Source organism: Serratia inhibens, from assembly GCF_003591175.1.
Classification (GTDB): Bacteria; Pseudomonadota; Gammaproteobacteria; order Enterobacterales; family Enterobacteriaceae; genus Serratia; species Serratia inhibens.
The window spans coordinates 1-57,223 of sequence record NZ_QYYG01000010.1; the positions used below are offsets into that span (position 1 = coordinate 1).

Here is a 57,223-nt window from a genome sequence, read left to right on the forward strand (position 1 = left end):
CGGCGTTGGCGATGCCCTGGCCCAGCGGGCCGGTGGTGGTTTCGACGCCTGGGGTGTAGCCGTATTCCGGGTGGCCCGGGGTTTTGGAGTGCAGCTGGCGGAAGTTTTCCAGCTCGCTCATCGGCAGGTCGTAGCCGGTGAGGTGCAGCAGGCTGTAAATCAACATGGAGCCGTGGCCATTGGACAGCACGAAGCGGTCGCGGTCAGCCCAGTGCGGGTTGGTCGGGTTGTGGTTCATGTAGTCGCGCCACAGGACTTCGGCGATGTCCGCCATGCCCATAGGTGCGCCCGGATGGCCGGAATTTGCTTTTTGTACGGCGTCCATGCTGAGTGCGCGGATGGCGTTGGCAAGCTCTTTACGAGAGGACATGTTTTACTCCAGGTCGGATTAAAAAATCAGTCAAGTTTTCTATTTTCTCAGACTCAGCATTAAAACGGCAATCCCTAATACCAAATGAGAGCGAGTTCACAACTTATTAGCACGATCGGACGTTTTTTCGGAATAACACTATTCTCCCGATTGCTGACGTACACTAGTCTCGTGCGGCAAGATTTCCCCTAAACTACAATCGCACTATCCCTTGTTACTATCACAGGAAGATGGCCTTATGAAAATTCGTACTTCTTTGATTGCATTAAGCATTGCCACTTTGGTAAGCGGCTGTCAAAACCTGAATACCGATACGCTGATGCAGTCTGGGGCACAGGCGTTTCAGGCGGCAACGCTGAGCAATGACGACGTAAAAACCCTGAGTGTTAAATCCTGTGCAGAGATGGACAGCAAGGCACAAATCGCGCCGGCCGACAGCACCTACGCCAAACGTCTGAACAAAATCGCGGCGGCGCTGGGAGACAATATCAATGGCACGCCGGCCAACTACAAGGTTTACGTTACCAAAGACGTGAACGCCTGGGCGATGGCCAACGGCTGTATCCGCGTTTACAGCGGCCTGATGGACATGATGACCGACAACGAAGTGGAAGGCGTGCTGGGCCATGAAATGGGCCACGTGGCGCTGGGTCATACCCGCAAGGCGATGCAGGTCGCTTACGGCACCGTGGCGCTGCGCACTGCGGCATCCTCAACCGGCGGCATCATAGGTTCGCTGTCGCAATCACAGCTGGCGGATGTGGGCGAAAAACTGGTTAATGCCCAGTTCTCGCAGAAACAGGAAAGCGAAGCGGACGATTATTCGTTCGACCTGCTGAAAAAACGCGGTATCGATCCTAACGGCCTGGTCACCAGCTTTGAAAAACTGGCGAAAATGGAAGCCGGTCGTCAGAGCAGCATGTTCGACGATCACCCGGCCTCCGAAGAGCGCGCGCAGCATATTCGCGATCGCATCGCCGCAGGCAAGTAAGCCTCAACGCCCGGCCCCTGCCGGGCGTTTTTTATCTCTTAATACAAGGATTTCTGCGGTGGCCCGGCGAAGGTCAGCGGCCCGATACTGTTCATGTCCACCTCCACCACCGACGGCCCCGGGTAGTTAATCGCTTCCGCCAGCACGCCCTTGAACTGCGCCGCATTGTCCACCTTCCAGGCCTTCAGCCCCATCGCCTCGGCGACCAGCGTAAACGCCGGGGTATGCAGCTCGTTGTAATACTGACGGCCGGCAAAGTATTTATCCTGAATACCGCGCATCACGCCATAGCCGCCGTCGTTCATGACCAGCAGCGTGATATTGGCCTGCTCCTGCGCCATGGTCGCCAGCTCTCCCAGCCCCAGCGCCAGCCCGCCGTCGCCCACCAGCCCAACCACCTTGCGCTGCGGGTTAGCGATCGCGGTGCCGATCGCCATCGGCAGGCCCATGCCGATCGCCCCGGCCAGCGAGTGAATGTTGCAAAGCGGCGAAATGGCGCGGAACAAGCGGCTGCCCCATACGCTGCCGGACACGGTGATATCGCGTACCAACAGCCCATCCTGCGGTAACGCGGCGGCAATGGCGTCGTTCAGTTTGGCGTATTCTCCCGACTGCTCACGCAGCGCGCCTTCCGCCTGCCGCACCGCAGAGGCGATCTCGGCATCCCAGTCGGCATTCACCTTCTCTGCCGGGCTCAACCGGGCGGCCAGCGCGTTAAGCAATGCGGCGCAGTCGCCGTTGATTTGCTCATCGGCCAGATAGTTGCGGTTGCCCGCCGCCGGATCGATATCAATCTGCACCAATGGGCGCGGCAGCGGCAACGTCCAGGTGCGGGTTTCATTGCTGCGCAGGCGCGAGCCGGCCACCAGCGTCAGATCGCACTGCGTCAGGATCGCCTCAATACTCGGCGAATTATGGAAGGCACGCAGGCTGCGCGGATGGCTATCCGGCAGAATGCCGCGCCCGTGGGTGCTGGAGATCACCGCCACCCCGGCGTCGGCCAGCTTGCGCACCGCATCGCCGCAGGCAAGCGCCCCGCCCCCCAACCACAGCAGCGGCCGTTTGGCGTTTTTCACCCGCTGATAGAGGCGTTCTAGCGCATCGTCATCCGCCGGCGGCAACGGCGCGGGTGCTAACGGCCGGCTCAACACCGAGCTGGACACCAGGCTGCTTTGAATATCGATCGGGATCTCTACCGCCACCGGCCCGCAAGGCAGGGTCTGCGCATCCAGGATCGCCCGCTGGATCACCGCCACCGCCTGCTCCGGGGAGTTAACCCGGTAGGCGCGCTTGGAGCAGGCACGCAGGAAACCGAGCTGATCGCGAGTTTCATGAATAAACCCGGCATCGGCGTCCAACCAGGCTTTTTCCACCTGGCCGGTAATGTGCAGCAGCGGCGTGTTGGCGTTTAACGCCTCGATCATCGCACCGACCGCATTGCCGGCGCCCGCGCCGGTGCTGGTCAACGCCACGCCCAGGCCGGAAAAGCGCCCGTGAGCGTCGGCCATAGTGACGGCCCCCGCTTCGCCGCGTGCCGGTACGAAACGGATTTTTCCGCGCTGCCCCACCGCATCGGCAATCGGCAGATTGTGGATAGAAATGATGCCGTACATCGCCGACACCCCGTATTGCTCCAGCGTTCGGGCTATCGCTTCACCAACCGTTATTTTATCGCTCATCATCAGCCTTCTTATTGTGTTCGTTGCAGGGTTCCCGACAGATTTTTCCTGACCTATTGGTCAGTCGCTCCAGCGGTTCACCTGATGGTTCAGCGCCAGGTACAAGCTTTTCTGCTGCATGTAGGCTTTGATGCCGTTCAGACCCTTTTCGCGGCCCAGACCGCTCTCTTTGAAACCGCCGAAAGGCGTAGAAATAGAAAACGTTTTGTAGGTATTGATCCACACCGTGCCGGTTTCCAATCGCTCCGCCAGCGCCATTGCCCGTGGGAAGTCGCGGCTCCAGATCCCCGCCGCCAAGCCGTACACCGAGTCATTGGCCTGCTCGATCAATTGCCGTTCATCATCGAACGGCAGTGCCACCAGCACCGGGCCAAAAATCTCTTCCTGACAAGCTCGGGCGCTGTTGCTTAACCCTTCGATAATCGTCGGCAGGTAATAGCTGCCGCCTGCCAGCAGCGGATCGGCCGGAGCCTCGCCGCCAATCACTACCCGGCCGCCCTCTTGCTGCGCCAGCGCCACATAGTCCGCCACGCTTTGGCGATGTTGGTCGTTAATCAACGGGCCGAGGTGCACTCCCGGCGTCAGCGGATTGCCCACCCGCAGTCCGGCCGCCAGTTCGCTCAGGCGCGCCAGCAGCGGCCGGTACAGCGAACGCTGCACAAACAGCCGCGAACCGGCGATGCAGGCCTGGCCGGCTGAACTGAAAATGCCGTAGCAGATCCCGCGTGCCGCCTGTTCCAGATCGGCATCTTCCAGCACAATGGTCGGCGACTTGCCGCCCAGTTCCAGCGAGGTGGGGATCAGTTTTTCGGCGGCAACATGCGCCAGATGACGGCCGGTATTGGTGCCGCCGGTAAAGGAAATCTTTTTCACCAACGGGTGACGCGCCAGCGCTTCGCCAATCACCGATCCTTTGCCCGGCAGCACGCTGAGCAACCCGGCAGGCAGCCCGGCCTGCTCGAACAACTCCGCCAGTTTTAGCGCCATCAGCGGTGTGGCTTCGGCCGGTTTGAGGATCACCGCATTGCCTGCCGCCAGCGCCGGAGCCACCTTTTGCATTTCACTGGCAATGGGCGAGTTCCACGGCGTGATGGCGGCAATAACGCCCATCGGCTGATACTGGCTCAGGGTCATCACTTCGGCGCTGCGCTGGGTGGGCAGTTCGCCCTCCAGCACTTCGCAGGCGGCGGCGAAATAGCGGGCAGTGGCTGCCGCGCTGGCCACCAGACCACGGGTTTCCGCCAGCGGCTTGCCGTTGTCACGGGTTTGCAACTGCGCCAACTGTTCCTGTTGCGCCAGAATCAGGTTGCTGACGCGATAGAGAATCGAGGCGCGTTGGTGCGGCACCAGCCCGCGCCACTCGGGGGCGCGCCAGGCGCGTTCCGCCGCTGCCACCGCTTCATTCACGTCCTCGACGCTGGCGGCATTCAGCCGCGCATTGATGCTGCCGTCGGCCGGGAATACCGAAGCCATCTCATCGCCCCGGCCTTCGCACCAGCGCCCGGCCACAAAAATCTTTAACTTTTCCATGCTCCGCTCCTGCCGTTCAGGCAATAAAGCCACCGTCGATCAGACGGCGGCAGGCTTGTACCGCACTCAGCGCCGCCAGGGTAGACGTCTTGGGATTGCTCGCCAGCGGGTTGCCACTCAGCTCAATGTGGAACTCGCCGAAGCTGCCGCACACCTGTAGCCGGTGAGTATTGCGTCGGGTGTGCGGATCGACCTGCAATCGCACCCGCGTAGCGTCCATGCCCAGCCCGTTCAGCGCGATGGTCGCCGCCACGTTGGCATTGGCCGGAAACAGCCGCGCCGCTTCGCGTGCCGAACCTTCAAAGAACACCCGCGCCTCGCTGACCTTATCGAGATCGATCAGTTTTTCCGCCAGGCTGCCGCGCCAGCTGGCCGGGCTTTTGCTGGCCTGATAGGTAACGCTGTCCAGCCCGCCTTCGCGCGCCGACGCCAACCCGTCCATGCCCGCCACCGCGCCTGACAGCACTATCACCCGTCCCTGATATTGCCGCCCGGCCTGTTGCAATCTGAGCTGCAACGCCGCATCCGCCAGCGCACCGGTGGAGATCACCGCCAACGACCAGCCGCGTTTTACCACCGCCTCGCCAAACTCCGCCACCGCCTGCTGGCTGGCGCACTCCAGCACCAGATCCGGCAGCCCGCTACAGTGATCCGGGTGCGTCAAGGCCTGCACTTTGCCGCCGAAGGCGCTATCGATAGCCGCATGATGGGCCGCGCGCGCCACGATCCAGCCAACGTCGACGCCCTCCGGCAGGCGGGAAAGCACTTCCTTCGCCATCGCGCCGTAACCAATCATCATGATGTTTTTCATTTCTCAGCCCCCAACAGTTACAGATGGCGGTTAAAGCCGCCGGAAACGTCCAGCGCCGCGCCGGTGGTAAAGGACGCCAACGGCGAGGCAAGGAACAGCAATGCCCGCGCCGGCTCCTGCGGTTTACCCAGGCGTTTCATCGGAATGCCGCGCCGTTCGGCGATCGCCGCCGTCCACTGTTCCCAGCTTTGATCCTTATCGCTGCGCTCTTCGAAGCGCCGCCGCCACTGGCCGGATTCGACCATACCCAGCAGAATCGAATTAACGCGAATGCCCTTCGCCACCAGCTCTTTCGACAGCGTCAGCGTCAGGTTTAGCAACGCGGCGCGCGCCGCCGAGGTGGCGATCATGTGTTCTTCCGGCTGCAACGCCAGCAGCGAATTCACGCAGGTGATTGAGGCAACGTCCGAGCGCTCCAGAGCCGGTAAAAACGCCTGCACCGGGTTAATCACGCCGAACAACTTGAGCTCCGCCTCATGCAGCCAGGCGGCGCGCGGCGTTTGGTCAAAATGGGCGACAAATCCCTGACCGGCGTTATTGATCAACAGATCCACGCCGCCGAAATGTGTCGTCACCCGCTCGGCGAACTGTGCCACCTGCCGCTCATCGAGCACGTCGCAGCACAGCGCCAGCACTTGCGCCTGCGGGAATTCATTGCGCAGGCTGGCTTCGGCGCCGGCCAGTTTGTCCGCATTGCGGCCGCAAAACGCCACCCTGGCCCCTTCCGCCAACAACAGACGCAGGGTTTCGAAGCCAATGCCCGACGAACCGCCGGTGACGACCGCGACCCGATCCTCAAGCTGAAAATTCATGGTTGAATTGCTCCCGTAAAATCTTGCAGATAGCGGTTAAACAGCACCGCCGCCTCGAGGTAGCTGGCATGCCCGGCGCCGTCAATCAGACGTAGCGGCGCGTCATGCCGTTGCGCCAGTCTCGCAGCCGCCTCGGGGGGCGTGATGCGGTCTTGATCACCGCACCACACTTCCAGCGGGCCGCGATAGCGCGCCAAATAGCGGTCGATATCCTCGTTGGCCAACATCCAGGCAGCGCTGAGAAACCCCTCAGGATCGAGCTGCTGCATGCCATTGCGCACCCAGGCGATATCCTGCTCCGACGCCTTGTCACTCAGCAACGCAGTCGCCCGCTGTTCGCCGTAGCCCAGCGGCCCCAGCGTTTCAATCATCTGTTTGCGCTGGCCGTAAACCTGACGCCGTTTTTCCTCCGGTGCCGTGGCGTAGCCCTGCGCGGGGTCCGCCAGCACCAGCCCGCACAGCCCGTCCGGATAGCCTGCGGCATAGGCGCTGGCGATCAACGCACCAAGCGAGTGGCCGATAATCAGCGGTTGCTCCAGCCCCAGTTCGCTCACCAGCGCCGCCAGCGCGGCGGCATAGGCGGCGGCGTCCGGCTCGGTAGCAGCCAGCGGCAGGCTGCCGCCGTAGCCCGGAGCATCCCAGGCCAGCAGACGGTGACCGTCGGTCAGCCCAGCGTCGTTAAACTGCCTGATCCACGAAGCTGAACCGGAGCTGATGCCATGCAGCAACACCACCGGTCGGCCGTGCCCCGCTTCGCGCCAACTGAGGGAGTAACCCCCGCAGCGCCGCTGCTGACGTTGCGCCAGACCGTTCATCAGTTGCGTTTCACTTTAGATAACGGGTGATCGGCCGGGTAGGTCGGCGTTTCCGGTTTGGCCGTGCCGAGCATCACGCACATCAGCGCCTCTTCCTCGCCGTGATTGAACAACCCACGGTAGACGCCGGCCGGCACCGAGATCAGATCGCGCTCTTTCAGCTTGGTTTCGTAATATTCCGTGCCATCCTGGATCATCAGCGTGATGCTGCCTTTCAGCATAAAGAACACTTCTTCCACGTCGTCGTGCAGGTGCAGCGGGCCTTCGCATTTCGACGGCAACACCATGGTGGAGAAGGTGAAATTTCCCGCCGGAATGGTGTTGGTGTCGTTAACCACCCCGGTAGCGCCGGTGCCGATGTAGCGCATCTGCGCGCGACGGTATTTCGGGTCGTAGTCGGCCTGGAACTTCAACGCATTCCAGTCATATTTACGGCCTTCAAAGCGGGCGATACGTGATTCCACCCAATTCTCCATCGACTGATCCTGCGGCTTGACGCCGGCGGGTTTCTCAACCTGGGACATGTTGTTACTCCTGTGTTGAATCAAACGGTTATCCCCCTTCGTCTTTCACACCGCCGCGTTGTTGACTGCATTCGCTCACTCCAGTCGCTTACCTCAGTAAGCTCCTGGAGACTCACAAACTTGTCGCCTGGCCGCAGCGTGAAATCCATTGGGCTCAGCAATTGTTAATTCAGTACTTTTTCAGCAACGGCAGCAGAATGATGCTGCCGATAAAGGCCATCACCACCAGGAACAGCAGGCCGTTATCCATGTTGCCGGTGGCGGCGATCAGCGCTCCCATCAGCACCGGCGCCAGCGCGCCGGCAAAATTGCCCAATCCGTTAAAAATACCGCCTGCGGTGGCGCTGACCTTGCTGCTGGTCGCTTTCGCCAACAGCGCAAAGATGTTCGGCGCACCGGCCCCCCACATAAAGGTGCTAAAGGCCATCGCGGCAATCACGCTGTAGGTACCCTGCAGATGCAGTACCACACCCAGGCCCAGTCCGGCGCCGCACAGCGAGACAAAGCAGGCCAGCGCGCGACGATCCAGCTTGTCCGACAGCCAGGCACCGACCACTTCGCCGAGCAGCATGGCGATAAACGGCAGCGATGACAGGTAACCGGCGTGTTCCAGGTGGATGCCTTTCCCCTTGATCAGATAGCTGGGCAGCCAACCGTTCATGCCCCACAGGTAGGTCAGGAAGGCGATGTTAAACAGGCAAATCATCCAGAAATGCGGGTTGCGCAACAGTTCCCGGCGCTGTTGTTTACGTTCCGCCGCCACAGGCTGTGCATCGGTTTTGGCTGCCGGACGCGCCACGTTCAGGTGGCGCATGCCAAACAGCACCAACAACATGACCGGCAGCGTCAAAAACGCCATAAAGAAGAAGGTGGTCTGCCAATCGAAGGTATTGAGGATATACAGCGTCACCGGGAAGCCGAGCGCAGCCCCGAGCGGCGTGCCAAGCAGCCATAACATGGTGGCGCGAGCCTGCAACCGCTGCGGGAAGGCCTGGCGAATAATGGCGTACGCCATCGGCAGCAATGGCCCTTCCGCGATGCCGAGCAGGATACGCAGCGTCATCATGGTGTGATAAGAACGGGACAGCCCCATCAACACCATCAGCACGCCCCACACCACCATCATGCCTATCAGCACTTTCACCGGATTCAGCCGGTCGCCAATGCCGCTCAGCAGCATGGAGGAAATGCCGTAAGAGAACAAAAACGCGCTCATCAGCAAGCCGAGCCGCGCCGGATCAAAACTGATGCCCAACGCCTGCTGGAACTCGCTGTCGGAAAACAGCGCCGCAATGCTGATCTTGTCGAAAAACGCCAGCAGGACGCAGGCGAACAGCGCGATCGGTACCGACCAGCGTACCCGTTGCTGCGGATTGTCGGCAACGGCGTCCCCCACCCGTCCAGCGCGGGCGTCAATGTCTTGCGTAGTCATGAAACGCTCCCGTGGTTCGGGCGTTATTTCAACGCCATCAGAGAAAATTCCGCGTCCGCCAACTGCTGCGGATCCAGCACCCGCCCGCCGGCCAGCCAGCGTTTGCCCAGCTTGATGGTGCGCGCGTCGTTAAACGCCACCATCTGCACCAACTGCCGGTCGGCGTTGAGCGTAAAGAACACCTGCGACTGCGGCGTACGGCGCACCACGTGATGTACCCCGCCGATCGGCACGCCGAGGATCTGAATATTGGTGTCGTATTGATCCGACCACAGCCAGGCCACGTCGTTGTAAGGGGCGGCAAAGGCATCCAGCATCGCGCAAGCGGTGCTGATCGCCTGATTCTGCGCATAGGCCCAGGACTGCAGACACAGGCCGAGCGTCGGGTGGCGCGCCACATCGCCGGCGGCGAAGATCGCCGGGTGGCTGGTGCGCCCCTGGCCGTCGATCACGATGCCGGCGTCCACCTTCAACCCGGCGCTGTGCGCCAGCTCGAGGTTAAGCTCGACGCCGATACCGACCACCACCAGATCGAAAGCCTGAGGATCGCTGCTTTCACTGCCGATCCAGGCGGTGCCGTCGCGATCCTCCAGCGAGATTTCGCCGCAGCCGCAGCGTACCGTTACGCCCTGCTGCCGGTGCAGCTCAAGCAACGCCTGTGAAACATCAGCGCCTACGCTGCGCATGCATAACGCAGGTTGGCGCTCAAACACCGTCACCTCGGCACCGAGCCGCCGGGCGGAAGCGGCGATCTCCAGCCCAATCCAGCCGCCGCCGACGATCGCCAGCCGGCGACAACCTTGCAATGCCTGGCGCAGTTTTGCCGCATCGTCCCAGGAGCGCAGCGTCATCACCCGCGGATGGCTGGCCCAGGCGGCATTCGGCACGCGTGGGCGACCGCCGGTGGCGATCAACAGTTGCTCAAACTGCAACTGTCGCCCATCGCCAAGCGTGACGATTTGCTGCTGCCCATCAATGGCTTCGGCACGCAGCGGGCGATACCAGTCGATGTTCAACCCGGTGACCACCTGTTCGCTGAACAGTCTGCTGAGCGGCGCATTGCCGTCCAGCAACACCGCCTTGGAGAGCGGCGGGCGTTCGTAAAAATCATAAGGTTCATCGCTGATCACCGTCAGCCGGCCCGCGTAACCCCGGTCGCGCAGCGTTTTCGCCGCCCAACCGCCAGCCTGCCCGCCGCCGATAATCACGATGCCCGCCTGCACTGGCTGGTTCATACCGCCTCCGGTTTTTTCTGCTGGCGGCGCGTGTCGTGGTCGATACCGCCTTCCACCGCCCACTCGGTGAACGACACCAGAGAATGCTCCAGCTCACGCGGTTGCCAGTTTTCGGTCAGGTAATCGTCGTTGGTGTAGTACTCGAATGCACCGCCGGTCGGGCTGTTGACGTACCAGAAATAGGCCGAGGAGATCGGATGGCGGCCGGGGCCGATAAAAGTGCTCCATTTCTCTTTGTTCATGGCGATGCCGCCGCCGATCACCTCGTGGATGTCGCGTACGGTAAAGGCCACGTGATTGAGGCCACGCGGGCGATTAGGCAGTTTCAGCAGGAACAGGTTGTGATGGCCGCCGCGCGCCTGGGTCCGCAGGAACACCGCGCGATCGATATAGCGATCCGACACCTGAAAACCCAGCACTTCACGGTAAAATTTTTCGGTAGCGGCGAGATCCTCGACGAAGAACACCACGTGGCCGATGTTGATCGGCTGCGCCTGTGCATACACCGGGCTGGGCTGATCGATGCGGCGCACGTCGCCCCATTGGTTGATCGGCGATACCGGCAAATCGACATCGCGCTGTTGGCTGACGCTAAAGCGCAGCGTCATGCCGTTCGGATCGCGGCACTCCAGCTCTTCTCCCACCTGGCGGAAACCCGGTATCTGCGCCAGCAAGGGGGCCAGAGCCGCCAATTCGCTTGGGTTGTCGACGCCCCAGGTCATGCGGCGCAGGGTGGAGCCGCCCTCGAACGCCGCCGGCAATGTTTCGCTCTGCAACGGATGCAGCACCACGCGCGCACCGCTCAGGGTAGTGAATTCGCGCCGGCGTTCTCCCCAATGCTGCTGCGCCGCCTGCAGGCCGAAGTCCTGCATGAATTTTTCGCAAGTTGGCAGATCTTCGACGCCAAATTCCAGCTTTTCGATTCCGGTTATGCTCATTATTGTGCCTCACGTTCTCGCTGAATGCGTTTTTCAGGCATGATCGAACCCCGGCCCCTGATTGGTGTGGACCTTATCCCTGCCTGAGTAAAAGAGTCGGTGCCGTCAGTTAACCGACGTTTGCCTGCGGCGGTGCGCCCAGGAAGCCGGAGATTTTCTCCGCTGCGTCCCGCACTTCCCTGCGTAGCCGCTCGCGATCCGCTTTCGGGATCTCATCGAACGGCACCATAATGCTGACCACGGCCTCAACCCGCTGCTCGCGGTTGAAGATCGGATAGACGATCGAAGAAATGCCGTGGCGAAAAAACGACTCGCCGATCACATAGCCGCGCGCCTTGTCCTGCTGAACCATCTGCCACAAGGTTTCACGATCCGCCGGGGTGCCCGGCCCGCTGCCCGGCAATTGTTCTTGCGGATACAGCAGCTCGAACTCTTCGCGGGTGGCGCTGGTCAGCAGCATGCGACCAAGCGAAGTCTGGTGTACCGGCAGGCGAGTGCCAACGCTGACCTGATTGATTTGCGAACCGGCGGCGCTGACGCGGGCGATGTAGATCACGTCACGCTCATCGCGGATCGCCAGGTGGCTGCTGCACTGGCTGCGATCGCGCAGCTGTTCGATCACTGGCTGGCCGGCCTGCGCCACGTCCAGCGAGGCAATATATTCAAAACCGAGCCGCAGCACCTTGATGCCCAGTGCAAAGGTGTTGGTGCGCGGGTTACGCTCCAGAAAACCCAGATGCTCCAGCGTTTGTACCACCCGGTAGGCGGTCGCCTTCGGCATATCGACCAGGCGATGTAATTCTGCAAAGGTCATTTCCTTGTGCTGCTCGCCAAACGCCAGCAGCAGCTGCAACCCGCGATCCAGCCCCGGGATCAGATACTTACACGCTTGATCGTCTGCCATGTGCTGCTCCTGGCTAATAAAATGTAGATTAGTTAAAGACAAAGCCGCCGTTGACCGGCAACAGTTGCCCGGTGACGAAATTCGCCAGCGGCGACAGCAGATAAAGCACCGTGCCGTTCACGTCGTCAGGATGTTGCGCCCCGGCCAGCGCCCGGCCCTGTTCGTATAGTTGGTGGCGCTCGGCGGGGACATATTCGGTAGCTTCTACCCGCGTCAGACCCGGTGCGATAGCGTTAACGCAAATCCCCTGTGGCCCCAGCTCACGCGCCATCGAGCGGGTCATAGAGATAATCGCCCCTTTGCTGGCCACATAGGCCATCAAGCGCGGAGCGCCCCACAGCGCGGTATCCGAAGCCACGTTGACGATCTTGGCATGCGGGTTTTGCGCCAACAGCGGTACCGCTGCCTGGCTCACCAGCCAGGTACCGCGCACGTTGACCTGCATGACCCGATCCCACAGATCGATATCGTATTCCATCATGGTTTTACCGCCGACGCCGGTAGCCAGCGCCGCGTTGTTCACCAGCCCGTCGATCGTACCGCCTTCGGCAATGGCGCTGAACGTGGCGGTGATCGAGGCTGGCGACGCCAGATCGATAACCTGCGTTTCCACCTCGGCCCCCTGCTCACGCAGGTTGGCAGCGCTGTCCGCCAATTCATCCGCCAGAATATCGCACATCACCACCCGGCCGCCCGCCTGGGCGATGGCCCCGGCAAAGCTGCGGCCCAGACCGCGTGCCGCACCGGTCACCACAATACGTTTTCCCGTCAACAGGCCGTTCACTGCGCAGCCTCCTGTTCGGCGAGTGTCGCCAGTTGTTTTTGCGCCTCTTTCTGCATCATGCGGCGCAGACGGGAAAGGCCGACGTCATGCTGATACAAATATTCACGACCACGCGCGTTTGGCGCCATGTTCTCCAGCACGATGCGATCTTGTTCCAGTACGTCCCAATGCAGTGCTTCCAGGCGGTTGCGGTACATAAAGCGCCAGATGTCGCGCTGCCAGTCTTTGACCTTGCGGATACGCCAGAAGAATACCCGGCAATGATCTTTATCTTCCGGCACCACCATGCCGATGATCCAAAAGTGGCCACCCGGCCCAAAGCGTTTTTTGTACGGGATCGACAGCCGCATCCAGTAGGCGCCGCTGCTGCCGAACTCTACCCAGTCAAAGTTAACGCCGATCTGGCCGTTCTTCTTGAAGATGAACCCGGTATCGGTCGGCTCCAGTGCCATATCCGCCTTGCGATCCCCTTCCGCCATCGAATGCGAAGAGGAGTGCAGATAGGTGCCGTGCATCGGATCCATGACGTTTTCCAATGCATACTGATAGTTGCAGTCCCAGCTGGCGGTACACAGGAAGTTGCTGTAGGAGACTTCATCTGCCAGTTCCTGCGGGAAGGTCAGCTCCGGCGGCGCTTCATCGGCGGTGATGCCGAAATAAAGGAACACGGCACCGTAGGCCTCTTTGGCCGGGTAAGAACGCAGGCATTTTTGCCCCACCAGCGGGCAACGATCGACCGCAGGCACGTCTTTGACCGTACCGTCGCCGCCGACCTCCACGCCGTGATACCAGCAGGCGATGCGATCGCCCAGATTCCAGCCCATAGAAAGCCGCGCGCCGCGATGCGGGCAACGATCTTCCAGTGCGTGGATCCCACCTTCACCGTCGCGCCACACCACAATCTGCTGCTCAAGACGCGTAATGCCGACCGGATTATTGCCCACTTCCCAACTGGCCAGTACCGGGTACCACATGCCGCGCAGCCCCTGATCGAGATAATCCTGCAAAGTCTGTGCGGAGGGTGTTGTGTTTGCTGTCATTGCCTTCTCCCGGACTGCTCAGTAACCGTTAACGTGAAGGAATTCGCGGAAAGTCGCCTCATTCCACGGCTGGCCGCTGCGATCAAACAGGCGGCGCTGGTTCAGCGCGCTGACGATCTGCTCAAGCTCTTCCGCACCCTGCTCGAAGATCTCTTCCAACGCCGCGACCAGCGCGGTTTCGAAACCGTCCGGTACCCGGCCGCGGTTCTGCCAGATGACATTCTGGAACTGGCCCGGTTGGTGGATCTGGCCGTTGCCGCCAACGCGTGCCGGGATCACCTGTTGGGTGTCCGGCAGCCAGGGATTGAAATCGGTGATGTGCTGCATGATTACTCCTCCGCGATAAAGGTGATTTGGATTTGATTGTCTATCACCCGGGTGGGATAGGTTTGCAGATCGCGGCCGCCTGGCTCACGCAGGCACTGACCGGTACGCACATCGAACAGCGCTTCGTGCAACGGGCACTCGATCTTGCCGTCATCGACAAACCCCTGGCTGAGCAAGGCATAGGCATGTGGGCAAACGTCTTCCAGCGCGTAATAGTTGCCGTCGATCAGATATACCCCGACTTCTTTCCCTTCCACGTTGGCGGAGAAAGGAAAATCTTCTTTTACCTGAGACACTTCACACACGTTCTTCCAGCTCATTGCTTCTGTCCTCTATCTGATTGTTTCATATATGAAACTCAGTTTCTTATTTAATACACTCACTATAAGTCTGGCGAAACTTTCGTCAAGGGAGCAAAGCGGCAAATGTTAATGAAAGGTTATTTGAACGTAACAAGTGTGGGAAGGATCACGAAAAAATGCACCGATATGAAAAACCGATATCAGGCATGCGCTTCATAGTGAGTTTATATATTAGAAGTCGTTAATGGGGGTTCTGGCGTTTTGGTTGGCGTGAGCAGGCCCTTAAAGCAAAACGCCCCCGATCATCAAGACCGGGGGCGTTTCATTATCGCTATTTAAAAATCCCCCAGCGCGGCGGCTAACGGGGATTATTGACCACTCAGCGGCCTTTCTTTTTGCGGCCGGGTTGGGCAAAGCGCTTGCGGGCAGCCGCATTGCCGGCGGGTTTCTCGGCGCTTTTCGGCGCACTGCCGGCCGGTTTTTTCACCGCAGGTTTGGCTTTCTTCGCCGGTTTCGCTTCTGAGGAGGAATCCTCAATCGATTTAAACAGTTCGACCAGTTCGTCATCCGTTAAATCGCGCCATTCACCCGGCGGCAGCCCGGCCATGCTCACATTCATGATGCGAGTACGTTCCAGCTTGGTGACCTCATAACCGAAATGCTCGCACATACGGCGGATCTGGCGGTTAAGCCCCTGCACCAGCACGATGCGAAAAACAAACGGCGCTTCTTTCTTTACCTTGCACTTTTTAGTCACCGTACCCAGCATCGGCACGCCGGCCCCCAGGCCACGGATAAAATCGTCGGTCACCGGTTTGTTGACCGTAACCAGATATTCTTTCTCGTGGTCGTTGCCTGCGCGCAGGATCTTGTTTACCAGATCGCCGTGGTTGGTAAGGAAGATCAGCCCCTGCGAATCCTTATCCAAGCGGCCGATCGGGAAGATTCGGGTGCTGTGGTTAACGAAATCGACAATATTGTCTTTCTCGCCCTCTTCCGTGGTGCTGACAATACCCACCGGCTTGTTGAGTGCAATGAAGATCAGGTTGTCTTCGTTGCGGGGTTCAATCAGTTGGCCATTGACCTTGACCACGTCCCCTGGAAATACCCGATCGCCAAGCGCAACGCGCTTGCCGTTGATAAAAACGTTGCCTTGTTCGATGTAACGATCGGCATCGCGGCGGGAGCAGATGCCGCTCTCGCTGATATATTTGTTAAGACGTATAGATGGTTTGCTGAGCATGGTTTCTCCGTAACCCCGGAATACAGCCTATCGTTAAGGCGAACAGAAACCGGCTGTGTATGCCTTACTACGGTGCGATTACGCGCGGCAGGCCAGCGTCAGCCCGCCGCTCAATAACATTGTCATCGTTTTAGGCGTGTTTCTTGGCCGCTTGCAGATACAGCATTTCCAGACCCAGCGTCGCCGCGGCCAGCGCGGTGATTTCGGATTGGTCATAGGCTGGCGCCACTTCCACCACGTCCATGCCGACGATGTTCAGCGACTGCATGCCGCGTACCAGTTTCAGCGCGCGATCGGAGGTCAGGCCGCCGATCACCGGGGTGCCGGTGCCCGGTGCGAACGCCGGATCCAGGCAGTCGATGTCGAAGGTCAGGTAAACCGGCATATCGCCGACGATCTGTTTGATCTGCGTCAGCAGGTCGTCCACGCTGCGATCGTTAACCTGTGCGGCATCCAATACGGTAAAGCCGTTGTCATGATCGAACTCGGTACGAATGCCGATCTGCACCGAGTGGTTCGGATCGATCAGGCCTTCGTTCGGCGCATGGAAGAACATGGTGCCGTGGTCGTATTTGCTGCCGTTGGCGTAGGTGTCGGTGTGGGCGTCAAAATGCACCAGCGCCAGTTTGCCGAAATGCTTGGCGTGAGCGCGCAGCAGCGGCAGCGTGACGAAGTGGTCACCGCCGAATGAGAGCATGCGTTTGCCGGCCTTCAGCAATTTCTCCGCGTGCGCCTGCAGCTTGTCGCTCATGTCTTGAGCGTCGCCGAAGTTGAACACGATATCGCCGCAGTCGATCACGTTCAGGCGATCGCGCAGATCAAAGCTCCACGGCCAGCGGTTGCCTTCCCACGCCAGATTGGTGGAAACCTGACGGATCGCCGCAGGGCCATGACGGCCACCGGCGCGGCCGGAGGTTGCCATATCGAATGGAATGCCGGTGATGACCCACTCTGCATCGCTGTCATAAGGCATGAAATTCAGCGGAAAGCGCAGGAAACCAAAGGCGTTGGACACTAAGGAATTATCGGACTGATGGCCTAACGTGCTCATTGTAAACCCTCATATTTCAACGTTTCGCCTGCGGTAAAATCACACAGGCGTTGGCAAAAAAAAATCCCTCCCGCGTCGTTAGCCCGACGAGAAAGGGATTGATACGATGTCTGTTTCGATACTGCTGATGCGGCAGATTATCGCCGTATTTGGTTCGCGCTTCAAGCCCGCGCATCGTCTTCCTGGTTGCTCGTCGTTAGCAAGTATAGACCCTGCATCCTGCAGCTATGTGATCGTTACCGCCTTCACGAACCTGGAGGCTGACATCCATTAAGCTCCCGATGATTATTTTTGTGATTTCGATCCCTTTATCTGAAGGTGGGAATATATAAATTAACTCCGGCAATACTATTAATAATTCACGACATTAGTGGTTATTATATTAACCACAAGAAGAAACTCACTTTGAAAAAAATTTAAATCAGACAAGTTAATAGTACGCGTAATAATTAGAACTTACATACAAAGATAAAAGAGAGATAAATAAACCCGATGTTTAACATCATGCCGACACGTCGCAAGTGGATAATTAAAAACAAAAAACTTTATGTAACACTAGAAGTTATTACTTTTCTATTAAGTATTCCGCTGGGCTATCTTTGTTCCCAAATTGATTCATTGAATGATATTACCTTAGAAATCATTCTCATCTATGTCCCTGTATCTATGATCACAGTGGATTATCTTTATCAACGTCTTGAAAGGAAATAAGCGTTATGAGAGAGCTAACAACAAAGGAAATACCCACCATTTCTGGTGGAAATGCAGATTCTGGCTATGAAGGCCGAGGATGTGCCTCGCAGGTTACCAGCGATGCCAGCAGAGGAGCCTTGGCAGGGGGATATGCTGGTGCAATAGTAGGTGGACTAAAAGGATTGCCTGGCGGACCAACAGGGATTGCAGCGGGTGCTATTTCAGGTTTCGCCTATGGTTCTATTCGTGGTGCGGCTATCGAAGGTATTCGTTCACACTCTCGTAACTGTGGAGATAATAACAATAGAAATGACCCATTAGGTGGAAATTCTAGTCGCAATAGTGTTAATGGCCAGTGTCGATGGTAAATAAAAGCGGGCGCAAAGCGCCCACTATATAACCCAAGCATCACAGTAACCTCAGGCTGCCGCAACAAACCGCAACCTGAGGACCTATGAGCCTATGACTTACTCGTCTTCCAGATAAGTATAACCATACAAACCGGCTTCGAACTCTTCTACGAACTGCGCCTGCAGTTCATCGTCCAGATCGGTTTCTTTCACCTGATCGCGGAATTTGGCCAGCAGTGCGATCGGATCGAGCTGCACATATTCCAGCATGTCGGCAACGGTGTCGCCTTCGTCGGACAACTCGGTTTCTACCGTACCGTCCGGGAAGACGAACACGTCGACCGAAGCGGTATCACCGAACAGGTTGTGCATGTTGCCGAGGATTTCCTGGTAGGCGCCCACCATAAAGAAGCCCAGCGCCGGCGGGTTTTCCGGATCGTACGGCGGCATTGGCATGGTGGTCGCCACGCCGTCACCGTCGATGTAGTGATCGATCGTACCGTCGGAATCACAGGTGATGTCCAGCAGCACCGCGCGGCCTTCCGGCGGCTTATCCAACCCTTCCAGCGGCAGCACCGGGAACAGTTGATCGATACCCCAGGCGTCCGGCATGGACTGGAACAGCGAGAAGTTGACGTAGAACTTGTCCGCCATACGCTCTTGCAGTTCGTCGATGATCGGACGGTGCGCACGGTTACTTGGATCAAGCTGCTGCTGGATCTTGTTGCAGATGTTCAGATACAGCTGCTCGGCCCAGGCGCGCTTGGTCAGATCCAGCATACCGTGGGCGTACTGGGTGTGAACGTCGTGCAGGTCCATTTGGCTGTCGTGCAGCCATTCGCGCAACGAGCGGCGGTTCTCCGGCTCGTTCATTTCCTGCCAGGTTTCCCACATGCTTTCCAGCGCACGCGGCGCATCTTCCGCCGGCGGCAAAGGATCGCTGAATTCGTTGCGTTCAACGCCGATCACGTTGGACACCAGCACCGTATGGTGCGCAGTAACCGCACGGCCGGATTCGGTAATCACCGTCGGATGAGGCAGGCCGTGCTCGTTACAGGCGTCGCCGATGCCCCAAATCACGTTGTTGGCATATTCGTTCAGGCCGTAATTCACCGAACAGTCGGATTGCGAACGGGTGCCTTCATAATCCACGCCCAAACCGCCGCCCACGTCGAAGCACTGGATGTTAACGCCCAGCTTGTGCAATTCAACGTAGAAACGCGCCGATTCACGCACGCCGGTGGCGATGTCGCGAATATTGGCCAGTTGCGAGCCCAGATGGAAATGCAGCAGTTGCAGGCTGTCGAGGCGGCCCGCTTCACGCAGGGTTTCCACCAACTTCAGGACCTGAATGGCCGCCAGACCGAACTTGGACTTCTCGCCGCCGCTCGACTGCCATTTGCCGGAGCCCTGAGACGCCAGACGCGCACGCACGCCCAGACGCGGCACCACGTTCAGGCGCTCGGCTTCTTCCAGCACCATGTTGATCTCGGACATCTTCTCGATCACCAGGTACACCTTGTGCCCCAGTTTTTCGCCGATCAGCGCCAGACGAATATATTCGCGGTCTTTATAGCCGTTACAAACGATGACCGAACGGGTCATGCCGGCATGTGCCAGCACCGCCATCAGTTCGGCTTTGGAGCCGGCTTCCAGCCCCAGCGGTTCGCCTGAGTTGACCAGGGATTCGATCACGCGACGATGCTGGTTTACCTTGATCGGGTAAACCAGGAAATAGCCGCCTTCATAGCCGAATGACTCGCGCGCGCGTTTGAATGCCGCGTTAATCGAACGCAGGCGATGCTGAAGGATCTGCGGGAAGCAGAACAGCGCCGGCAGACGCTGGCCGTCTTTGCGACGTTCTTTCACCAGTTCAGCCAGATCGACACGCGCCTGCGGGACGTCCGGATCCGGGCACACGCTGATGTGGCCCAGTTCATTGACGTCATAATAATTGTTGCCCCAGTAGGCGACGTTATAAGTGCGCAGCATCTTGCTGGCATCACGGTCATTCATGGCAACCTCCTGCATGGAGCGTAAAGATATAGGTTCGCCCGCGGCTGGCGGACGGTGAATCAACAGATCATCAGACATTACTCGCCTCACATCCCGTACTGACGATACAGTCAGCCACTATCGCAGCTACAACCCGCGAGAACAACCCAACAAACCGCCCTTGCGGCAGCGAATAAAACTGCCGTTCGCGGTCAGCGATCGGTTTATCACTCATATAATTGTAAGACACCCTGTTCAAACCTCGTGAATCGGGTCAAGAAACATCCCACAGGAAGGCTGCAGGCTACCCTTGTTCAGTTCTTCAGACGACCGTTAACCGGCCCGAGAATCCTGAGTAGCGCCCAAGTGTTTATCACACCTGGAAGGTGGAGTAGAGACAAGACGGGAAATAGCAGAAGAATGTGCGCCAGAACGGCACTGCTGTTGAGAACCAACAACCGGTAGACAACGGATCATTAATCCAACCACCTCCACGCACGCCGCCCGGAATGAACGACTGAGCCTCTATTAATAGTGTAAGAACGTGACCGTTCTATGAAGCGGCGACGCCAAGCGTCGGCGTCTGCGGCTGACCATGAAAGCCATGAGCGGGAGCTTGCCACTTTTGCTCCACGCTGTGCACCAAATGAGCCGCGCGCGCAGTTTATACCGATAACCTGGGGAAAATGCAAAATGAAAATTCGCCGGAAACTGTTTCAAGCGATGAAAATGGCGCCGGTGGCTTTGCGCAAAAGAGCGAAACGACAAAAAAATACTGGCAATCCGGCTAAAGCCTGACCTAAAATAGACGTCCAGATGTTAATCCATCTATACTGATTATTATGCCCTATGAATTTCAAGTCGCGGCTTGAAAGGCGGCGGGCATGACTGAGAAACTGCTTAACGGCTTTGCCTGAGGGGCGTTGCAGGATGCATCTCGCGCCATCAGCGGAAGACCCTTCGCTTTGATGCCGGATCTCCAGCGCTGTGCAGTAATTTCTAACCCGTCTTATGCAAGGTAAAGAATACAATGGCTAAACACCTATTCACGTCAGAATCCGTCTCCGAAGGACATCCCGATAAAATCGCCGACCAGATCTCCGATGCCGTCCTTGACGCCATCCTGGAACAGGATCCGAAAGCGCGCGTAGCCTGCGAAACCTACGTGAAAACCGGCATGGTGCTGGTCGGCGGTGAAATCACCACCAGCGCTTGGGTAGATATCGAAGAAATCACCCGTAAAACCGTGCGTGAAATCGGCTATGTTCATTCGGATATGGGTTTTGACGCCAACTCTTGTGCCGTACTGAGCGCCATCGGCAAGCAATCCCCGGATATCAATCAGGGCGTTGACCGTACCGATCCGCTGGAACAGGGTGCCGGCGACCAGGGCCTGATGTTTGGCTATGCCACCAATGAAACCGAAGTATTGATGCCTGCACCGGTGACCTACGCACACCGTCTGGTGCAGCGCCAGGCCGAAGTACGTAAAAACGGCACGCTGCCGTGGCTGCGTCCGGATGCGAAAAGCCAGGTCACTTTCCAGTATGACGACGGCAAAATCGTCGGCATCGACGCGGTAGTGTTGTCCACCCAGCATTCCGAAGATATCTCTCTGAAAGATCTGCAAGAAGCGGTGATGGAAGAGATCATCAAGCCGGTTCTGCCTACCGAATGGCTGAGCGCCGGCACCAAATACCACATCAACCCGACCGGCCGTTTCGTTATCGGTGGCCCAATGGGCGACTGCGGCCTGACCGGGCGTAAAATCATCGTGGATACCTACGGCGGCATGGCCCGTCACGGCGGCGGTGCATTCTCCGGTAAGGACCCGTCCAAGGTTGACCGTTCAGCGGCGTACGCGGCGCGTTACGTGGCGAAAAACATCGTTGCTGCCGGCCTGGCCGACCGCTGCGAGATCCAGGTTTCCTACGCCATCGGCGTGGCAGAGCCAACCTCCATCATGGTGGAAACCTTCGGTACCGAGAAAGTGCCTACCGAACAGTTGACCCTGCTGGTGCGCGAGTTCTTCGATCTGCGCCCATACGGCCTGATCCAGATGATGGACCTGCTGCAGCCGATCTACCGCGAAACCGCGGCCTACGGCCACTTCGGTCGTGAACACTTCCCTTGGGAAGCGACCGACAAAGCAGAATTGCTGCGCGATGCCGCCGGCCTGAAATAAGCCTGCGCATCAACATGAAAACGGCGAGCCAAGGCTCGCCGTTTTTGTTTTATCGGACGTTGTAAATCCTGTCAGGCACTTTCAGAACCCCCGGTTAGGGTATGCGGGAGCATTCGATTCATCTGTGTGACTCGTATTTACCCTAATGCTTTGTTGTTAACGCCGTCGGAAAGGCGCTGGGCCCAGCTCAGACAGCCGGTGAGTCAACTAATGTGCAGCAAGTTCCCGGAAGAAAGCCGGGTTAGCCTGGATGGCCGCCAACACCTTTGCCGCCAGACCGGTTGGGTTACGCCTTTTGGTTTCCCAGCTTTTGATGGTATCAACGCTGGTACCCAGTGCCTTGGCCATTTCACTCTGTGAAACGTTCAACTGCTCCCTGATCGCCCTCACATCTGCGATATCATAACGAGTGACATTGGCAGGTGCAGTAACGCCATTTTTAATGTCGACAGCCTCTTCAAGAGACGTTTTCATATCGTCAAAAAAACTCATGTCACACCTCATTTTTCAGTAATCTCGTTAATCTCTTCAGCTGTGATTTCTCTGCATCGGTCAAACTGTCTTTAATACTTTTCGGGTAGGCCATCACCAGATAGATAACCTCCTCGGTCGCCAGAAAGTAAATCACTCTGGCGCTCCCGCTTTTCCCCTGCGAACCTGTTGCCATCCTGATTTTTCGCAGACCACCAGTTTTCTGAATCAGATCACCTTTGTCTGGCGATTCAATGAGTTCTTTCTGAAGTTCTTTTAGCTCGTCGTCCGTGGCTAGTTGCTTTACCTGCCGCGTGAACATCGGGGTCTCAATAAATACTAGTGCATGACTCACCGGCACCCTCTCCATGTTGAGGTACATAGTACACCAATGTAACTTGAGTGTAATGGGCTCCGTTCCTTGGATCTCGGCAGAAAGCCAGAGCACCGGCGCGCAGTATATGCATCTCTCCCCAGGTCTTGGCAGCCCTTTCTGCGCTAAATTTCGTTTCTGCGCAACCTTGCGCAAAACGTTACAACCCACTGAAAACAGAAAAGACAAAGGCTCAGCAATGCTGAGCCTTTGATGGCGGAAACGGGTGTTGCGATGACGGTTACGAGGTTTGTTTACGCAGCAGGTAAACGAAATACGGCGCGCCGATAAAGGTCGCCAGCAGCCCGGCGGGGATTTGATACGGGAACATCACCATCCGGCCGCACCAGTCGGCAAACACCATCAGCAGGCCGCCCAACAGTGCGGCAATCACCATCTGCGGTAATGCGCGGCGGAAGCCCAGCATGCGCGCCATATGCGGCGCCATCAGGCCGATAAAGCTCAGCGGCCCCACCGTCAACGTCGCCATGGCGGTCAGCGTGGCGGCCAGCAGCAGAATCACCACCCGCACCGGCGTCAGCGCAATGCCCACCGAGCGGGCGGTGGCGCTGCCCAACGGCAGAATGGTCAACCAACGGCGACACAACGGTGCCAGCATTATCAGCGTTGCCGCAATGACTGCGGTACGGATCGCCTGCTCCGAAGTCACCGAATAGGTCGAGCCGGAAATCCAGGTCAGCAGCCCGCCCATCCGCGGATCGCCGCTGGCCAGCAGCAGGAAAATGGTGGTGGTAAACGCCGTGCTGAGCGCGATGCCGGCCAACAGCATGCGTTCGGTAGAAAAACCGCCGCGACCGGCGGCGACCATAATCACCAGCAACGTCGCCGCCGCCCCCAGGCTGCCGGCGGGCAGCAACCAGCCGAAGGCATCGCCCGGTACGATAAACAGCATCACCACCACACCAAAGGCCGCTCCGGAGCTGATACCCAGCACTTCCGGGCTGGACATCGGGTTACCGGTCAACTTCTGGATTAGGGTGCCGGCCACTGCCAGCATCATGCCCGCCGCCAGCGCGGACAGTACCCGTGGCCAACGCCACGGCATCAATGATTCCAGTTCTGAGCCGTAGCTCCAATGCCAGCCAGCGGCGTTTTGTCCGAACATCAGCGCCACGGCGATGCCAACCAGCAACATAACCCCCGCCAGCGTCACCCACCCCAACAGGTGGCCGCGTTCGACCGGTACCTTGTCGCCCAGGTTCATCGGCGGCGGCGTGGCGGCGCTACGCAGGCGCGGCAACAGCCACAGCAACAGCGGAGCGCCAAACAGCGCGGTCGCCGCTCCGGTCGGGATCTCACGCCAGACCTGCGTCAGCCAAATCATCACCTGGTCGGTCAGCCACAGCAGCAAAGCACCCAGCAACGGCGCCAGTATCATGCGATGCGCCAACCGACGCGCCCCCAGCATTTTGGCCATTAAGGGGGCAAACAGACCGATAAAACCGATCACGCCCACCGCATTCACCAACATCGCGCTGAAGATAATCGCCACCGCCAGCGCGCAAAAACGCGCCATCGACAACCCCAACCCCAAATTGCGCGCCACGCCGTCGTCCAACCCCAGCAACGTCAACGGGCGCAACAGCAGCAGCGCCAACAGCCCGGCCACCGCCAGGCGCGGCAGGATAAATTGCGCAGTGCTCCAGTCCTGCTGGTTCAGCGCGCCGGTGCTCCACAAGAACAATCCCTGCAGCTGATCGTAGTTAAACAGCGCCAACAGGCTGTTGACCGCACCGCAGTACAGCCCCAGCACCAGACCGGCCAGAATCAGCGTCACCGGCGACATGCGTTTGCCCCAGGCCACGCCGAACACCAGCCCGCCGACCAGGATCGCCCCGGCCATTGCCGCCAGTTGGCGGGTCATCTCCCCCCCCGGCAGCATCCACAAGGTGGCGATGGTCAAGCCGAGCTGCGCACCGGCGGATACGCCCAGCGTCGCCGGCTCCGCCAACGGATTGCGCAACACCTGCTGGAACAGCACGCCGACCAGCCCCAATCCGGCGCCGGCCAACAGGGAGACCGACAGCCGTGGCAACAGGCTGTAATGGAACAGCATCTGACGTACATCGTCGTGATTCGGCGCGCTCAGCGCCTGTGCCCACAATGCCCAAGGCAACTGTTGCAACAGGTTGTAGATCGTCAAACCGCCCGCCGTCGCCAGCAATAGCAGGATCAACGTCAGCGGTAATACCCGGATGCGCGCGCTCATGAATAGCTCTCCTGCGTCTGCTCCAGCAGATGGCAAAAACGCATCGCCGACAGCGTCGCACCGTAGAACCAGACCGCCGGCACCTGCCGCAGTTGGTTCTGACGCACAAAGGGCAAAGCCTGCCACAACGGTGTCGAGCTGACTTTTTCCATCATCGCCTGATTACCGTGGTCGAGATAAATCGCTCGCGCATTTTTCACCGTAATCAGGCGTTCAATGCCCACGACCGCCGTGCCCCAGAAATTGGTTTCCCCTTCCCAGGCATTGTGGATGCCAAGCTGAGCCATCACCTCCTGGAACAGGCTTTTCTGGCCGATAATCAGCACATGCCGCGTATCCAGCAAGGAGAACAACAACAGCGGCTGTCTGGTGTAAGAATGCAGGCGTTGGCGTGCATCCTGAATAAACCGGTCGAACTGCATCAGATGCTGTTCAGCGCGCGCCTCAAGCCCCAGCCGCTGTGCCAGTTGCTGCAACGAATTCCGGCCCACCGTCAGGGGTTTTCCGCTGCCGTCGTTGAAGCCAAAACTCATCGTCGGGGCTATTGGAGCCAGTTTTTGCGGCGTTGGCCCGTAGCCCTTTGACAGCAGCATCAGCGAAGGCTGCAATTGCTGCAGCAACTCCAGGTTCGGTTCGGTGCGTTGGCCCACGTCGACCACCGACGCCGGCATTTTCGGCTCTTCCACCCACAGGTTGTAGTTATGGATATCCGCCACCGCCAGCGGCGTGACCCCCAGCGCCAGCAGCAGCTCAATCGGCAGCCATTCCAGCGCCACGATGCGCGTGAGATCGGGCGGGGTCACCGCCCCGCGCCCCGGTAAAGAGAACAACAGCGGCGACAGCGCCATGGCGGTCAGCAGGCGGCGGCGTACGGGATCGGGTTGAAAATCGGAGGAAACGGACATCAGTAGACAAAACTCACCGGCGCACCGCCGCTCGGATGCGCCAGCGTGCCCATTGGAATACCATAAATTTGCTCCAGCACCGGGCCTTGCATCAGCTCCAGCGGGGCGCCCTGCGCAATCATCTCGCCGCCGCGCAACGCCACCAAATGGTCGCAGTAGCGCGCCGCCATGTTGATGTCGTGCAGCACCGCAATCACCGTCAGGCCACGTTCATGGCTCAGCCGTTGAATCAGCGCCAACACCTCAACCTGGTGCGCAATGTCCAGCGCGGAGGTCGGCTCGTCCAACAGCAGGCAGCGGCTGTCCTGCGCCACCATCATCGCCAGCCAGGCGCGTTGGCGCTCACCGCCGGACAGGCTGTCCACCAGGCGGTTGGCGAAGGGCTTCAGGCCAACCAGCGCTATCGCTTCTTCCACCTGTTCGCGGTCGTTCACGCCAAAGCGGCCCAGCGCGCCGTGCCACGGATAGCGGCCGATCGCCACCAGCTCGCGTACCGTCATACCTTCTGCGGCAGGCAGTTGCTGGGGCAGATAGGCGACCTGACGCGCGAAGGCTTTGCTGTCCCATTGCGCCAACGGGCGTCGGTTAAGCTGCGCGCTGCCGGCGGTCGGGTTCTGGTGGCGGCCAAGGATTTTCAGCAAGGTGGATTTGCCGGAACCATTGTGGCCGATCAACCCGCAGACTTTACCCTGGGGAAAGGTCAGCGACAGCGGTTGCAACAGTACACGGCCGGGAACGGCAAAACTGACGTTGTCTAACGCGAAAGTGGCGTCGTGATCGAGGTGTTTATCCTGCATAGGCCCTATTCTGTTCGGAGCGGCGATCCGCCGCCCCGATTATCCGGTTAGAAGCGGAAGGTTGCGGTGGCGACCACCTGACGTTCTGCGCCCCAATAGCAGGCGTAGTCGCGATAGCAGCTTGAAACGTAAGTCTTGTCAAACAGGTTGTTGATATTGACGCCAACTGACGAGCCCGGCAGACCAAAACGCGCCAGATCGTATTTGATGGTCGCATCCACCAACGTGTAATCCGGTACTTTAAAGGTGCTGTTGTCACTGTTAAAGGATGAGCTGGAACCCACATAGCGCACGCCGGAACCCAGAGTCAGACCGCTGACTAGCGTTTCGTGGAAGCTGTAGTCCGCCCACAGCGAGGCCATATGTTTAGGGATCTCGGTGGTTGGCTTGCCCTGATAAGTGTTGTCCCTGGTGTATTTCGCGTCGGTGTAGGTGTAGGAAGCGATCAGGTTGACGTTGGCATTCAACGCCGCCTTGGCCTCCAGCTCTACGCCGCGCGAACGGATCTCGCCGCTCTGAACGCTGAACTGTGCGTTATCCGGGTCCGGCGTCAGGTTGTTGTTTTTGGTCAGCTGGTACAGTGCCCCGGTCAGAACAACAGGACGATCCTTCGGCACGTATTTCACGCCGGCTTCATACTGTTTGCCAATCGACGGGATAAACGTCTGCCCGTTCGCGGAGGTGTCCAGCGTCGGTTCAAATGACTCGCTGTAGCTGAAATACGGCGTGATACCGTTATCGAACAGATAGTTCAGACCGCCGCGCCAGGTGAACTGGCCGTCCGAGCGTTCGTTGGTGTAATTATCGATGCGGTTATTGGCCGAGGTTTTGGCCCAGTCATAACGGCCGCCCAGCGTCAGCAACCATTGGTTCCACTCGCCCTGCTCCTGCACGTACAAGCCAGTCTGTTCCTGACGGTTCAGATAGTTATACGGGAAGGTGACGGTGGTGTCGTCGTTGCCGTATTGCGGATCGGTCATGCTCAGGCTGCTTGCAGAACCGAAGCCGGAGTTGATGTCATTGCGCATGCGCGAATAGTCGACGCCAAACAGCAGGGTATGGTCGACATCGCCGGTTTTCAGCCTTGCCTGCGCCTGCGTATCCACCGAGAAACTGTTCAGATGCTCCTTCGACTGCACATAGGCGCGGTTCAGCGAGGTCGGAGCCGTCGCGCTAACGCCGCTGCCATAGATGCTCTTCATGTCGCTTTCCAGCTGCATGTAACGCAGGTTCTGGCGCACCGCCCAGGTATCGTTGAACGCATGTTCGAAGCTATAGCCGATCATACGCTGCTTGCGCGCAAAGTAATTGCTTGCTTCACCATCGTTGAAACTGGTTGGCAGCTTGCTGCCATCCGGCAGCGGGATCAGCGTGCCCTGCTTCGGCAACCAGCCGTAGAAGCCGGTATAGGGATCGTTTTGGATATTGGCCAACAGCGTAAAGTTGGTCCTGTCATCCGGCCGCCAACTGAATGACGGCGCAATCGCATAGCGCTTCTCTTTCGCCATGTTCTGCTGCGCATCGCTGTCTTTCGCCAGGCCGGTCAAACGGTAGGAATAGACGCCGTTATCATCCAGCACATCGCTGAAGTCAAAGCCGGTCTGGAACAGATTGTCGGTGCCCATTTTGAACTGGATTTCATGCAGCGGTTCGGTGGTTGGCCGCTTGCTGACCAGCGCCACCAGCCCACCCGGACTGCTCTTGCCGTACAGCACCGATACCGGGCCGCGCAGCAGTTCCGCTCGCTCGAGGAAATAAGGATCGACCGAAGCTTCGGTATAGTTGTCGCCCTGCAGGCGCAGGCCGTCCAGATACTGGTTGGTATTCACCGCCGGGAAACCGCGAATGGCCACCGAATCATAGGTGGTGGAGCTGCCACGGCTGGCATAAACCCCTGGCGCATAAGCCAACGCGCCTTTCACCGTATCCGGCTGGCGCATGTCCATCTCTTCACGCGTGACCACGGAAACCGACTGCGGATTCTTTTCAATCGGCGTATCGGTTTTGGTACCGGTGGCGCTGTGCTTGGCCACGTAGGTGCCGACCGGCCCCCAGGCGCTTTCCTGTTGCGGCTGGCTGCTGCCCACCACGGTAAGGGTGTCTTCCCTGTCTGGCGGATTGGCTTCGGCAGAAAATGCCGGCATCGCCAGCGTACCCAACGCGGCAGCGATAGTGATCGCTAACCCACTAACGGGAGAACGGCCCTTCATGGCTCGTGATGAAGTTGGACGCTTGGTCGGCATAGGTGGTTTCTCTGATGAATTATTTGATAACGAATGTAAACGATAATAATTATTATAAGCGACGCATTTTATGCAGAAGCCAAATTAAACTGCAAGTCGAATTCAGCCAGTAAATAGGTGGGGATTCACCGTTTAGTCGCATTAACTGAATGGAAATAAAGCGAGCAAAAATAAAAAAGCCCGCAACTGACGTTACGGGCCTGCAACAAAAAACTTTTCTACCACGGGGATTAGTCGGTCGCCAACTTACTGCCCTTGACCGAACATGTCCTTGATCCAGCCGGCGACGCCGTCGCCGTCTTTTTGCTCACCCGCCTGTTGCTGCTGTTGCTGTTGTTGCTGTTGTTGCTGCTGCTGAGCAGCCTGGCTTGCCTGGCACAACCCTTGCGGATTATCAGTCCACACCGGGATGCTACGCCCACCGCCGCCACAGACAAAGTTACCGCCGGAGTCGATGCCAATCTGGTTGATACCTTCCGGCGGCTGCAGCATCAGCGGCAGCGGCGTCTGGTTTTCCAGGTAACGGCGATAGAGAGTCAGCGCACCGTTGGCACCGGTCAGCTTGGCCGGGCCGTTGTTATCACGGCCAACCCAGGCGATAGCCACTTCTTTACCGTCGATACCGGCAAACCAGCTGTCGCGCAGATCGTTGGTGGTACCGGTTTTCGCCGCCAGATTGTAGTTGGGGAACTTCACCGACAGAGAACGTGAGGTCCCGCGCGCTACGCCCTGTTGCATGGCGTACAACGTCAGGTAAGCAGCCTGAGCCGGTACCATGCGTTCCGCCTGCGGGAAGCTCTGGTACAGCACCGCACCGTCTTCCGCGATCACCGAACGCACCGCAGACAGCGGCGCACGGTTGCCGCCGCTGGCGATGGTTTGGTATTCCTGCGCCACTTCCATCGGCGTCAGGCCAATCGCCCCCAGCAGCATCGAAGGCACCGGATTGATTTCCGCTTTCGGAATACCCAGGCGCTGCAGAGTGGCACTGATTTGATCCAGTCCGACCGCCATACCCAGATTCACCGTCGGCACGTTGAGCGAGAAGGCCAGGCCATCCACCAGCATCACCTGCCCGCGGAATTTGCGGTCGTAGTTGTTCGGCTGCCACAGGCTGCCATTCGGTTGTTTCAGCGACAGCGGCTGGTCCGCCAGCCAGGTATTCAGGCGGTATTTGTCCGGCTCGGAAAGCGCGGTCAGGTAGGTTGGCGGCTTGGCCAGCGACCCGACCAAGCGACGCGCCTGCATCGCACGGTTAAAACCGGCGAACTGCGGATTGGCACCGCCGACCATGGCGCGCACCTCACCGCTGAAGCGATCGACAATCACCATCGCCGCTTCCAGATCTTTTACGTGGCGGGCGGCACGCAGCGCCGGAATGCCGTCTTCGACCGCTTTTTCCGCCGCATCCTGAGAAACCGGATCCAGCGTAGTGAAGATTTTCACTCCGGACAGGTCGTTCACCTTGTCGCCCAGCTTGGCCTGCAGTTCCTGACGCACCATCTGCATAAACGCCGGCTGCGGCGTGATCACCCCACCTTTCGGCTGCACGCCCAGTGGCCTTGCGCTGAGCATGTTGTACAGCTCGGCGTCGATCACCCCCTGGTTTTGCAACAGCTTGAGCACCAGGTTACGGCGCTCCAGCGCCAGCGTCGGGTTGCGCCAAGGGTTATACAGCGACGCACCTTTCACCATCCCCACCAGCAACGCTTGCTGATCCAGGCTCAGTTCATCCACCGGACGGCCGAAGTAATACAGGCTGGCCAACGGGAAACCGCGGATCTGGTCGCTGCCGCTCTGACCGAGGTACACCTCGTTCAGATACAGCTCAAGAATACGGTCCTTGCTGTAACGGTAATCTACCAGCAGCGCCATATAGGCTTCGTTGGCCTTACGCCATAGCGAGCGTTCGTTGGTCAGGAACAGGTTCTTCACCAACTGCTGCGTCAGAGTACTGCCGCCCTGCACCGCGCGCCCGGCGGTCAGGTTCGCCAGCACCGCTCGGCCGATGGAGTACGGGCTGATGCCGTCATGCTCGTAGAAATGACGGTCTTCGGTGGCAATCAGCGTATCCACCAGCAGGTCCGGGAAACCGGCGCGCGGCACGAACAGACGCTGTTCGCCGTTCGGTGACTGCAGCATGGTGATCAGGCGCGGATCGAGACGGAAGAACCCGAAGTTACGTTGGTTCTCCATGTTCTCGATTTTCGCCAAACGGTTGTTCTGGAAATCCAGGCGGGCGTGGATCTGCCCCTCTTTACCATCCGGGAAGTCAAACGGGCGGCGCAGCATCTCGATGCTGTTGGCCTGCACGGTAAATTCGCCCGGACGGGTCATGCGGCTAACCTGACGGTATTGCATGCCCTCCAGCAGATCGACCATTTCCTTCTTGCTGTACGGCATGCCCGGTTCCAGGTTGACCATGCGGCCATAGACCGCCGCCGGCAACTGCCAGACCTTGCCGTCAATGCGGCTGCGGATCTGCGAATCCAGGTACACGCCGTAGATCGCCAACAGAACCGCGACCACCAGAATCAGTTTGATAAGCAGGCCAAGCCAACGGCGTTTTTTACGCGGCGGAGTCGCTTTTACCTTACGCGGCACGCTTTCCTCCTCGTCTTCATATTCATCATCTTGCTGATCGTCTTCCTCGTAATCATCATAATCGTCGTCTCGGCGACGGCGCGGCGGCTTGCCCGACGCGGTGCGTTTCGGTTGTTTCCCTTTGCGCCCGATGGGCTCGCGGTCATCCCCAGCCATTGCTGTCATTCTCCAGACTTGGCGGCACTGCCGGCCATTATTAGTCGCTTAATCTGTCCCGACGCCAGGCCGCTGAACAGAAGAAACATCTGAATTCATTTACTGATATTTTTTCGTGCGCCGCGTGGGGGCGGTATTCGCCGGATCATCCGGCCACACGTGCTTCGGGTAGCGCCCTTTCATCTCTTTCTGCACTTCCCGGTAGGCGCCTTGCCAAAACGCCGCCAAATCGCCGGTGATTTGCAGCGGCCGGTGTGCCGGTGAGAGTAACTCAAGCACCACCGGGATGCGACCCTCGGCCAGCATTGGGCTACGCTGTTCACCGAACACTTCCTGTAAACGCACCGCCAGCGCCGGCGATTTGCCGGCATCATAGCGAATCGGCAAACGGCTGCCGGTCGGCACAGTGTAATGAGTGGGCAACGCATTATCCAGCCGCTGCTTTTGCTGCCAGTCCAGCAGGCGCGCAAGGGCTTCGGCGATATTGACCTGCTTCAGCCCGCGCATATCGCGTACGCCGCTCAGGGAAGGCAGCAACCATTGCTCCAGCCGATCCAGCAGCGACTCGTCATCGACAGGCGGCCAGGCGGCTTCCGGCAACCAGTTTTGCGCGCACTGCAAACGCAGACGCAGCTGTTCGGCGGCGGGATCCCAGTTGAGCACCGCGATACCCTGAGCGCGTACCCAATTGAGCAGCGCCAGTTGCAACTCTTCGTCGGCCGGTTTGGCCAACGGCTGCGCCCGCAGCGTCAGACGGCCAATCTGCTGGCGCTTCCAGGCGCGCAACGTACCCTTTTCTTCATCCCACTCCACCGCGGTCTGCTGGGAAACGATCGCCGGCAGTTGCGCCGCCAATGCATCAATCTCCACCGGCAGCGCCAGCAGAATGCGCGCATCGGGACTGTTGTGGCCCTGCAGCAGGCTTGGCGCGATCAGCCAGGCCGCACGCGACAACGCCTCATCCTGATTCATCGCCGCCCCCATGCCATTGGCCAGCAGGTAACGGCCATCCTGACCGCGCCGCTGGGCGATGCGATCGGTAAACGCCAACGCCAGCAGGCGCGGAGCCATCTCGACGTCAATCTGCCCGCTGCGCGGCGGCAAACGCCGCGCTAACTGGGCGGCACGGCGCTGCCAATTCGGCTGCGGACGGCTCAGCCAGTAGCCGATATCCATCTGTCCGCTGCGTGGTGGCTCTTCCAGCAACGCCGCCAGCGCGGCAGCTGTCGCCAATCCATCCGCTCCCTGCTCTGTGCCGTAGGTCAGCATCGCCGCCAGCCGGGGCTCACAGCCCAGCATAGCCATCTGCCGGCCTCGTGCGGTTAATTTATCGGCTTCGTCGGTGGCGCCGAGACGCAGCAGCAGCCTTTTTGCCGCTGCCAGTGCCGTTTCCGGCGGCCGATCGAGCCAGGTCAGTTGCCCAACGTCATGGCAGCCCCACTGCAACAACTCCAGCCAAAAACCGGCGAGATCGCTTTGCAGGATTTCAGGTTCGGCGTGTTCCGCTGCGCGTTCAGCCTGCTCTTTGGCAAACAGGTGCCAGCAAATACCCGGCTCCAAGCGCCCGGCACGGCCGGCGCGCTGGATCATCGACGCCTGGCTGATGCGCTGCGTCACCAGCCGCGTCAGGCCGTTACGCACGTCATAACGCGCCACGCGTTCCAACCCGCTGTCCACCACCAGCCGAATGCCTTCGATGGTCAGGCTGGTTTCTGCAATATTGGTCGCCAGCACCACCTTGCGGCGCCCGGCCGGCGACGGTTGAATCGCTTTTTGCTGCTGTGCCAGCGGCAAGGCGCCATACAGCGGGCACAGGTCGGTATCGGCCGCCACTTCACCGTTCAACCGCTCCAGCACCCGATTGATTTCCGCCACGCCGGGCAGGAACAGCAGCAGCGATCCGCCCTGTTCGGACAGCAGACGTTTCACTGCCGCCGCCACACCGTCCTCCAGCCGTTGATGACTGGCCAATGGCTGATATTGGCGTTCAACCGGGAAGCTGCGTCCCTCGGACACCACCACCGGCGCTTGCGGCAGCAGCTGCGTCATACGGGCATTATCCAGCGTCGCCGACATAATCAGCAGTTTGAGATCGTCTCGCAGCCCCTGTTGCACGTCCAGCAACAGCGCCAACGCCAGATCGGCCTGCAGGCTGCGTTCATGGAATTCATCGAGGATCACCAGCGAGACGCCCTGCAGCTCGGCGTCCTGCTGCAGCATACGGGTGAGAATGCCTTCGGTTACCACTTCCAGCCGGGTATGCGGCCCGCTTTTGCTTTCGGCGCGCATGCGGTAACCCACGGTCTGGCCCGGCTCTTCTCCCAACTGTTGCGCCAACCGATACGCCACGTTTTTCGCCGCCAACCGGCGCGGCTCCAGCATGATGATGCGGCCCGGCAGCCCGGCTTTAGCCAGGATCTGCAGCGGCAACCAGGTCGATTTACCGGCGCCGGTGGGCGCGTGCAGCAACACCTGCGGGGCGGATTGCAACGCAGTGAGCAATTCATCAAGAACCGCACTGACGGGCAGTGAAGACACAGAACTCTCCGTGGTGGTTAACATTGGGCGGCGCACATTGTAGCATTAGACTCTGCGTTTCATTCACTTGCCGGGTATCTATGTCCAGTTCGCGCCGCCTGTTTTTCGCCCTGACCTTGCCTGATGCGTTACAGCAACAGGTGATCCGCTGGCGCGCCGAAGCTTTCACGCCCGAAGCAGGTCGGCCAGTCGCCGCGGCTAACCTGCACCTGACGCTGGCGTTTCTCGGTGACGTCAGCGCGCAAAAGGAAACGGCGCTGAAAAAGTTGGCCGGTCGCATTAGCCAACCCGGCTTCAGCATGGTGCTGGACGATCTTGGCCACTGGCCGCGTCCTGGCGTGGTGTGGCTTGGTACGCGCCGCGCGCCGCGAGGGGTTCTGCAGCTTGCCGAATTGTTGCGATCGCAGGCGGCCCGCAGCGGCTGCTACCAAAGCCCGATGCCGTTTCATCCGCACATCACCCTGCTGCGCTCTGCGACGCAGCCGGTAGCCGTACCGCCCGCAACGCCGGGCTGGACCTTCAGCGCTGACGCCTTCGCCCTGTACCAGTCGGTATTTGAAAACGGCCGCACGCGTTATCACCCGCTTGAACAATGGCCTTTAGCCCATCAGGATACCCCATGATTTTCACCCCACCGCTGCGTTGCGCCACGCTGATTAAACGTTACAAACGTTTTCTGGCCGACGTGATAACCCCAGAAGGCGAAACCTTCACCCTGCACTGCGCCAACACGGGTGCCATGACCGGTTGCGCCACCCCGGGCGATACCGTTTGGTATTCCACTTCGGATAACGCCAAGCGCAAATACGCCCACAGCTGGGAGCTGACGCACACCCAACAAGGGGATTGGATCTGCGTCAACACCCTGCGCGCCAACGGATTGGTGCGCGAAGCCATTGAACAGAATTTAATCAACGAATTATCCGGTTACAGTAAAATCATCGGCGAAGTAAAATATGGCAGTGAAAACAGCCGTATCGATTTGTTATTACAGGCAGAAAATAGGGTTAACTGCTATATTGAAGTTAAGTCAGTCACATTACTGCAACAACAACGTGGTTACTTCCCTGATGCGGTAACGCTCAGAGGACAAAAGCACCTGCGTGAGTTGCTCAGTGTGGTTGAAAGTGGGCAGCGGGCGGTTTTGTTTTTTGCCGTGTTACATAGCGGAATCGGACAGGTCGCACCGGCACATCATATAGATGAGCGTTATGCGGCACTGTTGGCACAGGTTCGGCAGTTGGGAGTAGAAGTTGTTTGTTATGGGGCTAAATTATCACCTGACGGTATATCTCTCTGCGATAAGTTACCGTTTTTTATCGATTAGCGACACCGGGCACCAATAATTCAACAACCGGTCATCGCGTCGCCAAATACGCCTTCCTTCACACCATTGTCAAGCAGGCGACAGGAATAATTGCCAACCTACCTTCCATCTGTTATTTATAGCGGCCTGTTTTTCCCCCGCATTGGGGATTCGATAGTGCGTGTGTATGTAGGAGAAGCAACATGCAAGAAGGGCAAACCCGTAAAACCTCGTCCTTGAGCATTCTCGCCATCGCTGGGGTGGAGCCGTACCAAGAGAAGCCGGGCGAAGAGTACATGAACGTCGCCCAGTTGAAGCATTTCAAGCTTATTCTTGAAGCGTGGCGCAACCAGCTCAGGGACGAAGTGGACCGTACTGTATCGCATATGCAAGACGAAGCGGCCAACTTCCCGGATCCGGTAGATCGTGCCGCGCAGGAAGAAGAGTTCAGCCTTGAACTGCGTAACCGCGACCGTGAACGCAAACTGATCAAAAAGATCGAGAAAACGCTGAAGAAAGTAGAAGACGAAGATTTCGGCTACTGCGAATCCTGCGGCGTGGAGATTGGCATTCGTCGCCTTGAAGCGCGTCCGACTGCCGATTTGTGCATCGACTGCAAGACCCTGGCAGAAATCCGCGAAAAGCAGATGGCCGGCTAATACAGTTACTCTAAATGATTGGAACTGCATCACGGCGGCAAGAATGTGCATCCCGATGAGCTTACAGAAGTCAAGTGATTTGGGTAAGCAGGCGCAGCCAACACAGATGCAGTTTCAAGCATAACGAGTATGTTACCGCTGTGGCGCACGCTCCAATGTGCGCCGCACAGAGAAAAGGGAAAGTTTCCCCTCTGATATGCAAGAAAGTCATTATGTGGGGCGCTTTGCCCCATCGCCTTCCGGAGATCTGCATTTCGGCTCGCTGATTGCCGCTCTGGGAAGCTACCTCCAGGCTCGTGCCCAACGCGGGCAGTGGCTGGTTCGCATTGAAGATATTGACCCCCCGCGCGAAGTCGCCGGTGCGGCCGTCCGTATCTTATCCGCACTGGAACGTTATGGTCTCCTCTGGGACGGCCAGGTCATCTATCAGTCCCAACGTCACGAAGCCTACCGCGCAACCCTGGATCAGCTGCAACAACAGGGGCTTAGCTATTTCTGCAATTGCACCCGCAGTCGTATCCAGCAAATTGGCGGTCTGTATGACGGCCACTGCCGTGATTTGCATCTTGGCCCGCAAGGCGCCGCTATCCGTTTACGTCAATCCGCACCGGTTTACGCCTTTCACGATCGCCTTCAGGGCGAGTTGCGGGCCGATCCGGCTCTGGCGCGGGAAGATTTTATCATTCGCCGACGCGATGGGTTGTTTGCCTATAATTTGGCAGTGGTGGTTGACGACCATTTCCAGGGCGTGACCGAAATCGTGCGCGGCGCCGATCTGATTGAACCGACGGTGCGCCAGATTGCGCTGTATCATCAGTTGCAGGCGCCGGTCCCCGCCTATGTGCATCTGCCGCTGGCTCTGGGTGCAAACGGCATCAAGTTGTCGAAGCAAAATCATGCGCCCGCGCTGCCCGAAGGCGATCCGCGCCCGGTGTTGATCGCCGCGCTGAAATTTCTGCGTCAACCGCTGCCGGAAAGCTGGCAAGATCTTGACCTGTCGTTATTATTGAGCTGGGCTATAGCACACTGGACGTTAGAAAATGTGCCGCGCCAGGTGGATGAAAACACATCGGCATTCTCAAAGGAGCCATGGTGAGCTATGATTAGCCGCTATTTTTTGTTAGCTCCATTTTTATCAGTCACTATCGAGGTGTACCATTTTTACCCGAGTAGCCAATTTCTGCCGTAAGGTACTAATCCGCGATGACAAGCTGCCCCGCGATGATGCGCCGGTCAGCGATAAAAACGTAGTCCGCGAAGAAAGCGTGGCCGCTGAACAGCCTGCCGCGCCGCAACAACATCGGCGTACCGAAAGCGGCAGAGAAACCCCTGCCCGCCGGCCGACACCGCGTAAGCGCCCTCCTTTTCCCGCAGCAGAGGGTACCGGCCCCATGACCGTGATCCCACGAGATCAGCATTCAATCTCACGCAAAGACATCAGCGAGAATGCGCTGAAGGTATTGTACCGCCTGAACAAATCCGGCTACGAAGCCTATCTGGTCGGTGGCGGCGTGCGTGACCTGTTGCTCGGCAAAAAGCCGAAAGATTTCGACATCACCACCAACGCCACGCCGGACCAGGTGCGCAAGCTGTTCCGCAACTGTCGCCTGGTCGGCCGCCGTTTCCGTCTGGCGCACGTGATGTTCGGGCCGGAAATCATTGAGGTTGCCACCTTCCGCGGCCACCACGAGCAGCAAACGCCGGAATCTGACAAAAATTCGTCCCAGCAAGCCCAAAACGGCATGCTGCTGCGCGATAACATCTTCGGTTCGATTGAAGAAGATGCTCAGCGCCGCGACTTCACCATCAACAGCCTGTATTACGGCGTGGCGGACTTCACCCTGCGCGATTACGTCGACGGTATGCGTGACCTGCAGCAGGGCGTGATTCGCCTGATCGGCGATCCGGAAACCCGCTACCGCGAAGATCCGGTGCGCATGCTGCGCGCGGTGCGCTTTGCCGCCAAGCTGGACATGAGCATCAGTGACGAAACCGCCGAGCCTATCCCACGCCTGGCTTCGTTGCTGCATGAGATCCCGCCGGCGCGTCTGTTTGAGGAATCACTCAAGCTCCTGCAGGCGGGTTACGGTTATCCAACCTATTTGAAGCTGTGCGAATACCAGCTGTTCCAGCCGCTGTTCCCACAGATAGCACGCCACTTTACGCCTACCCACGACACGCCGATGGAACGTATTTTGGTGCAGGTGCTGAAGAACACCGATTATCGGCTGCAGAACGACATGCGCGTCAATCCGGCGTTCCTGTTTGCTGCTATGCTTTGGTATCCGCTGCTGGAACATGCGCAGAAACTGGCGCAGGAGAGCGGGCTGGCGTATTACGACGCCTTCGCGCTGGCGATGAATGACGTGCTGGACGAACAGTGTCGTTCACTGGCGATCCCGAAACGCATCACCACGCTGGTTCGCGATATCTGGCAATTGCAGCTGCGCCTGTCTCGCCGGCAGGGCAAGCGTGCGCACAAGCTGATGGAACACCCGAAATTCCGCGCCGCTTACGATCTGCTGGCGCTGCGCGCCGAAGTGGAAGAAAACCAGGAAATGCTGCGTCTGACCGAATGGTGGGGTGAGTTCCAGGAAGCCACGCCGGCGCGTCAGAAAACCATGTTGAGCACTTTGGGTGACGACCCCGCGCCACGCCGCGCGCGTCAGCGTCGCCCTCGCCGCCGGACGCCGCGTAAAGAAGGAGCATAATGATCCGCGTTTATATCGCGCTGGGCAGTAATCTGGCGCAACCGCTGCAACAGGTGAAAGCCGCACTGGAGGCGCTGGAGCATCTTCCGCGCACCCGGTTGATCCTCTGTTCGTCGTTTTACCGCACCAAGCCGCTGGGGCCGCAGAACCAGCCGGACTTTCTCAATGCGGTGGTGGCGCTGGATACCTTGCTGCCCGCCGAACAACTGCTCGATCATACCCAAGCGATAGAACGCAATCAGGGCCGCGTGCGCAAAGATGAGCGCTGGGGCCCGCGCACCCTGGATCTGGACATCATGCTGTATGGCGAGCAGGTTATTCATACCGATCGCCTGACAGTGCCGCACTACGGCCTGAAAGAACGCGAGTTCATGCTCTACCCGCTGGCGGAAATCGCCCCCGAGTTGGTGTTCCCGGACGGTGAGTCGCTGGCCAGTTGCCTGAAACGCGTGCCGGAGAACGGCATGGAACTGTGGCATCAGCCCAAGCAAAAAGCCTGAATCGGGCGCAACATGCGCCCCCTACAACATCACCTTGGCAATAAATCCGCCTTCTGCCCGATTGGCAAAGCTGATCTTCAGCCCGTGCAAACCGGCGATGCGCTGTACAATAGACAGCCCCAGTCCGCTGCCGGTTTGCTCCTGACCCGGCGGACGATAAAAACGCTCCCCCAGCCGCGCCAGATGTTCCGTAGTGACGCCAGGCCCATTGTCTTCAACCGTCAGCAAGCGCTCTGCAAGCCTCACAGTGACGGTGCCGCCCGCAGGCGTGTAACGTACCGCATTGTCCACCAAATTACGCACCAGCAGCGACAGCAGCAGTGCTTGCCCCTGTAACGGCGCCGGTATGCCCTGTTGTTCGTAACGCAGTGTCACGCCGGCGGCATAAGCGTGGCGATCCTGCTCCGCCAGGGTCATCGGCACCAGTTGGCTCCAGTCGACCGGCTCCAAATCGGCCAGATCCGACAGTGAATCCAGCCGCGACAGCGTCAGCAACTGATCGACCAAGTGGGTGGCGCGATCGATGCTCACCGTCAGATTGTCCAGCGCATGCTCGCGCATCGGCTCGTCGTCACCGGCCAATTGCACCACTTCCGTCTGCACCCGCAGCGCCGCCAACGGACTGCGCAACTCATGGGCGGCGTCTGAGGTAAAACGCCGCTCACGCACCAGCAGCGCGTTGATGCGCGTAAACAACGCGTTCAGCGCATCCACCAGCGGCCTGACTTCGGTCGGTACCTGACGCGCATCCAACGGCGTAGCGTCGTCCGGCGCGCGTTTGCGCAGCCCGGCGGCCACCGCGCGCAATGGCCGCAGTTCACGCCCCACCATCAGCGCAATCAACAGCATCAAAATCGGTAACGTCACCAGCCACGGCACCCATTGCCCGGTTACCATGCCCAGCGCCATATCCCGCCGGTAATCCCACTCCTGCCCGACCACGATACGATAGCGGCCGTCCGGGCTGGTCAGCCACAGCAGCCGCCAGCTGTCGTCGTCGCCTCGCCGTTCGCCATCGATAAAGCCTTCGCGCTCGCCGTCAAAGCGGAAATCCGCGCCGTTTTCACCGTCATTGAGCAGCATCTTGCCGTTAGGGTCGAAGATGGCGAACGCCAATGCGTCGTCATCCTGCTTGCCCCGCTTGCCGTGATGCACCAGCTTCTTGGTTTTCGGCAGGCTACGCACGCTTTCGTCGGCCAGCAGATCACCCAGATTGGCGGTCGCCAGGCGCTTGGCGAAGAGCATCTGCTGGGTATCAAACACTTCATTGATGTTGTTGCGCGTCATCATCCACGCCACCAGACTGGCGGCACACCAGGTCACCAGCGCCAGCAGGCTGAAAATCAGGATCAGCCGCAACCGCAAACTGAGATGTTTCACGATGCCTCCCCCAACGTATAGCCCACGCCGTGAATGGTGCGGATAAAACCGTTACCCAGCTTGCGCCGCAGATGATGGATATGCACTTCCACGGCATTACTGCTGACTTCGTCATCCCAGTTGTACAGTTTTTCCTGGATCAGCGGCCGCGCCAGCACTCGTCCCTTGTTATGCAGAAACAGCTCCAGCACCGCCAGTTCACGCGGCGTCAAGGTTACCGGCTCGCCGTTGAAGCTCACGCTGCGCGTGGCGGAGTCAAACACCAGGTTGCCATGTACCAACTGCGGCATCAGTTGACCGTGACGACGGCGGATCAACGCCTGCAAGCGCGCCGCGACTTCCGCCAGGGCAAAAGGTTTGCACAGGTAATCATCAGCGCCGCCCTGCAAGCCGCTGACGCGCTGTTCCAGCGCATCGCGCGCGGTAAGGATCAGCACCGGCACGTCATGGCCGGCCTGGCGCCACTGGCGCAACAAATCCAGCCCATCCAGGCCCGGCAGGCTGAGATCGAGGATCACCGCATCGTAAGGCGCGCTTTCCAGCGCATTTTTACCGACCAGCCCGTCGGTAAACCAGTCCAGATTAAAACCGAGCTTGGTCAACCCGGCCTTGATACCGTCACCGATTAACTTGTCATCTTCTATCAACAGAATTCGCATGCTCGTCCCTTTTTCGCTATTACATCACAAGGTTCTTAAGAACCCCTTAAGCTTCATGATCTGCGCTACCCACCCCGTTAGGGTTACAGTAGAATGACAGCACTTTTTTGCAGCCAGGGCCCTGCGCGTATCGCGCGGCTCTATTCAGGAGACGTAGTGATGAAACCCACCACCGTGACCCATTTGCGCCAGTGGAAACAGGAGCAACGCAAGTTTGCTTCACTGACCGCCTACGATGCCAGCTTTGCCAAACTGTTTGAAGAGCAAGGCGTTAAAGTGCTGCTGGTGGGCGATTCGCTGGGCATGACGCTGCAAGGCCACGACTCCACGCTGCCGGTCACCGTCGCCGACATCGCCTACCACACCCGAGCCGTACGCCGTGGTGCTCCGGCCTGTCTGCTGCTGGCTGACATGCCTTTCATGAGTTACGCCACCCCGGAACGGGCCTTCGCCAACGCCGCCGAGCTGATGCAGGCCGGCGCCAATATGGTGAAAATCGAAGGCGGCAGTTGGTTGTGCGAAACGGTGAAAATGCTCACCGAGCGCGCCGTGCCGGTGTGCGGCCATCTCGGCCTGACGCCGCAGTCGGTGAACGTATTCGGTGGCTACAAGGTGCAAGGCCGCGACGAGCTCGCCGCCAAACAACTGCTGGAAGATGCGCAAAATCTGGAGCTGGCCGGCATGCAACTGCTGGTGCTGGAGTGCGTACCGACCGAACTGGCGCGCAAGATCACCGAAGCGCTGTCCATTCCGGTGATCGGCATTGGCGCCGGCAACGTGACCGACGGCCAGATCCTGGTGATGCACGACGCATTTGGCATTACCGGCGGCCATACGCCGAAATTCGCTAAAAATTTCCTGGCGCAAAGCGGCGATATCCGCCTGGCGGTACAACAGTATATGCAGGAAGTGGAGCAAGGCGCTTACCCCGCTGAAGAACACTCTTTTAATTAAGCGATCGTTCCAGGAGCTATCAATGATTATTATCGAAACCCTGCCTTTGCTGCGTCAGCAGATCCGCCGCTGGCGCCAGGACGGCAAACGCATCGCGTTGGTGCCGACCATGGGCAACCTGCACGAAGGCCATATGACGCTGGTTGATGAAGCCCGAGCGCGTGCCGATATCGTGGTGGTCAGCATTTTCGTGAATCCGATGCAGTTCGAACGCCCTGACGATCTGGCGCGCTACCCGCGCACCTTGCAGGAAGACAGCGAAAAACTGACCCGCCGCAACGTCGACCTGGTGTTCGCACCCGCGCCGGCCGATGTCTACCCACAGGGGCTGGAACAGCAAACCTATGTCGACGTGCCGGGCATTTCCACCATGCTGGAAGGCGCCAGCCGCCCTGGCCATTTCCGCGGCGTCTCCACCATCGTCAGCAAACTGTTCAATCTGGTGCAGCCGGATTTGGCCTGTTTTGGCGAGAAGGATTATCAACAACTGGCGCTGATCCGCAAAATGGTGGCGGACATGGGGTACGACATCGACATCGTCGGCGTGCCGACCGTGCGCGCTAAAGACGGCCTGGCGCTCAGCTCGCGCAACGGCTACCTGACCGCAGAAGAGCGTAAAATCGCGCCTCAACTCAGCAAGATCATGAACGCATTGGCAGAACAACTCAGCAACGGCGAACGCCACGTAGACGATCTGCTGGAGCAAACCGCCGCGCACCTGCGCGCCGCCGGTTTCACCCCGGACGAACTGTTTATCCGTGACGCCGACAACCTGCAACCGCTGAGTGTTGAAAGCCAACGCGCGGTGGTGCTGATGGCCGCCTGGCTGGGCAAGGCGCGACTGATCGACAACCAGCAGGTTGATCTGACACTATAAGTTACTTTTTGTGCAATCGTCACCGTTGCAGCCCACCCGAAAGTAGACAAGGATGGCGTTATCGGTGACGATAAACACCGGATGGATGTTCAACCCCAATCGCCTGTATATACTCCAAATATGACAGATATAGGCGGATATTCAGTTAGGTAAAGTTATGATACGTACTATGCTGCAAGGCAAGCTGCATCGGGTGAAAGTGACTCAGGCCGACTTGCACTATGAAGGCTCCTGCGCCATCGATCAGGATTTCCTGGAGGCCGCAGGCATTCTGGAATATGAAGCTATAGATATTTATAACGTTGATAACGGTCAGCGTTTCTCGACCTACGCCATCGCCGCCGAACGCGGTTCGCACATCATTTCGGTCAACGGTGCGGCGGCGCGCTGCGCCTGCGTCGGCGACAAACTGATCATCTGCTCCTACGTGCAGATGAGCGATGCCGATGCCCGCCAGCACCACCCGAAAGTCGCCTATTTCGAAGGTGACAACAACCTGCAACGCAAAGCGAAAGCCGTGCCGGTTCAGGTCGCCTGAAAGTAAAAACGGGCGCATTCGGCGCCCGTTTCCTGCTATTGCACCACCACAGTTCCCGGCTTGTTGGCTATTCTGTCCGCCATGGTCTGAATGGAATCGGTGCGCAAAATATACAACCGCTTCAGCGTATACGGATTATCCCCCGGCTTGACCTTACCCTGCACCGTGGTCACCGCCATATGGAAGCCGGCGTCTTTCGCCGCCTGTATTGCCCGCTGGTTGTAGCCGCCGAACGGATAGGACACGTACAATACATGCGGGTTAAACTGCGACAGCGCGCGGCGCGAGCGCTCAAAATCGAATTCGATATTATGCAGGGAACGGCTCAGCAGAATAGGCTGGCGGTTGCCGTCAGTACGGTGCAGGAAATGCGTGTGTGACTGTACGTCGAACACATCCTGGATCTGCTTGAGTTCTGAAATGCTCATAAACTGCAGCGAGTCCGGGTTCCATTTCTGCGGATGGCGTTTGATGCGCGAAGAAATAATGAACGCCGTTGCGCGGAAGCCGTAGTCCTTCAACACCGGGTAAGCATAGCGATACACCGACTTCAACCCGTCATCAAAAGTCAGCACCACCGCCTTGCCCGGCAGGTTGATTTGGTTCTTCAGGTAAGCTTCCAACTGGTACAGGGAAATGGTGTCATAACCCGCCTGCTTCAGATAGGTCATCTGGTTACTGAACGCCACGTCCGAAGTGGTGGTCGAGGTATGGCGGAAACGCTTGTTCTCTTCGTTTTTCAGCAAATGGTGGTAGGTCAGCACCGGAACGCCGGTATCAATCTCGCAGTCCAGCTCGCTGATATAACCCAGACGATCGCCAATATTGATCTCATACCAGGTGTTGTTCAGCCGATCCTTCAGTTTACCGATGATCGGGTAACGCAGGTTCTCTTCCAGCACGCCAAACACTTCGCTGGCGTTATCCGCTGCGGTATAGACGTTGATCGCCTTCTGAGTGATCAGATTCTGATTGGTCAGCGGCTTATTCAGTTCACCGAGATCGTCTTGCACCTTGCGCGATTTTTTGAGGTTGCGCACATCGTCTTTATCGATAAAACCAATGCCGTGGCCAAACTTGAATTCGTAATACTCCGCATCCGCCGGAAACACCTGAATCAACTGGCCCTGCTTCACTTCACCGACCGGGATCACATGTTCGCCAATCAGCGAATAAACCTCGCTGTCGCGTTGCGCTTCCATATATTCAGATTTAACAGCGCTGTCTTCCGACAACAAATTTGCCATCGTCGCCGGAGAGGCGAGCGACATCAGGATGCCGAGTAGCCCAGCCGCTATCTTGTGTGTAGACCGCATGGTTATGTTCTGCTTACGAGTGCGTAATACCCGTCGCCTTTCAAGTTGTTACCTGCACTCACCCCAGTGACTTACTAAAGTAAGCGCCTGAGGATGAGTAAGTTGGCCGCCTGGCTGCAACTTGAAATTCATAGGGTATATAACAAAATGGAGAAAGTGTGGAGCGTCAGCATAGCACGATTTGAACATCGGGGAGAAAGGGGTTATGTGAGCAATTCTATTGATTTATGTGATGCGAGCTTCAAATAAATCAAAGCGCCCCCGAACGGCTGTCCGGGGGCGTCAGCGCCTCAGGTGCGCAGGCCGCGGCCACGCTCTATCAGGTACCAGGACAGCAGATAGAACACCAGGATAAACGCCACCAGCACCGCCATGGTCAGCACCAGCGGCACATCACTGATGCCGAGGAAACCGTAGCGAAAGCCGCTGATCATATAGACGATCGGGTTCAGCTTGGATACCGCCTGCCAGAACGGCGGCAGCAGCGTAAGCGAATAGAAAACCCCGCCCAGATAGGTCAACGGCGTCAGCACGAAAGTCGGGATCAGGCTGATGTCGTCAAAAGTGGTGGCGAACACCGCGTTGATCAGGCCCGCCAGCGAGAACAGGATTGCCGTCAGCAGCAGCGTGACCACAATCACCCACCAGGCATGCACCTGCAGCGGCACAAAGAACAGCGAGATCACCGTCACCAGCACGCCGACGCAAATACCGCGCGCCACGCCGCCGCCGACGTAACCGGCAATCACCACATGAGTCGGCACCGGCGCCACCAGCAGCTCTTCGATATTGCGCTGGAACTTGGCGCTGAAGAACGACGATGCGACGTTGGCGTACGAGTTGGTGATCACCGCCATCATAATCAGGCCGGGAACGATAAACTGCATGTAATCAAAACCGTGCATATCACCAATGCGCGAACCAATCAGGTTGCCGAAAATGATGAAATACAGCGTCATGGTGATCACCGGCGGCACCAGGGTCTGGATCCAGATACGGGCAAAGCGGTTGATCTCTTTGGCCCAGATACTCTGTAAAGCCACCCAATACAAACGCGTCATGCTTTTTCTCCATTACCGTTAACCAGGGTGACAAACAGCTCTTCCAGCCGGTTAGCCTTGTTACGCATGCTCAATACCTGCACCCCTTGCGCGCTGAGCTGAGCAAACAAGCCGTTCAGGCCCTGCTCGCGCATCACTTCCACTTCCAGCGTTGAGGTATCCGTCAGGCGGTTGCGATAGCCATCCAGCTTCGGCAAGGGGCTTTTGGCCGCCAGATCGAGGATAAAGGTTTCGGACTTCAGCTTGGCCAACAACCCTTTCATTGAGGTGTTTTCCACCAGTTCCCCGTTCTGGATGATGCCGATATTGCGGCACAGCATTTCCGCCTCTTCCAGATAGTGGGTCGTGAGAATAATGGTAGTGCCTTGAGCGTTCAGCTCTTTCAGGAAGCCCCACATGGAGCGGCGCAGTTCGATATCCACCCCAGCGGTCGGCTCATCGAGGATCAGCAGCTTTGGCTGGTGCATCAAGGCGCGGGCGATCATCAGACGGCGTTTCATGCCGCCGGACAACATGCGGGCGCGTTCATCGCGCTTGCCCCACAGATCCAACTGGGTCAGGTATTTTTCCGCACGCGCCAGCGCTTCACGCCGGGTTACGCCGTAGTAACCCGCCTGATTGACCACAATCTGCATGACGGTTTCGAACGGGTTAAAGTTGAATTCTTGCGGCACCAGCCCGAGTTGGCGCTTGGCGTTAACGATATCTTTATCGATGTCGTAGCCGAACACCCGCACGCTGCCGGCCGTTTTGTTAACCAGCGAGCTGATAATACCGATGGTGGTGGATTTACCGGCACCGTTCGGCCCCAGCAGGGCATAAAAATCCCCCGCTTCGACGTTAAGATCGATCCCGCGCAATGCCTTGACGCCACCCGCGTAGGTCTTGGTCAACTGCGCTAATTCCAGTGCATAATTCATAAGTTAGAAAGTACCTTGTGACGATGAGTATGCTGCTGCGTATTGTAATAAAGAGGATCTTATCATCAGCAGCGATTTCACTGAGGCGAATCCGTGCGGAAAAAAGCGTGACTGTTCCGATTTCCAAATTGTGACGCTTGTCCTATATTAGCCCAACGCAATCTGTTTGTTACAGGCCTATAACCCTCCATGAAAGAAATCGAAACGCTTATCGCCAACAACAAAGCCTGGTCGGCCAATATCAACCAGGAAGATCCAGACTTTTTTGAACGTTTATCCCAGGCGCAAAAGCCCCGCTTTTTATGGATTGGTTGCTCAGACAGCCGCGTCCCTGCAGAAAGACTGACCGGGTTGGAACCTGGCGAACTCTTTGTCCATCGCAATGTGGCAAACCTGGTGGTTCACACCGATCTTAACTGCCTGTCTGTGGTGCAGTATGCGGTGGATGTGCTGGAAGTTGAACATATCATCATCTGCGGCCATCTGGGTTGCGGCGGCGTAGAGGCCGCGGTCGAGAACCCGGAACTGGGGCTGATCAACAACTGGCTGCTGCATATCCGCGACCTGTGGTACAAGCACAGTTCACTGCTGGGTGAACTGGATCCGGAACAGCGTCTCGACGTACTGTGTGAAATCAACGTGATCGAGCAGGTCTACAACCTGGGCCACTCCACCATCATGCAGTCGGCCTGGAAACGCGGCCAGAAAGTGACGATCCACGGTTGGGTTTACGGGATTCAGGACGGACGCCTGCGCGATCTGGAAGTGGCTGCCACCAGCCGCGAGAGCCTGGAAATGGGGTATCGCAAGGCAATGGCCAAACTGCAGCAGGACAACGCATAAAAGCCTGGAAGTTTATCCAGCTTTAGGTGTGGGCGCGGGCAAAGCCGCGCCCCTGCCGATTACTCGTCCAGCAGCACCACTTTGCCAACGTACGGCAAATGACGATAACGCTGAGCGTAGTCAATACCATAGCCCACCACAAACTCGTCCGGGATCGAGAAACCGACGAACTCCACCGGCACTTCCACCTCGCGGCGCTCAGGCTTGTCCAGCAAGGTACAGATCGCCAGAGATTTCGGCCCGCGCAGCGCCAAAATTTCGCGCACTTTATTCAGCGTGTTGCCGGAATCAATGATGTCTTCCACGATCAGCACGTCCTTGCCGCGGATATCCTCATCGAGATCCTTGAGGATTTTCACGTCGCGGGTGGTGGACATACCGCTGCCGTAGCTTGAGGCGGTCATAAAGTCGACTTCGTGCGGCACTTCAATCGTGCGGCACAGATCGGCCATGAACATGAAGGAACCGCGCAGCAGCCCGACCAACACCATATCACTGCCGCTATCGCGGTAATGTTCGGTGATTTGACGGCCAAGTTCGGCGATACGGGTCTTAACTTCCTGCTCGGAAATCATTACGTCTACAGTGTGTTTCATAGGTTTCAGGTCAGTTGCCGGAAGAAGGGCGCAGAGTTTAGCATAGCCTGACGCCGGTGGCGACGCGAGTGCGCCGCCACTTCTTCTCTAGTCGCTTACCGTAAAGCCCAGCATCATGCCGGTATCCTCATGCTCCAGCAGGTGACAATGTGCCATATAGGCATGTTCACTGTTAGCCGGATGATCAAAACGCACCAGCACTTCGCTGCGCCAACCCTCGACCCGCACCGTGTCTTTCCAGCCACTGCGATGAGCCGCCGGCGGCTGGCCGTTCTCCGACAGGATGCGGAACTGGGTGCCGTGAATATGGAACGGGTGCAGCATCATGTCGCCTTCGCCGGAAAGGGTCCATTTCTCGTACTTGCCGCGTTTGGCCTCGAACGCCGGCTTGGTCATATCAAAGGCTTTGCCGTTGATCTTATTGCCGTGGCTGAAATCGAAAGGCTTGGCACCATGATCCATGCCCTTCATGTTGCCGTGATCCATACCTTTCATGCCGCCATGATCCATGTCCGGCATCTTGCCATGATCCATGCCGGCCATGTCGCCATCGCTCTTGCCCATGGAGCCATGATCCATACTCATCCCGGCCATCGCCTGATGACCATAACGATCCATCAATGCCTGCATGCCCAGCTTGTCCAACTGCGGATCCATCATCAGTTGCAGCCAGCGCTCCTGAATGCCGGCCATCGGCGGCAGTACCGGCAGTTTCACCAGGCTGTCCGGCATCGTCTTGATACCCTGCGCCAGCGAAGGCTGAATGCGCAACACCGGCAACGGCTGGTCGAACGGTGCCAACGTCATGCCCATTTGTTTGACCGGCAACGTGACGATGTCGAACGGTTTGCCATCCGAGGCATCCACCAGCACTTCAAAGCGCTCGCCCATCAGCATTGGCAATTCGGCCAGCTTCACCGGTTCGGCCAGGAAGCCGCCGTCACTGGCAATAACGTATAACGGGCGGTTATCGCTGGCCGCCAGGTTCAGCGACCGTGCATTACAGCCGTTGAGAAAACGCAGCCGTAGCCAGCCGCGTGGCGCGACGTGTTGCGGGTATTGGGCACCGTTGGTGAACATACGGTCGCCGAACCAGCCAACCGCAGCGCTCATCACATCCAGTTGGTATTCAATTTGTGCGTCTTTACCCAAGCGTTTGTCCTGCAGGATCACCGGAATATCATCCTGCCCCCAGGTCTTAGGCAGCGGCAGTTTACCGCTCTCGTCGTCTTCCAGCAGAACCAGCCCCGCCAACCCCATCATCACCTGATGCCCGGTTTTACCGTGGGTATGCGGGTGGAACCAACAGGTAGCTGCGGGCTGTTCGACAGTGAAACTCACTCTGCGCGTGCTACCCGGCTGAATCAGCGCTTGCGGGCCACCATCGACATCACCGGGAATTTCCAAACCGTGCCAATGGACGGTGCTGGCTTCCGGCAAGCCGTTTTTGATATCGACCGTCACCGGCTTGCCGCGCTGCAGCCGCACCGCAGGCCCCAGCAGCGCCCCATTGATGCCCCAGGTTCGGGTGGTTTTGCCCGGCAGCCAGTTCATTGCACCGGTTTGCAGCGCCAGCGCGATTCTTCCCTGCGCGTCCGGCGTCAACAGTGGCGGGATCGGTAAGGCCGGCAACTCAGCCGCCCACACGCCTCGGCTCCACAGCGGTAAGGTGCTTGCTGCGCCCAGCGCAGCGGTCAGTTTGATAAAATCACGACGTAACATCGCTGACTCCCTTTTCTCAGTGAGATGTACCCTATGGCTTTCAAGTTCCAGCTCGCTCATCCCCAGCTATGGTAGGGGCGCTAATACGGACAACGACGCTGCGGCTTGCAAGACGACGGGTATGACTTACATGCCAGACAGCCTAAACCCTCCCCTTAGCGGAAGGTCAAGCCTTTGCTACCGGTTATGTTATCCGCCAGTAATAAAATTTGGTGCCTTTACAGGCAAGTGTGATAACGTCTGCTGACAACAAACAGGTCTATTTTCATGATGAAAAAAACAACGTTATTGGTGCTGTTGCTCGCCATGCTGGGGTTCTCCAACGCCAGTCTGGCGCTGAATGAGTCTGAGGCGGAAGATCTGGCCGATCTGACGGCGGTATTTGTTTACCTGAAAAACGATTGCGGCTACAACGACTTGCCCAATGCGCAAATCAAACGCGCCATCGTTTACTTTGCCCAGCAAAACCGTTGGGATTTGAGCAACTATAATAGCTACAACATGAAGGCGCTGGGTGAAGACAGTTATCGCGATCTCAGTGGCATCGCCATCCCTACCCCCAACAAATGCAAATCTCTGGCGCGCGACTCGCTGAGCCTGCTGGCGTACGCCAACTAATCCCTCCCGCCTTCCGCTACCTCTGTTTGAAATTCAGCCGTGCATCATCAGGCAGAGTTAGCTATGATGTTGCGCCAATTTTTCATGGCCGTTATTACGGAGTTCCCGCACATGACCCAGAAAGAAATTTGGTATGAAACGCTGCATGCCAACTTCGGCCAGTACTTCTCGGTAGAGAATGTGCTGTACCGCGAGAAGACCGAGCATCAGGATTTGGTGATTTTTGAAAACCCGGTGCTGGGGCGCGTGATGGCGCTCGACGGCGTGGTGCAAACCACCGAGCGCGATGAGTTCATCTATCACGAAATGATGACCCATGTTCCATTGCTGGCACATGGCCAGGTGAAGAAGGTATTGATCATCGGCGGCGGCGACGGTGGCATGCTGCGCGAAGTCAGCCGCCATCGGGGCGTAGAGCAGATCACCATGGTCGAGATCGACGCCGGGGTGGTGGAATTCTGCCGCCAGTACCTGCCGAACCATAATGCCGGTTCCTACGACGACCCGCGCTTCAAGCTGGTGATCGACGACGGCGTCAACTTCGTCAATCAGACCGATGAAAAATTCGATGTGATTATCTCGGACTGTACCGATCCCATCGGCCCCGGCGAAAGCCTGTTCACCTCGGCGTTCTACGAAGGCTGCGCACGCTGCCTGAACGAGGGCGGCATTTTTGTCGCGCAGAACGGCGTCTGTTTCCTGCAACAAGACGAAGCGGTCAACAGCCACACCAAATTAAGCCAGTATTTCAACGACGTCAGCTTCTATCAGGCGGCGATCCCGACCTATTACGGCGGCATCATGACCTTCGCCTGGGCGAGCCAAAACCCGGCGCTGCGTCAGCTCGATTTATCCGCCCTGCAACATCGCTTTAATCAAAGCGGCCTAAACTGCCGTTATTACAACCCGGCGATCCACGCGGGCAGCTTTGCCCTGCCACAGTATTTGCTCAACGCACTGAACGTTACACGTTAAGCGAGAAGATAAGGAGGTGAACCAAATTGCAAAAGCTAAAACTGCACGGCTTCAACAACCTGACCAAGAGCCTGAGCTTTTGTATTTACGATATTTGTTACGCCAAAACCGCGGATGACCGCGATGGCTATATCGCCTACATTGACGAGCAATACAATGCCAACCGCCTGACCGAGATCCTGAGTGAGACCTGCTCGATCATTGGCGCAAATATTCTGAACGTCGCACGTCAGGACTATGAGCCTCAGGGTGCCAGCGTAACCATTCTGGTCAGCGAAGAGCCGGTCGACCCGAAAGATGTCGATACGTCGGAGCAGCCTGGTCCACTGTCGAAGACGGTGGTTGCACACCTGGACAAGAGCCACATCTGCGTTCATACCTATCCGGAAAGCCACCCAGAAGGCGGGCTGTGCACCTTCCGCGCCGATATTGAAGTGTCGACCTGCGGCGTGATTTCACCGCTGAAAGCGCTGAATTACCTGATCCACCAGTTGGAATCTGACATCGTCACCATGGATTACCGTGTGCGTGGCTTTACACGCGACGTAAATGGCGTGAAGCATTACATCGATCATGAGATCAACTCGATCCAGAACTTTATGTCTGATGACATGAAGGCGCTATACCACATGATGGACGTCAACGTTTACCAGGAGAACATCTTCCATACCAAGATGCTGCTGAAGGATTTCGATCTGAAGCACTACCTGTTTAACGCCAAGCCGGAAGCCCTGAGCGAGGCCGAGCGTAAAGAGATTACCGATCTGCTGTGGAAGGAGATGCAGGAAATCTATTACGGCCGCAATATTCCGCACTTGTGATGTGTAAAGGGTGCGGCACGCCGCGCCCTTAGGTTCAGTATTTGAGCATGAAAGAACGGTAGGCCTTCAGCACCGCCAGGAAGTCTTCGACACCGCAGAACGAGAGGCTTTCTTCATCATAATAATTCATCCCCTCCTCCATCTCGTCGCCTTCAAACGCCAATAGATTGGCGCGGATCATCACCTCTTCACCGTCCATCAGCAACGTATATTCGTGACCCTCCAGCTGCCATTGACGCTCGCTGCCTTTGACTTCCGCCGCCCCGGCTTCTATCCGGTCCAGCAGATTGAAGTCGCCTTTGACTTCCTCATTGATCCAATGGCCAATAGCTTCATGCCCCATCGAAAATCTGACCACCACCTGACCGGTCACGTCACGCAGAAATTCGTAATCCATAGCACGCCCTCCTGAGCCTTTTTCTTAGTGTAAACATTAATTCATGACTAACTCAGCGAGCGCTCGCAAAGTTGGCAACTGAGCAAAATAAAACGGGAGGCCAAGGCCTCCCGTTGAACGGTTGCGCAATATAGCGGCTTAAACGGCGGTTTGGAAGATCACGCCATCGGCTTTTTCAGTGTACTGGCCCAGTTGGTCGAAGTTCAGGTAGCGATAGGTATCCGCCGCCGTTTTATCGACCTGTGCCATGTACGTTTGATACTCGTCCGGCGTTGGCAAACGGCCCAGCAGCGAAGCTACCGCCGCCAGCTCTGCGGAGGCCAGATAAACGTTGGCGCCGGTACCCAGACGGTTCGGGAAGTTACGGGTAGAGGTGGAAACCACCGTCGCGCCGTCAGCCACTCGCGCCTGGTTACCCATGCACAGTGAACAACCCGGGATCTCGATACGCGCACCGCTCTTGCCGAACACGCTGTAATAGCCCTCTTCGGTCAGTTGAGCCGCATCCATCTTGGTCGGCGGCGCAACCCACAGGCGGGTTGGCAACTGGCCCTTGTGCTGGTCCAGCAACTTGCCGGCGGCGCGGAAGTGGCCGATGTTGGTCATGCAGGAACCGATGAACACTTCATCGATCTTGCTGTTAGCCACGTCGGACAGCAGGCGCGCGTCGTCAGGATCGTTCGGTGCACACAGGATTGGCTGAGTGATCTCTGCCAGATCGATGTCGATCACCGCCGCGTATTCCGCATCCGCATCGCCTTCAAGCAGTTGCGGATCCGCCAGCCATTTTTGCATGCCTTGAATGCGGCGCTCCAGCGTACGGCGATCGCCGTAACCTTCGGAGATCATCCATTTCAACAGCACGATGTTGGAGTTCAGGTACTCTTCGATCGGCGCCTTATCCAGCTTGATGGTGCAACCGGCGGCGGAACGTTCGGCTGAAGCGTCGGTCAGTTCAAACGCCTGCTCCACTTTCAATTCCGGTAAGCCTTCGATTTCCAGAATGCGGCCGGAGAAGATGTTTTTCTTGCCCTTCTTCTCTACGGTCAGCAGGCCCTGCTGGATCGCGTAGTAAGGAATGGCGTGCACCAGATCACGCAGTGTGATGCCCGGCTGCATTTTGCCTTTGAAGCGCACCAGCACCGACTCAGGCATATCCAGCGGCATAACGCCGGTCGCTGCGGCAAACGCCACCAGACCGGAACCGGCAGGGAAGGAAATGCCGATCGGGAAACGGGTGTGGGAGTCCCCACCGGTGCCGACGGTATCCGGCAACAGCATACGGTTCAGCCAAGAGTGAATAACGCCGTCGCCCGGACGCAGCGATACGCCGCCACGGTTCATGATAAAGTCAGGCAGCGTGTGGTGAGTGGTCACATCAACCGGTTTCGGGTACGCGGCGGTGTGACAGAACGACTGCATGACCAGATCGGCGGAGAAGCCCAGACACGCAAGGTCTTTCAGCTCGTCACGGGTCATCGGGCCGGTGGTGTCCTGAGAACCCACGGAGGCCATCTTCGGCTCGCAATATTCACCCGGACGCACGCCGGCAACGCCACAGGCGCGGCCCACCATTTTTTGCGCCAGCGAGAAGCCCTTGTTGCTGGAGGCAACTTCTTTGGCGATACGGAACACATCGCTGTGCGGCAGGCCCAGGGCTTCACGCGCCTTGGTGGTCAGGCCACGACCGATAATCAGCGGGATACGGCCGCCGGCGCGCACTTCATCCAGCAATACGTCGGTTTTCAGTTCGAAGTTGGCGATCAGTTCGCCGGTTTCGTGGTTACGCACTTCGCCTTTGTACGGGTAAACGTCGATCACGTCGCCCATGTTCAGCTCGGAAACGTCCACTTCAATCGGCAAGGCGCCGGCATCTTCCATGGTATTGAAGAAGATAGGCGCGATTTTACTGCCCAGCACCACACCGCCACCGCGCTTGTTCGGCACATACGGGATGTCGTCGCCCATAAACCACAGCACAGAGTTGGTGGCGGACTTACGGGAAGAACCGGTACCGACCACGTCACCGACGTAGGCCAACGGGAAACCTTTCTTGTTCAGCAGTTCAATCTGCTTAATCGGGCCAACGCTGCCCGGTTGATCCGGCACTATGCCTTCACGTTCGTTTTTCAGCATCGCCAGGGCGTGCAATGGGATATCCGGGCGTGACCAGGCATCCGGCGCCGGCGACAGATCGTCGGTGTTGGTTTCGCCGGTGACTTTGAATACGGTAACGGTGATTTTTTCCGCCAGTTTCGGGCGTGACAGATACCACTCGGCATCGGCCCAGGACTGCATAATCTGTTTGGCGTGCGGGTTACCCGCCTTGGCTTTCTCTTCCACGTCGTAGAAGTTGTCGAACATCAGCAGCGTATGGGAAAGCGCTTTGGCGGCAATAGCGGCCAGTTTTTCGTTATCCAGCGCGTCGATCAGCGGATGAATGTTATAACCGCCCTGCATGGTGCCCAACAGTTCTACGGCTTTCTCGGAGGTAATCAGGGGAGAGGTCGCTTCACCTTTGGCGATGGCCGCCAGAAAACCTGCTTTGACGTAGGCGGCTTCGTCGACGCCTGGTGGAACACGATTAATCAGCAGGTCTAACAGGAATTCTTCTTCGCCTTTTGGCGGATTTTTTAATGATTCAACCAGCGCTGCCATTTGGGTGGCGTCTAACGGCTTAGGGACGATGCCCTCTGCAGCACGCTCGGCTACGTGCTTACGGTATTCTTCTAGCACGACATTCTCCTCGCTCTCATTGTCATTTATTGTGCCTGGCGTTTTATACCCGTCGTCTTTCAAGCCACAGTGTTGTTACCTGCGCTCGTTAACCCCAGTTACTTACCTAAGTAAGCGCCTGGGGATGAACGAACTGGGCGCCTAACTGCAACCTGAAAGCCATAAGGTATAGGTTCAAACCGGGTTTAGCGCACGGTGTTGATGCCATTGATCCTGACGGGGCACTGCTGTCGATGTCCTGGCCTGTAAGGTACAGTGCCCGGTTCCGCTCAGCCAGCATATCAGGATTTGAAACGGTTGTTAATTCGTTCACATAAAAGCAACATTAAATCTTTGCTGAATCGTTGAGCGCAGTGTAATCGGCTGCGACACAGGCTCGACGGGATTGCAGGAAGGTTCCGCTCGCAACATAAAACAGCCCGATGAGCACAACACAATACCCACCCCCTTACAATGGTTATTGATTGCGAATACCAAAAATTGGGAGCGGAAGACACAAAAAAACCGCCGTTAAGGCGGTTCTGTTGTTCCGTTCGGTGTTAGCAGGCACCTTACGGATTTCTTACATCGTTAAAGAACGATACAAGCGCTACCGAGCCAAAACATTGTGCGCAACATCGTTCAAAAAATCAACTAAACAATATTATCAATCTCGTTTTTTGGGTATTCTTTCTATGGGTCTGTTCTGCCCGTTTAGCAGCGGGTCATCGGACTTGAGAACAGCGCTGCAACTACTGCGATACAGGCGCTACCGGGCGCTTGTTCCGCCGGGATTTTTCCGGTGAAGTCGCGGTGGTCGTGGTTCCACAAGGATCGCGCAATGAAAGGGAGTTCTTGGTTTATCCTGCTCATTGTACTGGGATCGGCGTTTGGCGTGAGTAAAGGCAGTTGGTCGGTTAACGGCAACAGCCTCACGTTGAACGTGATATTCCAGAACAAGTAAGCTACTGGCCGCTCATTGAGCGGCCTTTTACCTGAATGCCATCCATAAAAAACGGCCCCTTTTCAGGAGCCGTTGTTTCAACCTTGTCAGCCGGAAGAATTACTTCTTCTTGGCTTTCGGGTTTGGCAGATCGGTGATGCTGCCTTCGAAGATCTCTGCCGCCAAACCTACGGATTCGTGCAGGGTTGGGTGAGCATGGATGGTCAGCGCGATATCTTCCGCATCACAACCCATCTCGATAGCCAGACCGATTTCGCCCAGCAGCTCACCGCCGTTGGTGCCGACAATCGCGCCACCGATGATACGGTGAGTTTCTTTGTCGAAGATCAGTTTGGTCATGCCGTCTGCACAATCGGAAGCGAT

The 57,223-nt window shown here is 58.0% G+C and carries 54 protein-coding genes and 1 pseudogene (1 of these 55 cut by a window edge); 17 read left to right on the forward strand and 38 right to left on the reverse strand.

The window, feature by feature from the left end; genetic code table 11:
• Positions 1–370, reverse strand: a pseudogene (locus tag D4100_RS22160) (transketolase); the annotation flags it as partial.
• Between the two features lie 238 nt (positions 371–608).
• Here D4100_RS22160 and loiP point away from each other — a divergent pair.
• A complete protein-coding gene (gene loiP / locus D4100_RS22165) occupies positions 609–1,361 on the forward strand; it encodes a metalloprotease LoiP (protein WP_004947785.1) in 753 nt (250 codons plus the stop codon).
• 38 nt (positions 1,362–1,399) lie between these two features.
• Here the strand turns inward: loiP and D4100_RS22170 are convergent, their stop codons facing one another.
• From D4100_RS22170 to speB, 16 genes are all read right to left on the reverse strand, one after another.
• On the reverse strand, positions 1,400–3,040 hold the full coding sequence (locus tag D4100_RS22170; protein WP_006321000.1) for a thiamine pyrophosphate-binding protein: 1,641 nt from the start codon (positions 3,038–3,040) through the stop codon (positions 1,400–1,402).
• Positions 3,041–3,100: 60 nt separating this feature from the next.
• Positions 3,101–4,570, reverse strand: coding sequence for an aldehyde dehydrogenase (locus tag D4100_RS22175; protein ID WP_006321002.1), 1,470 nt, complete (start codon positions 4,568–4,570; stop codon positions 3,101–3,103).
• A gap of 16 nt (positions 4,571–4,586) precedes the next feature.
• Positions 4,587–5,381 carry an aspartate dehydrogenase gene (locus tag D4100_RS22180; RefSeq protein WP_006321004.1) on the reverse strand — a complete coding sequence of 265 codons (795 nt, stop codon included), beginning with the start codon at positions 5,379–5,381 and terminating at the stop codon, positions 4,587–4,589.
• A 17-nt stretch (positions 5,382–5,398) separates the two neighbouring features.
• A complete protein-coding gene (locus tag D4100_RS22185; protein ID WP_006321006.1) occupies positions 5,399–6,193 on the reverse strand; it encodes an SDR family oxidoreductase in 795 nt (264 codons plus the stop codon).
• On the reverse strand, positions 6,190–7,008 hold the full coding sequence (locus D4100_RS22190; RefSeq protein ID WP_119805265.1) for an alpha/beta fold hydrolase: 819 nt from the start codon (positions 7,006–7,008) through the stop codon (positions 6,190–6,192). The genes D4100_RS22185 and D4100_RS22190 overlap by 4 nt, the downstream gene beginning before the upstream one ends.
• Positions 7,008–7,532 (reverse strand): cupin domain-containing protein, encoded by a 525-nt coding sequence (locus D4100_RS22195; protein ID WP_006321024.1) that lies wholly within the window; start codon positions 7,530–7,532, stop codon positions 7,008–7,010. Before D4100_RS22195 ends, D4100_RS22190 begins: the two co-directional genes overlap by 1 nt.
• Before the next feature lie 169 nt (positions 7,533–7,701).
• Positions 7,702–8,964, reverse strand: coding sequence for an MFS transporter (locus D4100_RS22200; protein ID WP_119805266.1), 1,263 nt, complete (start codon positions 8,962–8,964; stop codon positions 7,702–7,704).
• 23 nt (positions 8,965–8,987) lie between these two features.
• Positions 8,988–10,199: an NAD(P)/FAD-dependent oxidoreductase gene (locus D4100_RS22205; RefSeq protein WP_119805267.1), complete on the reverse strand. Its 1,212-nt coding sequence runs from the start codon at positions 10,197–10,199 to the stop codon at positions 8,988–8,990.
• Entirely contained in the window at positions 10,196–11,137 is a 942-nt protein-coding gene (locus D4100_RS22210; protein ID WP_119805268.1) for a VOC family protein, read from the reverse strand. Before D4100_RS22210 ends, D4100_RS22205 begins: the two co-directional genes overlap by 4 nt.
• A gap of 109 nt (positions 11,138–11,246) precedes the next feature.
• The gene (locus D4100_RS22215; RefSeq protein ID WP_006321028.1) at positions 11,247–12,041 is read right to left on the reverse strand and encodes an IclR family transcriptional regulator; all 795 of its coding nucleotides are present in this window, start codon (positions 12,039–12,041) and stop codon (positions 11,247–11,249) included.
• A 28-nt stretch (positions 12,042–12,069) separates the two neighbouring features.
• Positions 12,070–12,825, reverse strand: coding sequence for an SDR family oxidoreductase (locus tag D4100_RS22220; protein WP_006321034.1), 756 nt, complete (start codon positions 12,823–12,825; stop codon positions 12,070–12,072).
• Positions 12,822–13,865 carry an aromatic ring-hydroxylating oxygenase subunit alpha gene (locus D4100_RS22225; RefSeq protein WP_006321036.1) on the reverse strand — a complete coding sequence of 348 codons (1,044 nt, stop codon included), beginning with the start codon at positions 13,863–13,865 and terminating at the stop codon, positions 12,822–12,824. Before D4100_RS22225 ends, D4100_RS22220 begins: the two co-directional genes overlap by 4 nt.
• 18 nt (positions 13,866–13,883) lie before the next feature.
• Complete coding sequence (locus D4100_RS22230; RefSeq protein ID WP_006321042.1) at positions 13,884–14,192, reverse strand: recombinase-like helix-turn-helix domain-containing protein; 309 nt, start codon at positions 14,190–14,192, stop codon at positions 13,884–13,886.
• Positions 14,193–14,194: 2 nt separating this feature from the next.
• Positions 14,195–14,512: a non-heme iron oxygenase ferredoxin subunit gene (locus D4100_RS22235; RefSeq protein ID WP_004947822.1), complete on the reverse strand. Its 318-nt coding sequence runs from the start codon at positions 14,510–14,512 to the stop codon at positions 14,195–14,197.
• A 361-nt stretch (positions 14,513–14,873) separates the two neighbouring features.
• Positions 14,874–15,737 (reverse strand): 23S rRNA pseudouridine(2604) synthase RluF, encoded by an 864-nt coding sequence (gene rluF, locus D4100_RS22240; protein WP_006321043.1) that lies wholly within the window; start codon positions 15,735–15,737, stop codon positions 14,874–14,876.
• 130 nt (positions 15,738–15,867) lie between these two features.
• Positions 15,868–16,788: an agmatinase gene (speB, locus tag D4100_RS22245; RefSeq protein ID WP_119805269.1), complete on the reverse strand. Its 921-nt coding sequence runs from the start codon at positions 16,786–16,788 to the stop codon at positions 15,868–15,870.
• Between the two features lie 716 nt (positions 16,789–17,504).
• Between speB and D4100_RS25630 the strand changes: the two genes are divergently transcribed.
• Positions 17,505–17,849: a hypothetical protein gene (locus tag D4100_RS25630; RefSeq protein ID WP_071919925.1), complete on the forward strand. Its 345-nt coding sequence runs from the start codon at positions 17,505–17,507 to the stop codon at positions 17,847–17,849.
• A gap of 99 nt (positions 17,850–17,948) precedes the next feature.
• Here D4100_RS25630 and speA read toward each other — a convergent pair whose 3' ends face one another.
• From speA to D4100_RS26115, 3 genes are all read right to left on the reverse strand, one after another.
• Positions 17,949–19,925 (reverse strand): biosynthetic arginine decarboxylase, encoded by a 1,977-nt coding sequence (speA, locus tag D4100_RS22255; protein WP_004947831.1) that lies wholly within the window; start codon positions 19,923–19,925, stop codon positions 17,949–17,951.
• The gene (locus D4100_RS26085) at positions 19,918–20,061 is read right to left on the reverse strand and encodes a virulence promoting factor (protein WP_006327842.1); all 144 of its coding nucleotides are present in this window, start codon (positions 20,059–20,061) and stop codon (positions 19,918–19,920) included. Before D4100_RS26085 ends, speA begins: the two co-directional genes overlap by 8 nt.
• Positions 20,062–20,159: 98 nt before the next feature.
• Positions 20,160–20,303: a hypothetical protein gene (locus tag D4100_RS26115; RefSeq protein WP_464773948.1), complete on the reverse strand. Its 144-nt coding sequence runs from the start codon at positions 20,301–20,303 to the stop codon at positions 20,160–20,162.
• A gap of 553 nt (positions 20,304–20,856) precedes the next feature.
• Between D4100_RS26115 and metK the strand changes: the two genes are divergently transcribed.
• Positions 20,857–22,011 carry a methionine adenosyltransferase gene (metK, locus tag D4100_RS22270; protein ID WP_006321046.1) on the forward strand — a complete coding sequence of 385 codons (1,155 nt, stop codon included), beginning with the start codon at positions 20,857–20,859 and terminating at the stop codon, positions 22,009–22,011.
• Positions 22,012–22,218: 207 nt separating this feature from the next.
• Here the strand turns inward: metK and nadS are convergent, their stop codons facing one another.
• The 8 genes from nadS to hrpB all read right to left on the reverse strand — a co-directional run bounded on the left by nadS (position 22,219) and on the right by hrpB (position 34,352).
• Positions 22,219–22,503 (reverse strand): NadS family protein, encoded by a 285-nt coding sequence (gene nadS / locus D4100_RS22275; protein WP_006321048.1) that lies wholly within the window; start codon positions 22,501–22,503, stop codon positions 22,219–22,221.
• Position 22,504: 1 nt separating this feature from the next.
• The gene (locus D4100_RS22280) at positions 22,505–22,837 is read right to left on the reverse strand and encodes a type II toxin-antitoxin system RelE/ParE family toxin (protein WP_006321055.1); all 333 of its coding nucleotides are present in this window, start codon (positions 22,835–22,837) and stop codon (positions 22,505–22,507) included.
• Positions 22,838–23,096: 259 nt separating this feature from the next.
• Positions 23,097–25,085, reverse strand: a complete 1,989-nt coding sequence (fhuB, locus tag D4100_RS22285) for a Fe(3+)-hydroxamate ABC transporter permease FhuB (protein WP_006321056.1) — start codon at positions 25,083–25,085, stop codon at positions 23,097–23,099.
• Complete coding sequence (gene fhuD / locus D4100_RS22290) at positions 25,082–25,990, reverse strand: Fe(3+)-hydroxamate ABC transporter substrate-binding protein FhuD (protein ID WP_119805271.1); 909 nt, start codon at positions 25,988–25,990, stop codon at positions 25,082–25,084. Before fhuD ends, fhuB begins: the two co-directional genes overlap by 4 nt.
• A complete protein-coding gene (gene fhuC / locus D4100_RS22295; protein WP_004947844.1) occupies positions 25,990–26,787 on the reverse strand; it encodes a Fe3+-hydroxamate ABC transporter ATP-binding protein FhuC in 798 nt (265 codons plus the stop codon). The genes fhuD and fhuC overlap by 1 nt, the downstream gene beginning before the upstream one ends.
• Before the next feature lie 47 nt (positions 26,788–26,834).
• Positions 26,835–29,030 carry a ferrichrome porin FhuA gene (fhuA, locus tag D4100_RS22300; protein ID WP_119805272.1) on the reverse strand — a complete coding sequence of 732 codons (2,196 nt, stop codon included), beginning with the start codon at positions 29,028–29,030 and terminating at the stop codon, positions 26,835–26,837.
• Between the two features lie 246 nt (positions 29,031–29,276).
• Positions 29,277–31,790 (reverse strand): bifunctional glycosyl transferase/transpeptidase, encoded by a 2,514-nt coding sequence (gene mrcB, locus D4100_RS22305; protein WP_006321059.1) that lies wholly within the window; start codon positions 31,788–31,790, stop codon positions 29,277–29,279.
• Positions 31,791–31,889: 99 nt separating this feature from the next.
• Positions 31,890–34,352 carry an ATP-dependent helicase HrpB gene (gene hrpB, locus D4100_RS22310; RefSeq protein ID WP_244941692.1) on the reverse strand — a complete coding sequence of 821 codons (2,463 nt, stop codon included), beginning with the start codon at positions 34,350–34,352 and terminating at the stop codon, positions 31,890–31,892.
• A 56-nt stretch (positions 34,353–34,408) separates the two neighbouring features.
• Between hrpB and thpR the strand changes: the two genes are divergently transcribed.
• The 6 genes from thpR to folK all read left to right on the forward strand — a co-directional run bounded on the left by thpR (position 34,409) and on the right by folK (position 39,504).
• Positions 34,409–34,951, forward strand: a complete 543-nt coding sequence (gene thpR / locus D4100_RS22315; protein WP_006321061.1) for an RNA 2',3'-cyclic phosphodiesterase — start codon at positions 34,409–34,411, stop codon at positions 34,949–34,951.
• Positions 34,948–35,655, forward strand: a complete 708-nt coding sequence (sfsA, locus tag D4100_RS22320; RefSeq protein WP_006321063.1) for a DNA/RNA nuclease SfsA — start codon at positions 34,948–34,950, stop codon at positions 35,653–35,655. The genes thpR and sfsA overlap by 4 nt, the downstream gene beginning before the upstream one ends.
• Positions 35,656–35,837: 182 nt before the next feature.
• Complete coding sequence (dksA, locus tag D4100_RS22330; protein WP_006321065.1) at positions 35,838–36,293, forward strand: RNA polymerase-binding protein DksA; 456 nt, start codon at positions 35,838–35,840, stop codon at positions 36,291–36,293.
• A gap of 196 nt (positions 36,294–36,489) precedes the next feature.
• Positions 36,490–37,389: a tRNA glutamyl-Q(34) synthetase GluQRS gene (gluQRS, locus tag D4100_RS22335; RefSeq protein WP_006321066.1), complete on the forward strand. Its 900-nt coding sequence runs from the start codon at positions 36,490–36,492 to the stop codon at positions 37,387–37,389.
• Positions 37,390–37,450: 61 nt separating this feature from the next.
• A complete protein-coding gene (gene pcnB / locus D4100_RS22340) occupies positions 37,451–39,004 on the forward strand; it encodes a polynucleotide adenylyltransferase PcnB (protein WP_071919926.1) in 1,554 nt (517 codons plus the stop codon).
• Entirely contained in the window at positions 39,004–39,504 is a 501-nt protein-coding gene (folK, locus tag D4100_RS22345) for a 2-amino-4-hydroxy-6-hydroxymethyldihydropteridine diphosphokinase (protein ID WP_004947882.1), read from the forward strand. The genes pcnB and folK overlap by 1 nt, the downstream gene beginning before the upstream one ends.
• A gap of 21 nt (positions 39,505–39,525) precedes the next feature.
• Here the strand turns inward: folK and qseC are convergent, their stop codons facing one another.
• Positions 39,526–40,884, reverse strand: a complete 1,359-nt coding sequence (gene qseC / locus D4100_RS22350) for a quorum sensing histidine kinase QseC (RefSeq protein ID WP_006321068.1) — start codon at positions 40,882–40,884, stop codon at positions 39,526–39,528.
• Positions 40,881–41,543 carry a quorum sensing response regulator transcription factor QseB gene (gene qseB / locus D4100_RS22355; protein WP_006321076.1) on the reverse strand — a complete coding sequence of 221 codons (663 nt, stop codon included), beginning with the start codon at positions 41,541–41,543 and terminating at the stop codon, positions 40,881–40,883. Before qseB ends, qseC begins: the two co-directional genes overlap by 4 nt.
• Before the next feature lie 159 nt (positions 41,544–41,702).
• Here qseB and panB point away from each other — a divergent pair, with 159 nt between their 5' ends.
• From panB to panD, 3 genes are all read left to right on the forward strand, one after another.
• Positions 41,703–42,497 (forward strand): 3-methyl-2-oxobutanoate hydroxymethyltransferase, encoded by a 795-nt coding sequence (gene panB / locus D4100_RS22360; protein WP_119805273.1) that lies wholly within the window; start codon positions 41,703–41,705, stop codon positions 42,495–42,497.
• Between the two features lie 22 nt (positions 42,498–42,519).
• Complete coding sequence (panC, locus tag D4100_RS22365; protein ID WP_006321084.1) at positions 42,520–43,374, forward strand: pantoate--beta-alanine ligase; 855 nt, start codon at positions 42,520–42,522, stop codon at positions 43,372–43,374.
• A 157-nt stretch (positions 43,375–43,531) separates the two neighbouring features.
• Positions 43,532–43,912 (forward strand): aspartate 1-decarboxylase, encoded by a 381-nt coding sequence (gene panD, locus D4100_RS22370; RefSeq protein WP_004947897.1) that lies wholly within the window; start codon positions 43,532–43,534, stop codon positions 43,910–43,912.
• A gap of 35 nt (positions 43,913–43,947) precedes the next feature.
• On the opposite strand, the gene D4100_RS22375 is transcribed toward panD, so the two are convergent.
• From D4100_RS22375 to D4100_RS22385, 3 genes are all read right to left on the reverse strand, one after another.
• A complete protein-coding gene (locus tag D4100_RS22375) occupies positions 43,948–45,228 on the reverse strand; it encodes a polysaccharide deacetylase family protein (RefSeq protein WP_043912968.1) in 1,281 nt (426 codons plus the stop codon).
• 290 nt (positions 45,229–45,518) lie between these two features.
• A complete protein-coding gene (locus D4100_RS22380; protein WP_006321086.1) occupies positions 45,519–46,289 on the reverse strand; it encodes an ABC transporter permease in 771 nt (256 codons plus the stop codon).
• Positions 46,286–47,209, reverse strand: coding sequence for an ABC transporter ATP-binding protein (locus D4100_RS22385; protein WP_004947905.1), 924 nt, complete (start codon positions 47,207–47,209; stop codon positions 46,286–46,288). Before D4100_RS22385 ends, D4100_RS22380 begins: the two co-directional genes overlap by 4 nt.
• A 189-nt stretch (positions 47,210–47,398) precedes the next feature.
• On the opposite strand from D4100_RS22385, the gene can reads away from it, so the two are divergent.
• Complete coding sequence (gene can / locus D4100_RS22390; protein WP_006321095.1) at positions 47,399–48,052, forward strand: carbonate dehydratase; 654 nt, start codon at positions 47,399–47,401, stop codon at positions 48,050–48,052.
• Positions 48,053–48,111: 59 nt separating this feature from the next.
• Here can and hpt read toward each other — a convergent pair whose 3' ends face one another.
• The gene (hpt, locus tag D4100_RS22395; protein WP_004947911.1) at positions 48,112–48,648 is read right to left on the reverse strand and encodes a hypoxanthine phosphoribosyltransferase; all 537 of its coding nucleotides are present in this window, start codon (positions 48,646–48,648) and stop codon (positions 48,112–48,114) included.
• A gap of 87 nt (positions 48,649–48,735) precedes the next feature.
• The gene (gene cueO, locus D4100_RS22400; RefSeq protein WP_119805274.1) at positions 48,736–50,370 is read right to left on the reverse strand and encodes a multicopper oxidase CueO; all 1,635 of its coding nucleotides are present in this window, start codon (positions 50,368–50,370) and stop codon (positions 48,736–48,738) included.
• Between the two features lie 270 nt (positions 50,371–50,640).
• Here cueO and D4100_RS22405 point away from each other — a divergent pair, with 270 nt between their 5' ends.
• From D4100_RS22405 to speD, 3 genes are all read left to right on the forward strand, one after another.
• Complete coding sequence (locus tag D4100_RS22405) at positions 50,641–50,988, forward strand: YacC family pilotin-like protein (RefSeq protein WP_006321105.1); 348 nt, start codon at positions 50,641–50,643, stop codon at positions 50,986–50,988.
• A 111-nt stretch (positions 50,989–51,099) separates the two neighbouring features.
• A complete protein-coding gene (gene speE, locus D4100_RS22410; protein WP_006321107.1) occupies positions 51,100–51,963 on the forward strand; it encodes a polyamine aminopropyltransferase in 864 nt (287 codons plus the stop codon).
• Positions 51,964–51,989: 26 nt separating this feature from the next.
• Positions 51,990–52,784 carry an adenosylmethionine decarboxylase gene (gene speD / locus D4100_RS22415; protein ID WP_004947924.1) on the forward strand — a complete coding sequence of 265 codons (795 nt, stop codon included), beginning with the start codon at positions 51,990–51,992 and terminating at the stop codon, positions 52,782–52,784.
• A gap of 34 nt (positions 52,785–52,818) precedes the next feature.
• On the opposite strand, the gene yacL is transcribed toward speD, so the two are convergent.
• Positions 52,819–53,181 carry a protein YacL gene (gene yacL, locus D4100_RS22420; RefSeq protein ID WP_004947927.1) on the reverse strand — a complete coding sequence of 121 codons (363 nt, stop codon included), beginning with the start codon at positions 53,179–53,181 and terminating at the stop codon, positions 52,819–52,821.
• Positions 53,182–53,319: 138 nt separating this feature from the next.
• Positions 53,320–55,917 (reverse strand): bifunctional aconitate hydratase 2/2-methylisocitrate dehydratase, encoded by a 2,598-nt coding sequence (acnB, locus tag D4100_RS22425; protein ID WP_006321109.1) that lies wholly within the window; start codon positions 55,915–55,917, stop codon positions 53,320–53,322.
• Between the two features lie 820 nt (positions 55,918–56,737).
• Between acnB and D4100_RS26005 the strand changes: the two genes are divergently transcribed.
• Complete coding sequence (locus D4100_RS26005) at positions 56,738–56,860, forward strand: hypothetical protein (protein WP_257784487.1); 123 nt, start codon at positions 56,738–56,740, stop codon at positions 56,858–56,860.
• Between the two features lie 99 nt (positions 56,861–56,959).
• Here the strand turns inward: D4100_RS26005 and lpdA are convergent, their stop codons facing one another.
• Positions 56,960–57,223 carry the end of a dihydrolipoyl dehydrogenase gene (lpdA, locus tag D4100_RS22430; RefSeq protein ID WP_004947933.1) on the reverse strand. The gene runs 1,161 nt beyond the window's last position, so the window shows 264 of its 1,425 coding nt (coding positions 1,162–1,425); the start codon falls outside the window, past its right edge; it ends in the stop codon at positions 56,960–56,962.

What these genes read in the sequence shown, in the direction of transcription:
- loiP (WP_004947785.1), top strand. Translation starts at nt 609, where the DNA reads ATGAAAATTCGTACTTCTTTGATTGCATTAAGCATTGCCACTTTGGTA.
- D4100_RS22170 (WP_006321000.1), bottom strand. Translation starts at nt 3,040, where the DNA reads ATGAGCGATAAAATAACGGTTGGTGAAGCGATAGCCCGAACGCTGGAG.
- D4100_RS22175 (WP_006321002.1), bottom strand. Translation starts at nt 4,570, where the DNA reads ATGGAAAAGTTAAAGATTTTTGTGGCCGGGCGCTGGTGCGAAGGCCGG.
- D4100_RS22180 (WP_006321004.1), bottom strand. Translation starts at nt 5,381, where the DNA reads ATGAAAAACATCATGATGATTGGTTACGGCGCGATGGCGAAGGAAGTG.
- D4100_RS22185 (WP_006321006.1), bottom strand. Translation starts at nt 6,193, where the DNA reads ATGAATTTTCAGCTTGAGGATCGGGTCGCGGTCGTCACCGGCGGTTCG.
- D4100_RS22190 (WP_119805265.1), bottom strand. Translation starts at nt 7,008, where the DNA reads ATGAACGGTCTGGCGCAACGTCAGCAGCGGCGCTGCGGGGGTTACTCC.
- D4100_RS22195 (WP_006321024.1), bottom strand. Translation starts at nt 7,532, where the DNA reads ATGTCCCAGGTTGAGAAACCCGCCGGCGTCAAGCCGCAGGATCAGTCG.
- D4100_RS22200 (WP_119805266.1), bottom strand. Translation starts at nt 8,964, where the DNA reads ATGACTACGCAAGACATTGACGCCCGCGCTGGACGGGTGGGGGACGCC.
- D4100_RS22205 (WP_119805267.1), bottom strand. Translation starts at nt 10,199, where the DNA reads ATGAACCAGCCAGTGCAGGCGGGCATCGTGATTATCGGCGGCGGGCAG.
- D4100_RS22210 (WP_119805268.1), bottom strand. Translation starts at nt 11,137, where the DNA reads ATGAGCATAACCGGAATCGAAAAGCTGGAATTTGGCGTCGAAGATCTG.
- D4100_RS22215 (WP_006321028.1), bottom strand. Translation starts at nt 12,041, where the DNA reads ATGGCAGACGATCAAGCGTGTAAGTATCTGATCCCGGGGCTGGATCGC.
- D4100_RS22225 (WP_006321036.1), bottom strand. Translation starts at nt 13,865, where the DNA reads ATGACAGCAAACACAACACCCTCCGCACAGACTTTGCAGGATTATCTC.
- D4100_RS22230 (WP_006321042.1), bottom strand. Translation starts at nt 14,192, where the DNA reads ATGCAGCACATCACCGATTTCAATCCCTGGCTGCCGGACACCCAACAG.
- D4100_RS22235 (WP_004947822.1), bottom strand. Translation starts at nt 14,512, where the DNA reads ATGAGCTGGAAGAACGTGTGTGAAGTGTCTCAGGTAAAAGAAGATTTT.
- rluF (WP_006321043.1), bottom strand. Translation starts at nt 15,737, where the DNA reads ATGCTCAGCAAACCATCTATACGTCTTAACAAATATATCAGCGAGAGC.
- speB (WP_119805269.1), bottom strand. Translation starts at nt 16,788, where the DNA reads ATGAGCACGTTAGGCCATCAGTCCGATAATTCCTTAGTGTCCAACGCC.
- D4100_RS25630 (WP_071919925.1), top strand. Translation starts at nt 17,505, where the DNA reads ATGAGAGAGCTAACAACAAAGGAAATACCCACCATTTCTGGTGGAAAT.
- speA (WP_004947831.1), bottom strand. Translation starts at nt 19,925, where the DNA reads ATGTCTGATGATCTGTTGATTCACCGTCCGCCAGCCGCGGGCGAACCT.
- D4100_RS26085 (WP_006327842.1), bottom strand. Translation starts at nt 20,061, where the DNA reads ATGAGTGATAAACCGATCGCTGACCGCGAACGGCAGTTTTATTCGCTG.
- D4100_RS26115 (WP_464773948.1), bottom strand. Translation starts at nt 20,303, where the DNA reads ATGATCCGTTGTCTACCGGTTGTTGGTTCTCAACAGCAGTGCCGTTCT.
- metK (WP_006321046.1), top strand. Translation starts at nt 20,857, where the DNA reads ATGGCTAAACACCTATTCACGTCAGAATCCGTCTCCGAAGGACATCCC.
- nadS (WP_006321048.1), bottom strand. Translation starts at nt 22,503, where the DNA reads ATGAGTTTTTTTGACGATATGAAAACGTCTCTTGAAGAGGCTGTCGAC.
- fhuB (WP_006321056.1), bottom strand. Translation starts at nt 25,085, where the DNA reads ATGAGCGCGCGCATCCGGGTATTACCGCTGACGTTGATCCTGCTATTG.
- fhuD (WP_119805271.1), bottom strand. Translation starts at nt 25,990, where the DNA reads ATGTCCGTTTCCTCCGATTTTCAACCCGATCCCGTACGCCGCCGCCTG.
- fhuC (WP_004947844.1), bottom strand. Translation starts at nt 26,787, where the DNA reads ATGCAGGATAAACACCTCGATCACGACGCCACTTTCGCGTTAGACAAC.
- fhuA (WP_119805272.1), bottom strand. Translation starts at nt 29,030, where the DNA reads ATGCCGACCAAGCGTCCAACTTCATCACGAGCCATGAAGGGCCGTTCT.
- mrcB (WP_006321059.1), bottom strand. Translation starts at nt 31,790, where the DNA reads ATGGCTGGGGATGACCGCGAGCCCATCGGGCGCAAAGGGAAACAACCG.
- hrpB (WP_244941692.1), bottom strand. Translation starts at nt 34,352, where the DNA reads ATGTTAACCACCACGGAGAGTTCTGTGTCTTCACTGCCCGTCAGTGCG.
- thpR (WP_006321061.1), top strand. Translation starts at nt 34,409, where the DNA reads ATGTCCAGTTCGCGCCGCCTGTTTTTCGCCCTGACCTTGCCTGATGCG.
- sfsA (WP_006321063.1), top strand. Translation starts at nt 34,948, where the DNA reads ATGATTTTCACCCCACCGCTGCGTTGCGCCACGCTGATTAAACGTTAC.
- dksA (WP_006321065.1), top strand. Translation starts at nt 35,838, where the DNA reads ATGCAAGAAGGGCAAACCCGTAAAACCTCGTCCTTGAGCATTCTCGCC.
- gluQRS (WP_006321066.1), top strand. Translation starts at nt 36,490, where the DNA reads ATGCAAGAAAGTCATTATGTGGGGCGCTTTGCCCCATCGCCTTCCGGA.
- folK (WP_004947882.1), top strand. Translation starts at nt 39,004, where the DNA reads ATGATCCGCGTTTATATCGCGCTGGGCAGTAATCTGGCGCAACCGCTG.
- qseB (WP_006321076.1), bottom strand. Translation starts at nt 41,543, where the DNA reads ATGCGAATTCTGTTGATAGAAGATGACAAGTTAATCGGTGACGGTATC.
- panB (WP_119805273.1), top strand. Translation starts at nt 41,703, where the DNA reads ATGAAACCCACCACCGTGACCCATTTGCGCCAGTGGAAACAGGAGCAA.
- panC (WP_006321084.1), top strand. Translation starts at nt 42,520, where the DNA reads ATGATTATTATCGAAACCCTGCCTTTGCTGCGTCAGCAGATCCGCCGC.
- panD (WP_004947897.1), top strand. Translation starts at nt 43,532, where the DNA reads ATGATACGTACTATGCTGCAAGGCAAGCTGCATCGGGTGAAAGTGACT.
- D4100_RS22375 (WP_043912968.1), bottom strand. Translation starts at nt 45,228, where the DNA reads ATGCGGTCTACACACAAGATAGCGGCTGGGCTACTCGGCATCCTGATG.
- D4100_RS22380 (WP_006321086.1), bottom strand. Translation starts at nt 46,289, where the DNA reads ATGACGCGTTTGTATTGGGTGGCTTTACAGAGTATCTGGGCCAAAGAG.
- D4100_RS22385 (WP_004947905.1), bottom strand. Translation starts at nt 47,209, where the DNA reads ATGAATTATGCACTGGAATTAGCGCAGTTGACCAAGACCTACGCGGGT.
- can (WP_006321095.1), top strand. Translation starts at nt 47,399, where the DNA reads ATGAAAGAAATCGAAACGCTTATCGCCAACAACAAAGCCTGGTCGGCC.
- hpt (WP_004947911.1), bottom strand. Translation starts at nt 48,648, where the DNA reads ATGAAACACACTGTAGACGTAATGATTTCCGAGCAGGAAGTTAAGACC.
- cueO (WP_119805274.1), bottom strand. Translation starts at nt 50,370, where the DNA reads ATGTTACGTCGTGATTTTATCAAACTGACCGCTGCGCTGGGCGCAGCA.
- D4100_RS22405 (WP_006321105.1), top strand. Translation starts at nt 50,641, where the DNA reads ATGAAAAAAACAACGTTATTGGTGCTGTTGCTCGCCATGCTGGGGTTC.
- speE (WP_006321107.1), top strand. Translation starts at nt 51,100, where the DNA reads ATGACCCAGAAAGAAATTTGGTATGAAACGCTGCATGCCAACTTCGGC.
- yacL (WP_004947927.1), bottom strand. Translation starts at nt 53,181, where the DNA reads ATGGATTACGAATTTCTGCGTGACGTGACCGGTCAGGTGGTGGTCAGA.
- D4100_RS26005 (WP_257784487.1), top strand. Translation starts at nt 56,738, where the DNA reads ATGAAAGGGAGTTCTTGGTTTATCCTGCTCATTGTACTGGGATCGGCG.